Raw genomic sequence first — 57,671 nt, forward strand, 5'->3', positions numbered from 1 at the left:
ACTAGGTGTGACTTTAGCATAGAGCGTTTGTGAGCCTGCTGGCAAGGTATTTGAAGGAGTGAATGAGTTGGGACTATTAAATGTGCCTGCTGAGCTGGTGGCATCTGCATCTGTAAAAATGCCATTAATGACGCCATTGTACGAGGCAGGACTGCCTCCATAGGCAAAAATTGGCACTGAATTGTTAACAATGAGGGAAGATTGTGGGTGGTTCGTAATGCTAATAGAAGGATAAAGTGTACTGCACTTAAACACACCGTTGTTGGTGAAGTTGGCTTGGCCATTAAATTCTCCCGCAATGTATAAGTAGCCGTTGTTGGTGATGACAGTTCCTGTGTTGGAGAATACATCGCCTGCCCCGACAATCAACTGAGCACAAGCGGCATTTGTTATGGTAATGGGTAGGGAAAAGAAAACACCCATTCCACTGGTTGATTTTATCAGGCCGTTGTTCGTAATAGAGCCTTTGAGGTCGTGAAATAGACGGGTTGTGCCATTGTATAGGATACTGCCATTGTTAGTAAGTGCTATATTTCCTGCTGAGTTGAAAGTGCTAAAGGCTGTTCCTGAGCCATTTACAGTGATAGTAGCATTGGAAGCGTTGTTGACGGTCATGGTACTTTGGTATGCTCCAAATGCTGCTTCATAGGGCTGGGCGATTATATTGCCGTTGTTGTTGATAGTGACATTAGTGGCATCTTCAGTGTAAAAAGCACCATACATTTCGCCCGAACTAGCTTGTAGGGTTGTTGTCCCGTTATTAGTGAAAGTAGTGCCACTTTCCAAAAATAAACCGTAACCGTTGCCAATCGTGATGTTTAAAGATGCTCCACTATTGACTGTAAGTTGAGCGTTTTCCAGAAGAATAATTTGCGAAACAGTCGCATTTGTACCAATCACAGGGTCGTTGGGTGTATCAGGTATGTTTACTCTGCTCCCTGCTCCTGGCACACTGGCTGGGTTCCAGTTGCAGGCGACATTCCAGTCGTTACTGATTGTTCCTTGCCATGTAACGTTTACTGGGATCGTAGAAGAAGGCGAGCTGACCGTCAAGATGGCTGCGTTTGACTCGGTACTTCCTCCGCTGTTGGTAGCCACGCATCTATACCGACGGTTGTTCAAGCCTGTTACGTCGCTAATGGTAAGGGTTGGGGTCGTGACGTTGGAGTAAGGTGTGGCATTACTCAAGTCGCTCCAGTTAACACCCCCGTTGGAACTTACTTGCCACTGATAAGAAGTAGCTCCCGTCGCCGTAATGGAAAAAGAAGCGCTAGTGCCTTGGCAGGTTACTACGAAGTTGGGATTGGCAGTAATGACAGGGAGGGGAATGTTGTTGGTATATAAAAATGGAACAATGAGCACACAACTACCCCCAGAGAGGGTGATTTTAGCATAGAGTGTTTGTTCACCGCCAGGAAGCGACGGAGAAGGGGAAAAGTTATTCGTAGCTTGGGTAAATGAGCCCGCCGAAAGTGTTGCCGCTGCATCAGTATAAATTCCATTGACGGTTGCATTGTTGCTGGCACCAAAAGTAAAAAAAGGTGATTCGTTATCATCAATTAGAATTCGATTGTTGTTCAAAGTACCATTATTGTTCAAGGTTTCGTATTTGAGGACACCGTTATTAGTAATTGTACCTGAGTTGTGTAACCACCAATAGACCTGTAGCAAACCATTATTGTTAAACGTCCCCTCGTTACGGAAGTCGTTGTTGTTTTCGGCGGTTAAAATGATTTTTCCGCAGGAGTTGTTGTTGAATGTGGCGCCAGTTAGGTTGTCTATTCCGAAGCGGCACGAAACGTTCATTGTTCCTGTATTCGTAACTGTGCTCCCTGAGTTTACCACCATTGCAAATATATTGACTGCGGTAGAGGAAAAGTTGATGATGCCGTTGTTGATTAAGGTGGATGCTGTTTCAAGAATAATTCCTGTAATGCTAAACAGGCTTATATCAAGGGTACCTGTGTTATTAATTGTGAGCCGCCCCCCATTAAGGATTTGTATGTGTTTTACACTAACAGAGGAAGTTACCACAGGGTCATTAGTCGTATTAGGGATAACGACCGAATTCCCTGCGCCTGGTACCCCACTGGGAAACCAGTTGCAGGCGTCAGTCCAATCAGTACTTACTGAACCATTCCAAGTCATGGTTTCGGTGGAAGTGGCTACTTGGTTGCAGGCCGTCGGTTTGGTTCCTGCGAATAAAACCTGATTTACTAATAAGGCTAAGACAAGAAGTAAGAAATTTTTCATGGGTAGAAAAGAATGATTATGAAGGTTGATAAAAACACAAATCGGGTAGGCAGCCAAAGGAGGGGAGGGATGTTTCGTCAAACAACCCCCAGTTTCCTCCTTTTCTTTCTACCACGAAAGTTCAAATAGAAGGTGACCAGAGAAGGACAAGGCTATCGCCTAGACACCTTTTGTAGGTGACCTTTTTAGAGTAGGGCAAACCAAAGTGGAAGTGGAATTAAGAGTTTTCCATACGTTTTGAAAAGTTAAAGCAATATCTTAACCATTAAAAAGAGAGGTGTTTTGCTGAATAGAATGATGATACAAATTTGGCGGGTTGTGGGCATTGGCCGTTAATCCAAAATGAACATTCTTTTGCTCATTTTGAACAATTGATTTTTTTTATTTGTACCCTCTCAGAATAGTTACGAAATTCTTTTCCTCATTTTGAACATTCTTTTCCTCATTTTGAACAAATGGGCTTTTTTTTGGGTGGAGAGGTGTTTTTTTGCAAAAATAGAAGCGCATAACAAAACCATGCGAGTTACGAAACAAAAGCCGTGCTCGGAACAAAAACAGAAGAATAAAAGGAAGGATTAAAAATGATTAAGGGGCTGTCGTCACCTTCACATTCCTAAACATAAACAAGTTGTTGCTAACCCGCACGGCCTTCCCACTGGCCGTTGTGACGTTGCGAAGAACGACCTCTTTGGTGATGACGTAGGGGAATTTCTCTTGGTAGGAACTGTCGGTCAGCTGGGGGTTAAAATTTGCAAAAATGGCAGGGCCTTGGTAGTTGTCGGGGTGCTGCGAATCGTCGATGCGGAGGTTTTCGATGGTGATGCGTTCGGGCATGTAGCAGGTATAACCAAAATCGTGCAAGCCAGAATATGACCCACTGATGAGGTCGGCGCTGGTAGGCTTGCCGCCTGCGGGGACAAAAACGCAGTTGCGAATGATGAGCTCGCCTTGCCACGTGCTGCCGTAGTCGGAGCGAAGGTTGACGATGCTGCGACCGCGAATGGTGGAATTTTCGACCAAAAATGTGCCGCTTCCAATGGCATTGATGCCCATGTGCCCGAGGGTGGAATTGCGGATGGTGGCGTTGGCTACGCCTTGGTGCGCGTCAAAACGCGAGAGTGTACAGCGGTCGTACAGCAGGTTTTTACAAAAATTGGAGCCCAAAATGCCCCAATACGTATTGTCGTCGATGCTGTTGGTTTGGGTACAATTGACAAAAGACACATTCACCGCCCGATTGACCGACAGGTCGTAAGTGCCCATCGAAACGGGTTTTCCTGCCGCGCCAATGGTACTGTAGGTGCGGTGGCCCGTCAGCAAGGTGTTTTTGACGGTGACGTAGGCACAGTCACCGACGTTGATAAATCCGCCGTAAGGCGCGCCGTTTTCGCCCTCGCCCGTGATGCGGTGTTCGAGTCCTTCGATGAGAACATTTGACCGACGAACGGCAATGTTTCGGCTATAATAGGTATATTTTGATTCGGCTTTGTTAGCAATGGTTGTGAAGCGTCCTCCCGTGATTTTCAAAGGTTTTTCGTCGATGGGCAACACGTTCATGTCAGTGATTTGGTCAAAATCCCAAATGATGGGAGCATTCATGTCAACGTTACCGTTTTTGTCAACCACAAAAATGTCGGTTTGTGAAGAGCCGTTGTTTTGATTTAACCCAAACCGAATGTACTGCTTCACGTTGGAATTGGTGACGGTTATAAGGCAAGTACTTGGCAAGGACGCGTCGATTTTTTTCTGGTTCCGCTTGAGGGAAGAAATGGTAGAAAGCTTAAACGACTGGAGGTTAGAGCTGACGGTAAATACCGACGCATTGCGGTTTTGGACGTCGGTATCGTCGATGATAAAGGCGGCCGTGCCAAAATCGGTATCGGTTTGAATCATCGCCGTCCGCTCTTTGCCGCTCACGTAATAAGTGGCGTTGGCGTCGGCTTTGACTTTGAGCCCGTTGGTGTTTGCAAAAGCATGAGTTGCGGCGATGGCATCCATGTCGTCGGTTTTGCCATCTCCTTTGGCGCCAAAATCACGGTAACTAACCACCCCTGCGGCTTTGAACTTAGCCAGTTGTTTCGGAGAAATGTTGTCAAATGTTGAGGAGGTTTGTCCATAAACCAGCCCAGAATAACAAGTAACGAAGTAATAAAGTAGCCGTTTTAGTGCGTTTAACAAATAATGGTTCATTTGGGTCATTAGAAGGTGTGGATAGCGCATGATAAAGGTTGGTTATTCTACAAAATACATGTCGATTTCGCCTTTGTTTTTGGCCGTAATTTTACCTCGATGGCGACATGCGTAACGGTCTTTGATGAGTTGATAGGTCGTTTCCGAAATATTAATTTTTCCTGCTTCGCTACTGCTTTCCATACGGCTGGCAATGTTGACGGCATCACCCCAAATGTCATAGCTGAATTTTTTGATGCCCACTACGCCCGCCACTAGCGGCCCCGTGTGGATGCCAATTCTAATTTCAAAGTAGGGCAAATTCAAGCGTTTGCGTGTTTCAATTTCTTGGTGGATAAATTCTAAAATATCAATAGCCGCCGCCACCACATCTGCGGCATGGGTCTGGTTGGATTTTGGAAGCCCGCCCGCGCACATGTACGCATCGCCGATGGTCTTGATTTTTTCGATGCCGTATTTGTCAATGATTTGATCAAATTCTCGGTATATTTTATCAATTTCCAACACTAATTCTTGCGCACTCATACGCTCAGACACTTTGGTGAAATCCTTGAAATCAGTAAACATCACCGTCACCAACCCATACGTTTGGGCGTCCACGTAGCCTTTGCTTTTTAATTCTGCGGCTGTTTCGTAGGGCAAAATATTGAGCAATAGCTCTTCTGAACGTTTCTTTTCGGCTTCAATCTCTTTCCTAAGTTTTTTCTGATAAATCGTAGAAAGATAGGCCGTATAGCCAAAATAAAGCGCATAAACCGTGACCAAACCACAGCAGATTAGTTCTATCAATAAGCTACTATTAGGCTCAAAGGTAATTGGCTTTAAAAAACTACTCACGCCGATGCCAACGATGGTCGCCACGACGCCATAAAGACACTGCCGTACGCCTCGCACGCCTATATTTCCCGTCCAGGTCATTACGATATACATAATGGTCGGGAATATCGCAAACGACATAATACCAATAAACATACCCGCCCAAAAGGTGTCTATGACTAAAAACGAGAGTTCGATAAAGCGACTCGAACCAGAAAATTTATAAACCAAAAAACAAACGTGGGGGTAAATCAAAAAAACACCAATGAGGAAGTAGATATTGCTGTCGAAACCACGGCTATTACCCTGTAAAACAAGCAAAAGAATGCCGTACGCGTAGCCCAAAATACGCAGTGGATAGTAGGCGCGCCCTATACCAAAAGACGGTTGCTTAAAATTATGTATCAGCGATTGAAGCAATTGCATAACGTGTTAACTTTAGGATTTGTACGAAGCCAACTCTTCACTACTCATGTTTTGGAGAACCTCTTTGGCGTGCTCATAGCCTTTTTCGACAATGGTGTCGAAGGCTGCCCAACTCACGATCCCAAAGCGGCTCACGTCGGGGTTGAAATACAAATCGGAGTAGCTGATGGCTTCGTTGCGCCGCGCGGCACTGTAGAGCAAGGTCGCATTGAGCAACAACGAGGTAAGCGAAGGCAATCGATATTTACGCTGTTTTTTGGGACGAAATCGGTCTTGTAATAACTGCTTGGGACTAGGAATTTCCTCTAAATCAAGTCGATAGTTTTGGTCGCGGGCTAAGTCCACGCCAATCACTTTGCCTACCTTGGCACGGCTCATCACGTCGGCAGGAAAATTGTTGAACGTCCCGCCGTCCACCAGCAGGTCGTCGCCGTCAATAATCGGCGGAAATACGCCTGGAATGGCCGTAGAGGCCAACAGGTATTTGCTCATAGAACCACGGGTGTGCACTTCCTCGCGGGCTTGGGTATAATTGCTTGACACCACAAAAAGCGTTAGCCACGTATCTTCTATGTCGATTTGGCGAACACCTACGAAGGCTTCAATCGTGTCGTCAATCATCTGTTTGATGCGTTTGCCGCGAATGAGTGAAATAAAAGGGAGCCAATTGTAGTCTTTGGTTGGATTAAACATGGCTCCCTTTTTCATAATACGTTGCACCGTTTCGGAAGGCTCTCCAAACGATACCGCCGCCGCCACCATCGCGCCCACGCTCGTTCCACCCACAAAATCAATGGGGATGCCAAATTCTTCCAAAGCGCGCATCACCCCAATGTGTGCAAACCCTTTGGCTCCTCCGCCCGCCACCACAAAACCAATGGCCGTTGCACTGAGAATACGGGCCAACCGCTTCATATCCTGAGGACTTTTTCGGCGCAAATGGTAGTGAGATTTTACGTTTGGACGCAAACTCAGCCACTCGCGGGTGTGGCGCGGCGAAACTGTATCGGACGGATGCAGCAACACCAACACTTGCGGAACGCCAGTCGTGGCAGACCTAGAATTGATACTTTGTTCGTGCGATACCAGCTCCGCAGGCTGCGTAGCGTCTGCAATAAGTATAATTTCATCGGCTTGGCGAATACACCGCTGCGTCCATTCGGTGTTTTCGGAGTCCGTCACGTAGAGCATATACTCGTGTTTCGACTCCTGATTATCAAGCCACTGTGATAATTCGTGGTAGGCTTTTCTATCGTTTTTACTGGTTTGGGAAAAACCTGTAATGCCATGAAACTCGTCCACCGCCGTGCTTGAGGCCAGATATGAGGTTCCCTTAGCGCTTAATGCTTGGTACAAATCGTGAGCGAAATCGGGTAGAGAAATGCTGCCGTGTAAGGCCAATAAACAAATATTAACGGGCTTCTTTACGCTTTTGCGTCCCCCCTGTGAGTTTTTTAATCGGCTGATAATGAGTTTGGTGACGTTCATGGAAACGGCTGGGTAGTCTAGGATGACCTTTTCAAAGACTTCCTTTGACAGCTTTACCAAAACACTATCACGGATGGCGACAATTGTGGCTGAGCGAGGTTCTCCCGTAAAAATGGCCATTTCACCCACGGTTTCACCGCGCATAATTTCCCCGATGACCTTCTGGGTTCCCTCCTCGGTCGTTATTTGGGCCTGTAGGCGTCCGCTAATGACAAAATAGAGCGAGTCACCGACGTCTTTTTGGGCAAAAAGCTGTTCGCCTCCGCCTATTTCCACCCATTGGAGTTGAGGTTCGAGGCTATGTAGCAGGGTATCGTCAAAATCACCAAAAATACGGGTAAGGTTTTTACGAAGCAGTTCACGGTGGAACTGGTTTGCGAGTGGTTGAATGAGAGCCATAAAGTTGAGGGTCAAAGCGTGAGTAGGGTACTGATACACAATCAGTATGGCAATGATAACGAATTTTTTTGAAAAATACCTACTCACTAAAAATGCCCTACTTGCCTGTAGGGATGGGCAAGGTAGGGCATGAGAAAAAGGGTTAATAATAAGGAAGAGATGCTCTGAAGGCTGAAAGAATCAATTAATCCTGTTTTTCTCCTCTTCAACCCCCGTTTGTCGTTGCCGCGCCGATTTAACTTGTTTATTGCCAAAGTTATAACTCAAGTTGATTCGGACAGTACGACTTTCCCAGCCGCCCGAACCTGTGATGCGTAGTCCGCCGAATTGGGTTGTACCTCGCCAAGGAGAGGTGTAAAATACATCGCTGATGGCCACGCGGAATGATACTTTTTCTTTGAGGATACGTTTTTGAAGTGCAAAGTCGAGCGAACCTTGGCTGCGCGTAACGTAGGTGCCGCCCCAAATACCGGGAGAACTGTACCAACCCGATACTTCTAAGTTCCACTTTAGGGGTAAGCTAAAGGTGTTTTGCCCGTACAGACTCAACACGTTGGCTTTCACGTTCATAAATTTCTTCTCGTCAGATGTAAAAGCGGTGTGGTACGCATCGAGGCTGACATACACATTCCACCACTTAGCCGCCTGAAACGGATACGAAACGCCCAAGTTGATGATTTGCTGGTCGGCGATGTTACGCTCCATCATAAAATTGCGATTGTAGCCCGTAGTATCGGTAATTTGGGCAAAAAAATCACGGACGTAGCTGTAGCTCAGCGAGGTCGTCAGGGTGTATTTGTAAGTATGGGCAAGTTTGAGGTTGTTGACGTATTGGGGCTGCAAAAACGCATTCCCTTTTTGGTAGGTCAATTCATCTAATTGCCACTCGAAAGGGTTAAGAGATTGATACGTAGGTCGTTCGATGCGGCGGCTGTATGTCAACGCAAAGCTGTTGTTGGGATTGGCGTTGTAGGTGATACCACCGCTGGGAAAGAGATTGGTGTAGTTGCGGCGCACAAAAGCATCGGCATTTTTTTGCGTTCCAGTCAATTTTCCTTCCGACACCGTTTGCTCGGCGCGAAGACCAAATTGAAGGTCGAATTTTTGATGGCTTCGGTTGTAGTTGACGTAAGCGGCGTTGATTTGTTCGGTATAAACAAAATTGTTGGAGCGATTGGCATTGAAAGCGTCTGTGCCGTCAACCACATCGTAGAAATCGAAGGTATTGTTCGTTTTTACAATCGATAGTTTTGCTCCCATTCCTAATTTCCCTTTCAGAAATGGCTGTTCGTAGTCAACTTTGGCCGAAAAAATGCCAATATCAGTTGGGGTTTTCATGCGGTAAATTTGACTGAACAACGTTTGGGTTTCGGTCCCGTTTTTATAAAAATTGGGCTGATAACTGTGGCGATTGCTGTTGTACGAACCCAAGTCAACGTCCACGTTCAAAACGTGGCCAAGGGTATCTGCGAAACGATAGTTGGTGTTGAGATACAAGTTGTTGCTGTGCTGTTGAGCGGTATTATCGGCAATCAAAACCTGCGTCGGGAGCGTACTGTTTTGGGGGTAAATGGGCGTCCGACTGAGCGACGTATTGTCGTTGGCATTGAGGTTGGCGTTCAAAATAAAGCCAAACGTACTTTTTGTCGATGCAAAGTAGTCCATGCCAAGTTTGATGTTATTGCTTTGGTTGTGGTTGATGGTCTCGGCTTTTTGGTCAAAAATGGTATTGACTTGTTCGCGGTAAAAATTCAAATACGACCAATTTTGTCCCGTTCGGTTGCTGTACGTGCCAAAAAAGTTGGTTTTTCGGTTTCGATGGTTGAACGACACCGACCCATTAACTTTTCCAAAACGCCCATAACCATACCCCAGCGCCAACGACCCGTTGGTACCGAAGCGTTTGTCTTTTTTGAGTCGGATGTTGATGATACCCGCATTGCCTGCGGCATCGTAGCGAGCGGAGGGTTGGGTGATTATTTCAATGGCTTCAATGTCAGAGGCTTGGAGTGATTTTAGGAATTGGTTCAGGTCTGCACCTTGCAATACCGAAGGCTTACCGTCAATGAAAATTCGGACGCCCGTTTTACCTTCGAGAATGATGTTTTCGTTGTTGTCCAACACCACCCCTGGCGATTTTCGCAGCAGTTCCAAGCCCGTTGTTCCAGTAGCACTCAGGGAAGATTGGACGTTGAAAACCGTTTTGTCCGAAAGAACCTCGACCAACGGTTTTTGGGCTTTAACTTTCACTTCGGCCAGCTGATTATCGCTGCGCAAAACAAAGGCGTCGAAGTCAATGTTGGTATCTATGAGCTTGAAATTGACCGAGCGGTATTTTTGAAAACCCACGCTGCTAATGACCAAATAGTAGTGCTCGGGGGCAATACCGCTCATTTTAAAATGACCATTTTCGGTGCTGCTTTCAACTTTTACGAGGCTGGAGTCGCCTACTTTAAAAAGGGAGGCAGTGGCAAAGGGAATGCCTTCGTTTTGTTCGTTTTTTGCCAATCCTGAAACGGAAAAGCGCTGGGCCATTGATACGGTGGTTAATAAAACGAGTAATGGAAGTAAGATGGTTTTCATGGTTGCGATGGTTGATGGGACAAAGTTGCAGTCCTGACGAAACCCATCAAAGAGACATTCGGTGAATTGACAAATAACCCGACGAATGACTTCTTGTGCAGTTGAACGGCTTATACGGCAATTCGTCGAAAAAACGTAGCAGAATCGAATTATTTGTGGGAGATTTGAAACACATTCACAAAAAATACGGCGTAGAAAAATGATAAATTGGCAAAAAAAACTCATTTGGAGAATTCGGCTTGGAGAACTGCTAGCCGTCGTTGGAGTTTACTTTGTGTTGTATGCTTTGTATTGTTTGACGTTGACATTCAATGAGTTGTCGTACGTTAAAATGACGTATGGCGCACTGCTTCTCAACTATGCCGTCAGCCAATTTTTTGATTATGCCTTAAAATTTATCCTGACCATTCCCCTTTGGTATTTCTACTTTCGCGTGATTCCACATTGGAAGCTTTCGACCAAGATTCTTTTGCACGTATTCACCATGTTACTTTTTGTTTTTACGTGGCAAAAAGCGTTCTATTTTACGATGGAAGCCTTGGGGCGTGGGCATTTGCGAGGGTCGAGTCAAGTGTGGGATATTTACATTCCTGCGCTTATTTACGTCATTCAATTTGGTTTTTTTCACGCCTACGAATACCATTTGCACTATCAACGCCAAAAAGAAACTGAAAATGCCCTTCGACAGGCGTCGTTGGAAAGCGAACTTTCGGCCATCAAAGCCCAGCTTAATCCGCATTTTTTGTACAACGTCTTCAATACCATCAGCGCGTCGGTACCGCCCGAAATGGAAGACACACGGGAGATGATTGCGAAATTGGCCGATTTGTTTCGGTACCAGTTGAAAGCATCTCGGGTGGATTTTGTCAAACTGAAAGACGAGATGGAGTTTGTTGAAAAATATCTTGCCTTGGAAAAAGACCGTTTTGGCAGCAGGTTGCAAACAACGATTGAGATGGACGAAGCATTGATGTCCGAACGGGTGCCACCGATGTTGCTTCAGCCGATTGTGGAGAATGCCATCAAACACGGTATTTCACCCAAAATCGAAGGGGGAGAAGTGAAAATAACAATCAAAAAAAGTACCTACGACTTGATAGTGGAGATTACAGACACGGGGGTTGGGTTGGTCAATGAAGGAGAAATTATTGGAAAAGGCGTGGGGTTGACCAACACAAAATTGCGCTTAGAAAAGATGTTTGGGAAAACGTTACATTTTCAACAAAACCAACCGAGCGGTTTTCGAGTTTGGTTTGAAATACCACTCCAATAACAGCCATGCAAAAAATAGTAATTGCCGACGACGAAGCGGCGGGACGTACGCTCATCAAGCAATATTTGCAGGAATACCCTACGATGATTGTGGTAGGGGAGGCCAACAATGGCGTCGATGCCGTCAAGATTATCAATGAATTTAAACCCGATGTGGTGTTTTTGGACATTCAAATGCCTGGCCTGACGGGTTTTGACGTGCTGACGCATTTGGAAGAAATTCCGCAGATAATTTTCTCAACTGCTTACGATCAATACGCTTTGCAGGCTTTTGAAGTCCATGCGATTGATTATTTGCTGAAGCCTTACACGGGGGGGCGTTTCAGGGCGGCCATTCAAAAATTGCGGTTGAATCAGAGCCAGAATTTAACCCCCGTTCAACCGTTGGCCGAAAGCCTCATCAATCCCTTGCAGTATCCCGAAAAGATTCTCATTCAGCAAAATCAAAAACTGGTGACAGTCAATGTTCGCGACATCATCTGGATTTCAGCCGAGGGTGATTATTCCAAAATTATAACTAACCGAGGCAATTATTTGAGCAATTACGGCATTAGCCAGCTCGAACTAAAACTCAACCCGCAGCACTTTATTCGGGTGCATCGCTCTTCCATCATTCACTTGGAGTTTGTAAAAGAAATCCAGAAACAACTCAGCAGCTACGATGTCATTATGCAAAACGGCGATTGGGTGCGCGTCAGCCGAGGCTACATGGATAACATTAAGAAATTGACGTATTGAGGGGGTTGATGATGGGTGAACATATTCTATTCACCGCATGTTGTGCGGTAAATGTAGTGTCTAATTACCGCACAACATGCAGTCTATTTTGTCAGCCCGACTTAGAAAAAAATTATGATTAAGAGTTGAAAGCTTTAATGAATTTACTGTGAGCGCCTTTCGCAGATGAAGCAAATAACCCGCCACAATCTGATAATTTACTGCAATTCTGGCATTCATCCAGATAGATATTTTTCCAATCCGAAATAGATTTACGCATAAAAGGCCAAAGCTCTTCTGGCATCAGGCATAGTTGAATGTTATATATAGATACGTTCATTCCCTGAGTAATAAGATACATTACACTTTCCGTTAATTCACGTTGGTAATCGACTGGATCCATCCACAGGAGTTCAAAGTTGGACCGGGCATAGCCCATATTTTCTAATCCCATGAAGGCAATATGTTCAACAAAAGGCAAATTTTTGTAGATGTATTGAGCCAACTTTACTAGGCGGGGTATCGTTAATTGATGTAATACAATTCGTATTTCAATCCGACTGTCATACTTTGCCAAGTTGTAAAGTCCTGAAACGGTTTGTGTAAACGCCCCCTTTGCCTGTACTGTATGATCGTGAATTTGATAATAGTCCGAGTAAAGGGGGATACCCAGCATACTCCTTCTGTAATTGAGATCCCCGTATCTTTTGGCAAGTTCTGATTTGGCAAAGAGTCTTCCATTAGTCAGAATATGAAGCTCTGTCTCGGGTAATTCTGATTTCAGCAATTCCAGCAATTCGAAGAATGAATCTCCCAGCAACATAGGCTCGCCTCCTGTAAGACCTAACTCCCTGCAATCCTTTGGAAGCATCGGAATGAGTTTTTTATAAAGCCATACAAAATAGGGAATATCATCACGATCTTTAGGGGGCTGTGAACACATCAGACAGTTACTGTTGCAGCGTTCTGTCAGTAATAGTGTATTATGACGGGAACCGATCCTGTATAGTGTATTTACGTTTCCCTCGGGACTAACCACGACAATATCGCCTTCCTCAAGATGGGAAAGTGTAGCCAGCCTGTAGACGACCGGCAAACCTGACTGCGCAGTAGGCTCATACTGCTGAGAGGTAAGAATACCGATGTAATGGCCAGTGGTTTTCGTATCTACGTTTGGTGTGAGTAAAAAATAGGATAGTTCTGTTTCCTTATTTATGTTCCTGGTTACCCTTCCTACCAAAGGAGAATTTATCCCGCGAGCAATGCCACGTATATGTAATAACGTTGTCATGGTTTTAAAGCTTTTAACAATTACTGACCCAACGGCTGAAAATCGCAAGTACTTCCTGATCATTATCCATCAGTTCCAGCAGATAACGAATAATTTCCATGTTCTTTTGACAAAAACCGCTGTCTGGACGATAGCCCGCCATATCTCCCTGAGTGGCATGGTGATATACAGGGTCGGCACCGCAGTAGCTTTGGAACGCACAATCCGAACACCCGGCTAAGGATTCATTTGACCAATTCTGAGCTATTTCATAGGCTTTCGGTCCGTAAAAAATATCCTCATATGAATTTTTATTCAAATCCCCCAGGCAAAAGGTGTCATCCTGCATCTCGGCCAGCATTCGGGCTTCATCGGAAGCATAGATTTTTCCATTATAGTTAAACAGCACAACGCTGTTAATAAGGCCAGACGGGGATTGTAAATCTACATAACCAACTGGAAAGGGAGTAAGGATTTTTCTCAGTATGATGCTCGCATAATCCTCCACCAGATGGTAGCCCTGTCGATTATAGGCCAGAATATGCTCCAGCGCCCTTTTATAGAACTTCAGAAAAGTTTCTGTCTCATAGCTGTTTTTTCGAACGTTTCGACGCGCGAATCCATAAGGGCTTATCGGGCGCAGAAAAATGTTTTTAAAGCCTAATTTTACGTATTCATCCACTATTTCTACAGGATAGTCCAGTGAACGCGAGGCTGTTGTCATCAGTGCCGACACCTTTTCTTCTCCCAGTACCTGCCTTGCACGTTCAATGCCTTTTACCGCCATTTCATAACTATTATTGCCCAGACGCTTGCGATTCGCATTATGCAAGTTACTTGGTCCATCAATGGAGGTGGATAAAAGAATACCGTGTTCTCGACAGAACGCCAGTATGTCCTCGGTTAAAGGGGCTAAATTAGAACAGATGACAATGTTTAGTTGTTTCCCCAATTGACGCGCCAAGGATTCAGCCTTTCGGACGGCATACACAATCTTCTCAAAGGCCAGTAAAGGTTCCCCTCCCTGAAATTCGAGTGTTACATTGGGATTCGGCGATTGCATCATCAGTTCAATACCTTTGTCCAAGTGGTCATACGACATATCAAAGGCGCTTTTATCCTGAGTTACCCGTGATACCTGACAGTAATGACAGGTGTGTTCACACCGAAGGGTAAGTACAAAAATGTGCAAAGCTGTAAAATCATCTAAAAATGACTTCTTGGTACGATATCTGGTAGCGAGCACATCAATAAGCGGGGGAACAGGGGTTTGAGAAATAAAAAAATTGGCTGTCAAATCGGCATATAGTTCTTCTTCTTGTTTAATTCTGCGTTCCACGATTCTTTGTGCTGTTCCCTGGGGGACCATTAAATAATCACCTACCTCGTTAACCAAGACTTCTCGCTCTGTATTAAGAGCTGCAAAGCGAAACGGCAACAGGTAATAATTTGCATTGTTTGCAGTGCTGAAATTAGAAAGAGATTTAAAGGCCCTGAACTCTTTCTGTTTTTGTGAAAGGCTTTCCAAAGTATTTTAAAATTGATAGTAAATGAATGAATTGCTGGCCCAATCTCCAAAAAGTATCATCAGAATAAGCAGCAAATCCATAAGAATAAGGCGTTTTATACTGATGGTTCGATCAATTGGTGATTGCAGTAAATTTTTCAGAATACCTGTGTACTCAATCAATAGAAAGAGTAACAGCAGGGAAAGAATAATACTCAGAGAAGCTGGACTTATTATTGTATGTTGATACAGTTGCTGAAGCCCCTCAGTTGCTGCCTGAGATAATGATAATACGTGAATGTGCGAAAAGGAAGTGAATATATAAACCGCCTGAGACAGAGATTGAGCTCGGAAAAATACCCATCCCAATGTTACCAGTGTAAACGTTAGAGCTACCTGCAATGCATACGGTATCCGAATCAAAATTTTTTGACCTTCATGGGTAATTATATAGAGTATTCCGTGAAAAAGACCCCAGGCGACAAAGGTTAAATTAGCACCGTGCCAAAGGCCGCTTAATAAAAATACTAGAAGTATCCTCGCCTTGTGAGGCACAACTTTTTCAAGAGGGACATAAAGATAATCTTTGAACCAGTAGTGTAATGTACGGTGCCAACGTTGCCAAAAAATCTGCAATGAAGATGAGCCGAAAGGATTACAGAAGTTGGGTGATAAGTTGACACCAAATGTCAGAGCAGCTCCTCGGGCGATGTCTGTGTAGCCCGAAAAATCGCAGTATATCTGTCCAGAAAACAAGATAGTAGCTGCCAGTAACAGAATTGGATTGAATAGTTGAGGATTCGAAAATACTGGATCAACTACCAAAGCCAATTTATCGGCCACTAGAACTTTTTTATAATATCCCCAAACAATAAACTTAGTGCCCTGTACAATCCAGCTAAACTGAGTGGGAGATTTGAAGGTGAGCTGTGGAATCAATGTCCCGACCCGTTCTATGGGACCCGCCAGCAGTTGAGGGAAAAAAGCTTTGAAAAGTGCGAACGAAAGCAAATCGGGAGGGGCTGTCTCTCTTCGGTACACATCAATCAGATAAGAAATAGCCTGTAAGCATATAAAAGAAATCCCTAACGGCAGAACTAAAGATGTAACTGGGGAGAATCCGATTGCCTCCAAAAAGAAATTTCGATATTTAAAATAAGACAGTAAAGCTATATTTAATCCAATACCCGCCGCTAACAATTCTTTTCTGTGACCTGTAGATTTGTCAAGCCATAGAGAGATTATAAAATTTAGTATGGTGGAACCCAGAAGCAGTGGCAGGAACAACGGATTCCACCAGCCATAAAAAAAATAACTGGACAGCAATAACCAGTGTAATCTCTGGCGTGCTGGCAGCAGATTAAACAGCGTCAAAACTGTCAGTAAGAAAATTACAAATGGGATGGAATTAAACAGCATTTGATGAAAGGTTCTGCCTGCAGCTACCGTCCCAACGGTTTTCGGTAAATACTTTGAAACATACCAAACTTGCCAGCATAAGCGATAACACTTTCTTTGGGATGGTAGACGGGATCCCATTCATCTCCCAATGAACGGGTAAGTTGCCGATTTTGCCCACTGCTGAGCGAAAGTTCAAAAAGGTCCCAGTTGCCATTTTTTCTAGCAGTGTATAAGATGTAAGAACCGTCGGGTGAAATCACTGGATCCCACTCGTCAAAGGAAGTACGAGTAAGCTGTTCTTCTTTCTCGGTTTTTAAATCCAATTTATATAGATCAAAATTACCGTTACGCTTGGATATATAAATTACAAAATCTTCATTAGGGGCTATTACTGGCCGCCAGCTCTCAAATAGACCTCGTGTTACAGCTTTTTTAGTTCCGAGTTCCATATCTAAAAGAATTATTTGTGGATTTGAATATTGCTCAGTTTTCGCGTCATAGAACCAGCCAGCATATGTTAGGTGCCGACCGCTGGGTGAGAAGGTTGCGATTGCTCCATACTCATTCTTACCATTGGTGATATACCGTCGATTGGAACCGTTTGAGTTCATTATCGCCACCTTAGTTTGGTTTTCTGCTGGGTCGCCTTCCGTAAAAACAATTAAGGATTGGTTTGGCGAAAGCATCGGATGGCTTTCATCAACCTTATTAAAAGTTAGCCGATGAGACTGATTATTCTTCATTTCATTAAGGAATAGCTCCATCGTGCCGTCACGGATTGATTGATAAGTAAAAAGCTGTCCATCTAGGCTGTAGGCAGGATATCTGTCTGAAAACAGTTCCTTACTAATAAGATTCACATCGCTAGACTCATCTTTTAAATGACGGCTGATAATGTCCGCTGTTGTTTGATGGCCATGTGGATTAAGATGTTCATCATACTCAAAAAACTGTAATTGAGTAATCTCCTGAAAGCCTGGCAGTAAATCAATCAATTGAATATGGAGTGAATCTGCCAAATGGCTTACAATTTTATTCGGCTTGAGTAAATCCAATTGCTCGGGATGTATCTTAAATGAAGTGATAACCTCATCCAGGTAACGGAAATAAGTCTGTTCTTTAGTGGGAATAAGAATTATGACTAGTTCAGCACCATCGGCTTTTACTTCTTGAGCCAGAGCGGAAACATAATGAGCGAATGCCTTTAAATCAGCTTCTTTAACGGAAGAAGTTTCGTTGTAGAATATATTGTAGGTCGCATTATCCTTTTGGGTAGGATAAAAAGGCTCTGTCCATCTTCCCAGAGGCAATTCCCCTGGAGGCTTGTAACGGATGTTAAACAGTAGGTAACGAGCTAGATCTGAGTATTGCATGAGATACTCTGTCCATGAATTACGGCGAGGAGCAACATTCATGAAGTCATTGAAATTGCAAATTTGCAGGAAAACCTTTTTTGGTTTTAATTTCCTTCCTTCAGCTCGGTAATAGTGATACTCGTCGGCGACAGAAAAACCGCTGATTCCCGCATTAACAATTACTTTGTTTGGAAAATAACGATAAAGTTGAGAGGTATAAAGTTCTTCGAACGGAACCTGAGCGCCCTGCGTGAAGGAATCACCAAGAAATAACCAGTCGCAATGCGTAACATTTTCATTGGCGGCAGCAAATTCAGGAATTCTGTATCCCTGTTGATTTGTTTTATAAGTAACTGAATACTCTTTATCTTCCAGATGAGAAAGCAGATGGGGCTTATTAAAGTAATAATCGTCTCGAATTGTATAAAGATTTTCAATTACATACTCGGGGAATCCATGTCGAAATGTGACTTCGAGATGGAAGCATATCGATCCTACGGTTAATACGTTAACCAGAAGTGTGAAAGCCCAATCTGCTCCTTTTAGATAAGTATAAATCAGTAGAAAGGTAAAGCTGGCTACAGACCCAATACACCAGCCGATACTTCCCGTAAGCAGGAAAACGATAACCGGGTTGAACAGCAAAAGTGCCAGCAGTAAAGGCAGAAGGATTGATTTTTGTACGTGCTTGAAGAACAATACTGCCATAATTAGACTATTGTTGTTGAAGCAGTTGCAATAAAGTTCTGTCTACAACCCCTGTTTGAGAAAGCCCGCGTGACAGTTGAAATGCTTTTACTGCCGCTTCGGTTGCGTCATCAAATCTATTATTGAGACCCTCTCCATCCCGTTGTTTTAATAATTTTTTTCTTACAAGCAGTTTTTTCAATTCAAGGACTTCCTGCCCGGTATTTCCCCAGCTTAGTGAACTGTAGCTGTTACTTAAGCCTTCTGATGGAGATGCTGTTGATTTAAGATACATTAAAACGTTAGGACTCACTACTCCATCAACCTTCAGATTATTTTTCTGCTGAAACTGCTTAACAGCTGTTTCGGTTTGTGAATTAAAATAGTTTTCAAGCAGGGATGATATCTCAATAGTATACCCAAGTGTTCGCAGGAGCTGCTTTAGTTGTACGACATCGGCTCCTTCATCATTAAAACGCAGCGTACGATCTCCCAGACTGTATTTGGGAGTGCCTGTAGTAAAAGAATTGGTGCCGGACGAGGATCCTGACGAACTGGAACGGCCTGAGGAAGACGAACCAGAGCTGCCCCTATAGCCTGAGGAAGATGAACCGGAACTGCCTCCATAGCTGGAATAATGTGACCGATGCGATGAATGTGAGCGATGTGAGCGGTGAAAATTCCCTTCATAAGTTCCAGTTTCACTATTCATACGTTTAAGAATGAAACCAGGTTTCTTTAAAATACTAGTAAAATTTCGATTCATCATCTCACTATCATATGTGATTTTGGTAAACTCAGGAATTTCAGCGGCGGCGGCTTGCTCATTGATATTGGTTATAGCCGTTAATGCAATGCTCTGAAGAAGAAGAGGTAGCTTTTTTTTCATAATGATAAAAGTATGATAATTTTTCAGAGGAAAAATATATGTTTGAAAAAAAATATTATCTTACCTAAATAAATGTTTCTCATATGTCGATGCTGCCAACTGGATTGTGTGATCAAATAACAGTAGATTTTCTGGAATTGCATCTTGATGCGCAGGTGTTTAGCCGGGAAGGAATTCTTAAGTGCTTTTATTGGTATTCAAATGTATATCTAATTGAATTAATCCGTGAAGGGAATTGCTTTAAAGTGATTATTAGTTCTAAAAGTGAAACTGGCTTAACTGAACCAGAATACCTTTATAAAAAAATAAAACAGGATCTGCTTGACTTTCAACTTCGGGAAATAATTACTATACAAACTGCGAATGTTCGTGACCTTTTGATTGCTAAAGCATTTGCAAATGGTGCACTTGAACAAGAGATAGATGGTAATTTTGGAGACCCTCTTCAATCGCTAGAAAGATAACTATTGAAAAAGTTCTGTCCTACCTGCTTTCTGATGCAACCATTTTATAGTAGATACTCTGATTTTTCCTTTCAAAAGCATCAGGGGTTAAATAATTGATAGACTTGTGAGGTCGATCAAAATGATATGCCTGATACCACTGTCCAAGTGTTGGTTGAGTTCTGAGAGTGAATAAAACTAATTCAAATTTAAGCATTCTCTTCTGAGTGTACCATTGAGTTGCTCGATGATGCCATTTTGGACGGTCCGCCGCGCAGTCCTTTTCTTGAACATTCATCCACAATGTTGATAATACGTACCCATTGTTGAGTAGGTTCAATAATGACTTCTGAAAAAAAATCCATAGCCCAGCTTTTATTAATAGACTTAGGTGATAATAAATCCCCGAATTCTTCGCGGATTCGGGCTTTTTGAGGCTTTCTGTGCAAGCTTAATTGTGCTTGTTTGTACAAACGATGTCCTCGCTTTTTATAAAAAATGTCTCCCTTGTTGCGTAAATAGGCATAAATCATCGCAAATCCCCATACAATATGATCTTTTCATACTGATTTGTATAAATCAACTAATACCGTATCAGAGATTTCTTTATCTTGTTTCAGTTTACAATGACGACGAGCATACACCGTTTGTCGTCTCCAAGTTAAAAACTTATAAAGTTTGCGTAGGCTTAGACCTTGATTCTTCACTTGGACTTAGCTCAAAAGTTAATCTTTTTCTTCTGAGCTACAAGCTTTTTTGCAATTTCCAATGCATCGCTGATGACTCGCTTTTCCAATCTAATTCAGCGTACATCCGCGCGGGATTGGCTATCCACGACCCAGTTTTTTCGAGGCTATTTGAGTAATTATTCATAAAAACCTTCAAATTTCATCCTTGCAAATCAAACACAATGTGTTATAATTGCAAGGATAATTAAACGTAATACCACCTTAGAAATCGCGCAATTGCTGGAGGAATTTCCCGCCGTTGGCGTATTAGGGCCTCGCCAAGTGGGGAAAACCACGCTGGCGCAGGAATTGGCTGATACCATGAGTCCCCAGCCCGTTTACCTTGATCTGGAAAGTCCCCGAGATCGCGCCAAACTCAGCGAACCCGAGGCATATTTTGAATTGCATCAACATCAACTCATCATCTTGGATGAAATTCAAGTGATGCGGCCAGTCTGAGATGGCGACTAAATTTTATCAATACCTACCTAGAACGAGAGGTGCCTCAATTTGGCCCCCGCATTCCAGCGGTTACCTTACGACGTTTATGGACTATGTTGGCCCACAGCCAAGGAGGGCAGTTGAACGTAGCTGCGCTGGGAGCCAATTTGGATATTGCCGCCCCAACTGCCAAGCGTTACATCGAGCTACTAGAAGATCTGCTACTCATTCGAACCCTGCGTCTTTGGTCGGGCAATGTTGGAAAACGCCTTGTCAGGACGCCTAAAGTTTACATTCGAGACAGTGGTTTGACCCATGCGCTGTTGAACCTGACTTCATTGGATGATTTATTGGGGCATCCTGTGGTTGTAGCCAGCTGGGAAGGATTTGTAATTGAAAATCTGTTATCCGTGTTGCCGCCAGGACTAACGCCGTGGTTTTATCGTACATCCGCAGGAGCAGAAATTGATTTGGTCATCGAAAAAAATAGCCAACAACGTTATGCGATTGAAATAAAACGCTCACAGGCACCTTCTGTGTCTAAAGAGTTTTATTTAGGGTGTGAAGACCTACAGGCAACCAAACAATTTGTCGTTTATTCAGGGACAGAAAGGTTTCCCATTTCCAAAAACGTCACTGCCGTCTCATTGCTTGAGATGATGGGCGAAATAAGCCGTTGGTGAAAAATAAGGGTAACGCTTCTCGTACTACTAAAAATAAATTATTTCCCAACAAAAAAAGCCGTTACAACTTGCGTTATAACGGCTTTTACCGATGGTGGTGATGGACGGAATCGAACCGCCGACACAAGGATTTTCAGTCCTTTGTCAAATCCTTTTCAATTACATTGAAAGGTTTGTATATATCTTATATTCACACATTTATTGTTAGTTTGGTCTTATATGTATTCATGTGGATTCATACAAAAACACATTTTGTTTACGAATAGTTTACGAATTTTTTTTCGTATCTTTGATACTAAGGTAACCATTAATGAATCATGGCAACAATCAAAGCAGTTATCAAACCCGACAAAAAAAAGGATGGGACATTTCCTATTGTCATCAGAATTACCAAGAACCGTAAAACAAACTATGAACCTATTGGGTATAGTGTAACACTGGATCAATGGGATTCCGCAAAGGGATGTGCTCGTAAAAATTATCCGAACTCAGTGCGGCTTAATAACCTCATTGCAAAACGCATTGCGGAATTAAGTGCCAAAGCAATTGAACTTGAAACAGAAAAGCAAGAAGTTACAGCAAGCTATATCAAGAAAAGTAATAAGAAAGCTCCTGCTGCGATGTTCTTTCCACAAGCAGAATTATATCTATCAAGTCTTAAAGCAGCAGGGAAATACAACCAATATACTGCAGATAAACCCAGAGTGAAGCACTTTAGAGATTTTTTAAAACGAGACATTGCCTTTCAGGAGATAGAAGTTTCGACGCTTGAAGCGTTTAAGTCCTATGTCAAAAACACTTTGAAGCTGTCTGAAAGATCGGCCATGAATCATCTCTCTATGGTACGTTCAGTTTTCAGCCATGCCAAAAGAGATAAGTTGATAAAAGCGGATAGCTCTCCCTTCGGCAAGGGAAAGATGATTATTAAATTCCCTGAAACTGGTAAGGTGGGACTTAATCCTGCTGAAATTAAAAGACTTGAAACAGTAGAACTTCCAGAGAGACCCAGCCATTGCCGTAATCTTTGGTTATTCGCTTACTATTTTGCTGGAATGCGCGTATCGGATGTGTTGAGGCTCCGATGGAGTGATATCCAGGATGGTCGACTTATCTATGTCATGGGTAAAAATGATAAAGTTGGAACATTGAAAGTTCCTGAAAAAGCCAATCAGATTTTAACCCAATATGAGTCGTCAAAAAGATATAAAGATGATTTTATTTTCCCTGAGTTAAAAGATGTAGATGTTAAGGATCAATTTGTATTTGAGCGCACAATTGCATTCAAAACCAGTGCAATTGATAAATGTCTTAAAAAAGACGTCGCACCAGCTGCAAACATAACAAAGAAACTAACAATGCACATCGCACGACACTCATTTGCTAGTGAGGCAGGTGATAAAATTAGCATTCAAATGCTGCAAAAACTTTACAGACATTCCAATATTACAACGACGGTAGGTTATCAGGCATCTTTTATCAACAAGGATGCGGATGATGCCTTGGATGCGGTGTTAAATAGCGGCGCTTAAATCTGAATGTCTAAAATTTGAAAAGAAAATCATTAAAAAAGGCTGTTCTTGAGAGGGACAGCCTTTTTTAATTTGAAAAATAGATTAGAATTAATTAAGAAACAAAGAATCTTGATGCCATAAATGGCGTTCAAGGCTAACAAACCACGCTGAATCATCAAATAAACCAGGTGCTTCTCTCAAAATCACCTTCTCATTGATTAGAAGATGCTTTTGATTTGGAATATATTTCTGAATAAGTGCACCTTCAGAATCCACGATTCTGTGTATAGGTAGGTTGTCATCTGATTTAGTAATATACGTTGGTATTGCCCTGAGGTAGCTTTCAGCAACCCCCATACCACGAGTAATTTCTTTATAAGTGACAACTTTTCCTTCAGGTATTTGCGAAACAAAGTGTTTAAATCGGTCAAAAGGAAGATCTGAGAGTGGATCGAAAATAGAAGGTAATAGAGTGGCTTCCATATTTTCATGAATTATTCCACTCTCAATTACTACCCCTAATATTCCTCTTCGACCCATAATTTCAGAGGGCTTTACAAATTGGCTGATTCTTTTGCACGGCTCGCAGTTAAAAGTCAATCTAATCTTTACGTCGCCCAATACTAATAAACTACCAGGCTTAAAAAAGGATAGATCTAAGTTTTTAAGCACTATATTTTCGCGAAGGCCTCCTGGTGGAATATTAAAGTATTCTAAATCCTCATTAATAACGATAAGAACTTGCCTTGGGCTCATAATATCGGCATTAATATCACCTTTGATACCAAAACCTCTTATTAATTCCATCTCATCTGTTCGTAGCATAGGGAAACCATGCCGCTCTTTTATAAAGAGTGATTGAATTTGTGCTTTCATCTTAAACTTCCTTTTTATTTAATTGATTGTACATTTGATTTAACCCCTTAAAAGTTCTAACTAAGGGATTTGAGACAATGGGTAATTTAGATAAAAACAATGAGCCACAATTCTCACAACAATGAATGCTATGAGGATTAACCGCATCATCAAAAGTGTCAAAGTGGTCATGAGTGCATGATGGACAATTTATTGATTGTATTCTTCCTTTAAGGTATTCTAATCCATATTGGGCCATTAGGTGCCTTACCATTTCAGGATCAAGATAAATGCCATCGACTTTAACTTTGCCAAACGTCTCATCCGCTTCGGGGATATGAGAATTAATCTTACGAAATCCATGAAAATGAATACCACCTTCTTCAAATTTTGGGGAAGTCCACAAAATAGCAGGATTAGATCCCCAAATCTGGATACCACCTTTAAAATTAGCCTGTTTAGCAAACATTATACGTTCGACAGGGTCAATAACAATTCGTTCCTGCAGAGTATCGCCACATAATTTCTTGAGCATCATAATAGGGTTACTGATACTCTTAAAATCAGAAGTAAAGATATGATCACAATGCTCGCATCGATGAATAGAATGAGGATGAACAGCAAACCATCCTTTATCTGAATGGATTTTGTTACAGTTAGGACAAGGCAAAAACGTCAAGTTTTTCTTGAAAATTGTACTAACGTTGTAATTAGACGCATCGCTCCCGGTAATTTCAAACAAAAGCTCTGCCCCACTTTCATTTTCATAAGGAACTTGAACAATGTCGAAAGTTTCATCAATTTCTTTCTTACCACCAATTTCTCTTCTTGCATGCACATGCACTCCTTCTTCCTGTCCTCCTCCATAGGTATTATAAACCGGGTTAAGCGCTCCCCAAATCGCAATTCCTCCTAAAAAGTCTGAAGGTTTTAGACATAATTTCTTCACTTTCCCTATTGCAACTGTACTATTATGGTCATGATTTTCGTCATGAACTTGCAGTGCTGAGTCCAATTCGTTTAGCATAGTTTGATGTATTTAGATGTAAAGTTAAATTTGAAAAACTTGAAAACCGGATGATACCGGACCGTAGAGCATGCAACCTGTTTCATCTCAAGGCAGCATCAATTTTTTAGAAAAACATTCTATTAGGTCTCTTTTCTCATTGCTTGTTTATATGGACGATTTGATTATTTCATAGGTTTTTCCCTCTCTTGTAAGAGATATGGGTCAAAGCTAGTTAAGCGGGTTTGTTATGTCAATAGGTTAACATTCATATGAAAAATGCAATATTCATATGAAAATATAAAAGGGTTTTGTGTCTTATTGGGCCAACTGACGTCATAAAAATATTTTAAAAAAAGTTTTTTTATGAGTTTTGTTTTTATAACTTCGTATGAATATTTATACTTTCACTGAAAATTATAAAACTATGGCTGTACCTGTATTCTACCTCCGTAAACCTTGGTATCTGATTTTAGCACATGCTTCTCAAGCTTTGAAATATGCTTCCCAAAACCCCGCGAAGCGTAAAGTTGAGGCAGTAGAAAAACCTGTCATTCATCGTAATGCTGTAGTTAAGAAAAAAATTGTCGACGAACCCTACAGGGAGCTTCCTTTCTCGGATCAGCATTTTTCTAAAGAGGAGAAAAAATTTATTGAAGAAAACGGTATTACATTTTCTTCTCACTACTATTCTATAAAACGAAATGCTATTGCTGATATATGCCTTCAAATACAATTATATTTCAAAGAAGAAGGCGATAGATATAAAGAGATGTCCTTACAAAAATTGGCTGAATCATATAAAAAAGCTTTCCCGAAAAAAGAGCCTCCTATAAGAAGTCCTCTGCAAGATAAAGTGAACACACATTTTTCAAATGTTGAAAAAGGTATACTTCCTACTATTACTGTTCCTTTAAATTTAGCTCTTTTTGTATGTGAAGCCGCTAAGAATTCAGTAAGTAGAGACGAGAAAAATCTTGCAGAAATTGAAAAAACAATAAAAGTTATTGAAGAAAAATATTCTAATGAAAGCCCTGTACACGATCCTTCCTTGATGGACATGTATGGCAAATTTTGGCAAACGACAGCTTTCAATAAGCTTCCTCAGAAGTTTTATAATAGTCACTGGCGCATTTATGAGCGCACGGATGGAAGATCAAGAGCGAATGCTACTTGGGGAATTGCCACTCAATATTTTTATATTGGAAAAATGGATATTAACGGCTATGTACCTGTTAAAATTTTAACATTGTCATCTGAATATAATGGTGTTGTAACTTATAATCCGCAAAGCAGTTTTTTAATTGGACATTTGGTAAGAGAAGCAACAGATAGTGATAATCTGACTACGCCTGTTTTTTTTGCGATTCAATTAAATAGTCAAAGTGATCAAAGCCTTATGATTGGGCATTCTATGTACTATGCTCTTGCCTTTTCAAAATTCATGACAAAAACATTTATATTTGAAAAATGTGATGAAAAATTTACACCCGAAGATGTAGTTGATATAGAATTGAAGAAGTTTAATGAAATCAAACTTAGTATAAGGCAGTTTTTAAGTAGCCGTAGCAGGAATCGCCTTACTATGCCTTCAACCAATATTTCTAATCTGAATGAGCATGATCTCGTTCATTCTCTTCAAAGTTGGGTAAATAATAGAATTAAACATCTTCAATTTGATGATTTACTGCCTGCTTCTATAGGCAAATATTATGTTTGTTATTTTTATGGCGAAGTAGCTAAAGCAAAGTACACCAACTCAGATAAAGAGGAAGACAAAATTATCAAAGATGATTATTTAGCGAAATATATAAGGATAGATGAACTTGATATATCATATGATGAGAATAGTGTAGATTTCTATGCAAGTTATATTCACAAGCAGGATGTTAGCAAAAAGGCATTGAAATCCGGCGTCTCAACAAGCGTGTTCAAAGGTAAAGTAAGAAGAAAACAATCGACTGTTGAAATTATCTTAGAGGAAAAAACATTTACTAATTCTAAGAAAGGGTTCGCTGAGGATTCTTTTCCCATTGCCAATTTCATTTTAATTAACTTTAGTGTAGACGATGTCGGATTGAAAAATAAAAATGAAGCTTTTTTTTCCGGTATAATTACGGGTTTGAGTGACCTCAATTGTAACCCTGTCAGTTTCAGATGTTTTTTATTAAGAAAAAGGGGTAAGCATGACAAAAAGAATGTAACACAGAAAGAGACAACGATAAACTTTAGTGACAAGGAAAATGTAAACTCAAAAAGAATTCTTGATTATTTTAGAAATCATCTTGATGAATCACAGATAAAAGCAGCTCCCCTTCCAAAACTAACAACTTTTGAAAAATTCAGTAATATACATTCATTGATTAAAAATGGAGGAAGTATTAAAATTGAAAATTCAATAGTTAATGGTGGGGTTATTTTTCGAATACTGTGTTTTCTAACATCCGATATAATAATTGCTGATGCTATATTTGAAAGTGATTCTATTGATGAAGCTTTATCCAATATGGACAAGTGGTTATCCAATAACAACCGAGAGTAGTTATTCAGGCTCGTATTTCTGCTGTGGGCTTTCAACTTTATAGTTATGATTGGTCAGGAAAGCTTCCATGAGATGAAGGTGTTCTACTTTAAGTCTAATTTCTTTCCCTTCATGCCAATAAAAATATTCTTTTTGACCGTCCTTTTCAATGTGTTCCCACACTCCATGACGTTTACCATTTTTCCAAACACCACTGAACATAGGCTGTCCATTTTCATACCAACCCTTCATCGGGCCGTGTAGACGTTCAGTATTAAATGATGTTTCAGTTCTTATCTGGTTGTTATCGTAATATAATTTTTCTACAAATAGTTCTTCTTCATTTTCAGACATTAATCACTTCCTTTCATATTTGATCCCCATAATAACAAAGGCTCATTAAGCTGTCAAATAATACTACAACATAAATTATGAAAATTATTTGTCTGGAGGAGGAGGCTTTTTATGCCTTAATTGAACAGGTCGTCGCCCGTTTAAAACAAGTTCATGGCGAAGACAAGGAAAAATGGATTTCCGATGAACAAGCCATGCAGCTATTGAACATCAAGTCAAAAACGACGCTGCAAAAACTGCGGGACGAAGGAAAAATACGCTTCTCGCAACCTCAAAAGAAAATCATCCTTTACGACCGGGATTCCATTGACACGTATTTACAGCAACACGCCCGTAACACCTTTTAATCATGGAAGAACAAAATACCACCGTTCCGTCCGAGTACCAAAAACGTTTTAATGAAGGCTATACCATCGCTAAACACATGCCTGAACTGGCGCGGCAGCTTACGGAGGCGATGAAAGATCATACACCTGGCAACGGCTTTCAGGACGGACACCGGCAGTTCTTAAGCGAACAGGCCAAAGACAAACGTCCTGCCTGGCTCAGCGGCAACCGCCCTGCCCAACCAGAAAAACAACCCGATAAAAGCAAAGATCGAGGCATTGAACTCGAACCCTGATTATTCTTTGTCTGGAGATTTGTTGTCTTTTCCTTTCGCAGGAGCGGATTTCTCCGCCGATTTTTCCAAGGCCTTGGTATAGTTGAGCGACTGCGAAAACCGTGCCGACATTAACATCGTTTGCTGCGCAGTCGGTTTGGCCTGCCCCTCCGACTTTTCTTCTTTAATCGCCGGATTTCTTACCCACGCCAATTGCTGCTGCATGAACCCCTGCGAGTTGTTGAACTCCTTTTCACTTTTCTCCGCTTCCCTTTTGATTTCCTGCGGCGATTTGGGATCTTTGGGCGCCCCTTCCCGATAATTTTTGATCAGGTTACGCATAAAATCCTGCGAACTATTGACGTCTTTTTCGACCTTCCCTACCCGCTGTAATTCCTTTTCCCCCTTTCCTTCAAAAGGGTTAGGGTACATTTTATCCATCAGCGTCTGACGAATTTGGGCGGCCGTCTCGGGGTCGGTCTCCAAAACGCTCATTTGTAGTTCAACACTTTCGTTAATATCCGCCTCAATCTGCGTTTTTTCGGCTTTCCATTGTTCCATCTGCCGTTCTTTGTTACCCGAAGGCCCCGTGGTAAAACCAGGTGGGGAATACTTGAGGGTGTGGTGGTTGGGCTTTGACGCATCTTTCGAAGCTGCTTGCAACTGCTTGTCAATTTCCGCCCGACGGTTCAGCTTTCCTTTGATTAAATCATCCAAGTATTCATATCCTTCGGGAAAGGTGGGTTCCTTCTTTTTGCCTTGGTCGTCATTATCCCCTTTGTCGCTCATGTTATTGGTGATTTAAGACTTGATTTATGGATGGATTATGCTAAAATGATGAATCTTTTTATTAGCGGAGGTTTCTCATGGAGTGGCGAGAAAAAACCATTCAAAACGTTTTTGGGGGAGATGAAAAACGCTTTGAACAGGCCTATCAAGAAGCCATTAGTGAAGCCATTAGTGAAGCCATTAGTGAAGCCATCTCGTGGAAAGACTTAGCGCTGAATGCCACCGTACTACCTGATTGGGAAAGCGCGACCAAAGACCTCATCGAACGACGATTAGGGTACTTACCTCATCCCGCTGTTAGTCTGCCCTTTGAGCCTTACCTGCGGGCTTTATTGCAACAATACCGCCAAGGAATATTATCGTCGGAAGCATTCACCCACGAAGCCGAAGCACACATTCAGCTCATTCGCAACGCCGACATGGCGCATTACGCTTCCACCGAAGCAGCACCTCACTTTGTACAAAGTTACCAAAAAATGGTCGAAATTTTTGGGCTAAAAGCCAAAGAACGATTAACGCGTTTCTTGGGCTATGAACCGCGTTTGGAACACTCACTGATGGCTGAACTTTGGCTGTACGATCTGATGATAAGAGATACCATTCGTTTGCCAGCGCATCTGACCGCGGTTGACTTCAAAGCCCTGACCATTGTTCGTTACCGTGAACATTTACTTACTCAAGGTCAGGCCGCCGCTGAAGCCTCTCCCTTGTTAGGCACCTTTTCCGCCGTTTGATAAATAAAATCTACGTTTTTGGGTGAATTATTTGGTAGTCAGGCAAAAATAAATTTGAGTACCATTTCTATGCCTTTTATTACCTATGGAGTTGTTCAATTTAGACCGCCCCATTATTGAATTAGCTTCCTCGCAAGAGCGCGGAAGTTGGAACGTGCGTCATGCCTTGGAAGGCGTGCAAATCTTCGGTGGCATCGGCTCAGGAAAAACCTCAGGTTCGGGCCGAATGCTGGCGCTAAAATACCTCGCTCAAGGTTTCGGGGGCTTGGTACTGACGGTCAAACCCGACGAAAAACAGGCTTGGCAGGAATACTGCCGCCTAACGGGGCGCGAGCGGGATTTATTGGTGCTTGAACCCAACGGAACCCACCGCTTTAACTTCCTGCAATACGAATCCCGGCAATCCCAGAATTCTATCACCGAAAATATCGTCGAGGTGTTGAAAACGGTCATACGCGCGGGAGAAGCCAAAGACAGTGGTAAAAGCGATGATGCCTTTTGGGAGACGGCTCTGGACATGCTCATCTTTAACGTCATTGACCTGTGCCAACTGGCCTACGGCAAACTCTCCCTGCAACAGATGTACGACATTGTGCAAACCATTCCCAAAAGTCACGAACAACTGCAAACCTCAGTTAACGAAGGAGAAGCGAAAGCATTTCAGCAGGCTTTTGAAGCGGCACGTAAGCGTGTTACCGAAAACATGGACGAGTGGTTTAACCGCCTGCCTGCCCACAAGCAGGCAGCCTTGCAAAATGAACCCGAATTTGAGGCCGAACTGCTCCAAGCATTACCCGAAGCGCGACTGCTGAAATTTCTCGACCAATTCTTCTTTGACAGCTTCATCAGTCTTTCCGAGAAAACCCGTTCTATCATCGATTTTACCTTCTCAGGCTTTTTGTTTCGGTTGCTGCGCGAACCCGTCTATTCCCTGTTCTGCCGTCAGGACTCAACCCTAACGCCCGAAGACTGCTGGCATGGTAAAATCATCCTGCTTAACTTGCCCGTCAAGCTTTATCATAAAGTCGGGCGCGATTGCCAAATTTTATTCAAATACATTTGGCAACGAGCAATGGAAAAACGCCCCATCACGGCCAGTTCCCGCCCCGTGTTTCTGTGGGCGGACGAAGCGCAAAACTTCCTACACGAACACGATGCCGACTACCAAGCCACGGCCCGTAGTAGTCGCATTGCCACGGTGTATATTTCCCAGAACTTGCCCAACTACTACGCCTGCATGGGCGGACAAAAGGCGGAGTATCGCGTCAAAAGCTTTTTAGGTACGTTAGGTACCAAAATCTTTCACGCCAACGCCGACATTGAAACCAATAAATACGCCTCCGACCAAGTCCAAATCACTGAAACTGGAACGGATGGTGCGGGCTGAAGAATTTGTTCGCCTGCGAACGGGAGGCCCCCTGAATAATTTTCGCGTGGAAGGTTACGTACACCGCCAAGGCGACCCGCTCTTGAAGGGACTGAACCACACCAAAATGGTCTTTAACCAGCAGTATTGCACTTAAACGGGAATTACTCACTTATAAATTTAATGCTTTACGTCTATGAAAAAGAATATTTACTACCGCACAGTTTTTATGCGTACCAATGCCATGAAAGAACTAATTTTAGTGTTTTTTCTAGCTATTTGTTCTTGGCCTCGCTTGTTGCTTGAAGTATTTCTTCGAAAGAACATGGGAGAGCGCTACTTTTCATTTTCTACAGCGATTATTATGAGTGGTTTACTGGCCATTTTTCCATTAATTTATGCTGGAATAATGGAACGTCTTACGGGTCAATCTTATTCCGTTCACCTTATTGGCTACTATACGACCTGGTATGTTTTTCTGGCGCTATTTCTGTACACCTGCTGGGAGCGCTGGCAAGAGATTCAACGACTGCCGTCGGTGTTCGATTTTGGTCGTTTCAGTTTATCGTCTGGCGTTATTTCTTCTCGTTTTACTAGTCTCAAATTCAAAGGTAAACCTGTTGATGTACGAACAATTGAAACGGTTTTAGAACCAGGATTTTTTTTCATAGTGGGTTTTGTTTTATGGATGGCAGCTCAGCCTATTGGCCTTCTATTGGCAGTATCGGCTTTATGTTATTCCTTTAGCTATGTCGGGGCTTACCACCAAGGTGACCACTTTATCATGGATAAAATCGACGAAATGATTTGTAATGAAGAGATGGTTAATTCTTTTGTCGAAGGACGGGATGCGTCCCAAACCCGAGGGGTTAGCTTCTACGGAAGGCGTCCCGCCGATCCTGATACCCGTCGTAAATTGGTGACCACTTTTATCGATGACGATACGGTCGAAGCCCTGTAAAAATACCGATTCAAAACCACCTAAGCTGTGCTTAGGGAAGATGTCTGATGAAAAAAGTTTAACCATTCCCCCTTGCTCGCTTTGCACAGCTTGGGCACTGCCGAGCTTACCCGTGATGTACCCGCAGTAACCAAACGCAAAAGTGCCCCAAGGCGCTCCAAACCCCCATACACTTGGTGTCATGATCCGCATGATTCAAAGCAGCAGCGCTGCCCACGCCAAAGCCTATTTTTCCGAAGCCCTCGCCAAGGCTGATTACTACATCAACGACCAAGAACTTAGCGGTCGTATTGAGGGAAAATTAGCCGAGCGGTTAGGGGTGACAGGAAAGGCCACCAAGGAGGCCTTCTTTGCCCTGTGCGAGAATACCCACCCCCTGACGGGTGAGCCGCTGACGGCTCGCACCAAAGACGAACGCACGACGGGCTACGACATCAATTTTCACTGCCCTAAATCGGTGTCGATTCTTCACGCCTTGTCGAAGGATGACCACCTGTTGGAAGCCTTTCGGCAGAGCGTACAGGCGACCATGCTCGACATCGAAGCCGACGCTAAAACCAGGGTGCGTAAAAATAATACCTACGATGACCGCGCCACGGGGGAGCTGGTGTGGGCTGATTTTATCCACCAAACCGCCCGCCCCGTAGAAGGTCATGCCCCCGACCCCCACCTGCACGCGCATTGTTTTGTGTTTAATGCCACTTGGGACGAAACCGAACGGCAAATCAAAGCCGCCCAATTCCGCGACATCAAACGCGACATGCCCTACTACCAAGCCCGCTTTCACAAACGGCTCTCCGATCAACTGATGGCATTGGGCTACGAAATTCGACGGACGGAAAAGTCCTTTGAAGTGGAAGGCGTACCGCAGCGCGTCATTGACCTGTTCTCCAAACGCACCGATGAGATTGGGCGGGTCGCTCAGGAAAAGGGCATTACGGATGCCAAAGAACTGAGCGAACTGGGCGCAAGGACCCGCGCCAAAAAACAGGTGGGACTCAGCATGGCCGAATTAAAGTCGGATTGGAAACGTCAAATTCACTCCTTAGACACCCGTGAGCAAAACGAAGGACAACGGGTGGTTCGCTACCCATCAGGGGACAAACGGCCTATCAAAGAAAAAGTACTTAACCCGCAGCAGTGCCTTGACCACGCCCTGCAACATGGTTTTGAACGGGCCTCGGTACTGCAAGACCGTCGTTTGTTGGAAACCGCCTACCGCCAAGGCATTGGTCATCCATCGGTTTCCTTGGCGCAGATTACCGATTGTTTCCAAACGGATGAGCGGCTGATTCACGTCAAAGAAGCAGGGCAAACCCTGTGCACGACCCGAGAAGTACTTTCCCAAGAGCAGCGTATGGTACAATTGGCAAGGGCGGGTCAGGGCAAATTAGTGCCCCTGTACGCTCAATCGCCCGAGCTTAACTTGAGTGGTCAACAGGCCGAAGCCGTCCGTCACGTACTGACGACGACCAACCGCGTGTGCATCATTCGCGGAGCGGCGGGGTCGGGTAAAACCACCTTGATGCAAGAGGCCGTCAAACACATCGAAGGGGCGGGCAAAAAAGTAACGGTGGTGGCTCCCACGGCCCAGGCCTCACGGGGCGTATTGAAAGAAGAAGGCTTTGAGCAAGCCGACACTGTGGCCAAACTGCTGGTGGACAAAGAAATGCAGCACCAGCTCACGGGACAAGTGCTGTGGGTGGACGAAGCGGGACTACTGGGTACCAAAGACATGAGTGCCCTGCTTGAGTTGGCAAGCCAAAAGAACGCTCGCCTGATTTTGGGCGGGGATACTCGCCAACACGCCGCCGTCGTGCGCGGGGATGCTTTGCGTATTTTGAACACGGTAGGCGGCATCAAATCGGCAGAAGTGAGTAAAATTTACCGCCAGCGGAATGAGAACTACCGTTCGGCGGTGGAGGACTTGGCACAGGGAGAAGTCAAGAATGCGTTTTCAACCTTGAATGCGATGGGCGCTATTCACCAAGTTGATGTCCTCAACCCCCACGAGCAATTGGTTAACGCTTATACGGCAGCCCTCAAAGCGGGAAAATCAGCGTTGGTGGTTTCTCCCACTCATCAGCAGGGCGAGGAAGTCACCCAAGCCATTCGGGAGAAACTGCGGGCATCCAAGCAATTGGGCAAGAAAGAAATCACCCTTCCCCGCCTGATGAACCTCAATTTGACGGAAGCGGAAAAAAGTGATTGGCAGCATTTTAAGCCTGGGATGCGGGTTCAGCTGAACCAAAACCGACCAGGCTTCAAACGGGGCAGTGTATGGCAGGTGGAAAGTAGCAGCGAGAGCGGGGTTCGACTCAAAGACGAAAACGGCGAGACAGCGCTACTGCCCTTGCACCGCAGCGGAGATTTTGAACTCTACAAACAAAGCGAGATTGCGCTCTCCAAAGGGGATTGGGTACGACTGACCCGCAACGGTTTTGACCAGCACAAAAAGCGGCTCAACAACGGCGAGCTGCTCACGGTAAGTTCGGTGAACAAAAAGGGTGAGTTGGTGCTACAAAATCCCGTTAGCCGCGCCAAGTTTCATCTGGACAAGGACTACGGGCATTTGGCCCATGCCTATTGCATTACCTCGCACGCTTCGCAGGGAAAAACGGTGGATGAGGTGTTTATTGCCCAACCCGCCGCGACGTTTCCCGCCACGGACGCCAAGCAGTTTTACGTTTCGGTGTCACGGGGTCGGAGTGGAGTGCATATTTATACCGACAACAAAGAAGAATTAATGCAGCACGCCCAGCGGCTTGGTGACCGACAATCGGCCATGGAGCTGGTGGGTAAAAAGAACCGCACGCACGAACTGGCGGAACAACAGCTGCGAAACCAGCGCAGCAAGTCACCTGCAATTGTTAAAAATAAAGCCCCCATGAAGGACAAGCCCTCCCCGCACAAATCCAAAGACCGACACTATGAACCCGAACTTTAAGCTACGTTTTGACCAGATGAAAGAAAGCAACCCCGCAGATACTGCCCCCGAAAAGGAGATGGGGGTTGCTTCCAACGAGTACACCTTGGCTCGCCCGCTGAATTTGTGTTTGGTATGGCCCGACGGCAAACGTTTTTTTCTGAGTTATTCATATCTGATTGCGGGCGAGTTTAATCCTGAGGGCGAAACCAACCGCATCCAATTGTACTTTACAACCTACCAGGTTTCGTTGAAAGGCTACGGACTGGAAGCTCTGTTCATGGCGCTGCTCGAACAGTTACCGCACCAACTTATAGCCATTGAATCCAGATACGTCGTCAGCGAAGAAGCCCCGGATGGAACTGTCATTGAAATTACGGTCGAAAAAACGGGAGAATAACCAAAGGCTATTTTCTATTCCGAGATAGTATACCAAGCTCCTTTTTGAATAAAGGCTTCGTCACTATAACGGATTTTTTCAAAAAGGGATTATTCGTGAACTAACTTTTCTCGGTAGCTGTTCACCTTGTATCTTTATTGGCATGATATTTTATCGCGCGCGCGTTTCTCAATATAAATTCACATTAATAAGGCATCCGTTTAGCCCGACTAAAGCTCATTCCAAAAAGACTTTTTTTCCTTATTTTTTTAATATGAAACGAATATTTATACTATGGATTTGAGACAGACCCAATTTCTACTAAAGAGTACGCGAAGAGTACTTCTGCAATTTTCTATCTCCCGTTTTTTAAAGGTTTGATTTCTAAATTCAATTCTTAAACTATGGGAAGGAGTGTTATTGCTCGTCAGGATGGTGATGATTACCAAGCTAAGTTTTTTTGGCTAAAGGCTTGTTGCTTGAATCAATCTCATACGCGGGTTAAAAAAGTTGCTTGGGAGTTGGACGGTACTTTTGGCTTTGATGATGTTGTGGTTTACTATGAACCGGCTATTAAAGACTGGAGCACAGGCACAAATATTGCTGAAGAATACTTTCAGGTGAAATTCCATGTAGACCATGACAGGGGTTTTACATGGCAAGCGTTTATGGAACCAGAATTCATCGGTGCAAAACAAGATTCGCTATTGCAACGGCTTTATAAAATTTACCTTAAAGATCCGATTAAATTCGCCAATTGCCGGTACTATATCATCAATACTTGGGGCTTAGATCATAGTAATGATCTCAAAAACCTGTTGAATAATATTGGAGGCATTCGATTTCAGGTGCTGTTTACAGGAGGAGAAAAATCAAAATATGGCGAAATCCGTAAGGCTTGGAAAGAACACCTTAAAATGGGCAGCGATGATGAATTGAAAGCCGTTTTAGCCTCACTACGCATCAAGCATAGTTATGATGATGAACAGCGTTTAAGAGAAAATCTCAACAATAGTCTTTTACTTTCAGGTCTAAAGCCTATTCCTGCTGATCAGCTCTCCGGTAAATACGGAGATTTAATTCAAAAGCTTCACAAAACCGGCAGGAATATTTTTACAAAAGATGAAATTTTAGAAATCTGCAGACAGGAAGAGCTTCTGGCCGAAGTGCAGGAAGCACGGCAGGAAGACGCTTTTGTTATCGGTGTACGAAGTTTTCAAAGGGGGGCCGAGACGCTGGAATTGGAAGTCCATACAATAGCTTGCTTTCTTCACTGCTTTTCCGGCCGGTTCTTATTGGAAGAGTACGCTGAAATGGAATACATTAAATTGGAATTGGAACGTGTTGCTCAGGAAGCCATTTCGTCTAAAAAGCGGATATTCGTACATTTGGATACACATCTGTCCATTGCTTTACTACTTGGTTATCATATGGACAGTAAATACGGCGGACTGGATATAACGGTAGTACAAAAGACGTTTTCGGGTAAACTTCAATGGCGCGCAGAGGCAGAAAAGATTCGCGAGTATCAGGAACCGTTGTGGATTGTTGAAGAACAGGCATTTTCAAATGAGGGCTCAGATATTGCACTTACGATTAGTGTTACGCACGATATACGAACGCCGGTAAATGCTTATATACAAGAAATGCTGCCGAATGTAAGCCGCAGCATTGACTTCATAATTAGCCCGAAAACGGGGCCAGTCTCAATCAAAGATGCCAATCACATTATGGCAGCCATCGGAGACTTGATTGGTACTGTGCGATCCAGAAGGTACGGGTTATCTGCGAAAGGTCAGCTTCACCTGTTTATCGCTGCACCTAATGCGTTAGCCTTTTATTTGGGGCAACGTATTAAGCCTTTAGGTAAGGTAACATTATATGAATTTGATTTTGAGAACGAAAGAGAGGGTGGTTATCATCCTATCATTACTATACCTTAAATTTATCTCTAATGAAAATTAACTCTTACTTTAGTGACTTTTTATCCGATATCAGGCTTACTTCCTCACAGAAGGAAGATTTGAAGAGAGGCCATGAAACGCTTCGTAGACGACTGAATGAGTATGATGATTTAAAGTCAATCATCGTATCTACCTTCCTTCAAGGAAGTTACCGCAGAGCGACCGCCGTTCGGCCTCTGAATGGCAAAAGGGCTGATGTTGACATTATTGTTGTGACAAATCTGGACCGCTATAACCTGACACCGCAGGAAGCTATTAATAAATTTATTCCGTTTTGTGATAAATATTATAAGGGGAAATATAAACTACAAGGTCGCTCTATCGGTATAGAACTTTCTTATGTAGATTTGGATATTGTGGTAACTGCAGCGCCATCGGAGGTGGATTTAGCAGCCCTGAAATCACGAAGCGTTACCACCGACCTGATGTTGGAGGATTTCGGCGGCAATTATGAATGGAGACTATCAAAAGGTTGGTCTGAACCGGACTTTCACAAAGGGTATGTTTATCTTTCAGAATCCGTCCGTTCCGAGCCTGAATGGAAGATAAATCCACTTTGGATACCCGATCGCGATGCTGAAGAATGGGTCGAAACTCATCCGCTGGAGCAAATCCGTTGGACCAGAGACAAAAATAAAAACACAAACGGACATTACGTGAATGTGGTAAAAGCACTTAAATGGTGGCGTACATTGAAGCTAACGAATTTAAAATATCCAAAGGGATACCCAATTGAACACATGATCGGTGATTGCTGCCCGGACAATATTACGTCGGTAGCCGAGGGCGTTTGTAAAACTATGGAAGCAATCATTGCCAAATATCAAATTCAGCATTTGCTTGGGACTACTCCTGTATTGCCTGACCGAGGGGTACCGACACATAACGTTTGGAAGCGGGTATCACCTGATGATTTTGCCGAATTTTATGAATCCGTACAAGAATATTCAAAAATAGCCCGTGAAGCCTTTGAGGCCGACAAGCTCAAAACCCAAGTAACTAAGTGGCGAGAGCTGTTTGGTGAAAAATTCCCTCCTTATGAGGGGAATGAAGAGGAAGAGAGCAAGAGCCGGAATCTTACTGCGCCGCTTGGCGGATTTACTCCAAGAAAAGAAAGTTCAGACGTTACCCCGAAACGATTTGCCTGACAGAGAGCCTACGAAAGAATTGAGATCAGCTCGGCGTCTTTTGGAAGATATGCCGGGTTATGAGCGATTGGGTGATTTTTATTGGGAGGAGCGTTTAGAAAAGTGGGTATTGCACATACGAATGACTATTGATGTTCCGGAATCGGAATATATACCAACCGTTACTGAGTGGCGAGTCATCATTGATCCGCAATACCCACTTGGTCAAATCTGTTTTATGCCTGATGAGAATAAAGGCATAAAACATACTTTTCAGCATCAAAATAATAATCGGCTGCTCAATAATTCTAAGTGGCGTTCGGGAAAGATATGCTTAGACACCGGACAAGGTACTTGGGGAAGAAAAAAATATTCACCGGAACCTGTTGATGCTATTAATCGTCTGAAATGGCATGTTGAACGCTGTCTTATTTGGCTTGAAGCTGCGGCAACAGATACCCTTATAGAGAACGGTGATCCTTTTGAGTTACCGGATTTTCCAACATCTACCGATTATCGGATTGCCTTCAATGAAGATAATGACTCTTTTGTTAGGTGGCAAAGCGAACAACGCAGTAGCGGTTTTTTTAATTATAACCCGCTGGACCAACAGCCGGAAACATATCCTATTAGTCGCTTTGACATTTTTTCAGAAGAAGTCGCTGCAAAAGTATGGGGATCATACATTAATGATCGAAACAAGTACTCCAAGAATCGAAATAAAGAAAAAGCAGGCCTATGGTTAATGCTTAAACGCATTCCTGTAATGAAGCCCTGGCAGATTCCTTATACTTTTAAAGAGCTTGACGCTGTATGCCAAGCTCAAGGAATCAATCTGTTACAAATCCTGCTCAAAACCTATTCGAGAAGTAAACGTGAAAAAATAAAGTTGGACCTGGTTGCGCTGGGATTTCCTGTCCCCGTTCGAATTGGTTCTCCTGAGGAGTTGATTCATTGGTTTGCCTTCAAATTGATCTTACCTAAATTAAATGGATTTCGGGATAATGAAGTACTGTGGAAACAACAATTTACTGAACTTATTTCCGGCACTGCCAAAATTCAATGGATTAAAACGGAAAACTGGAATTCTATGCAATTAACCAACAGAGGGAGAATTTCCGAGGATCTTACCAATAGTCGAATTTTATTTATTGGAGCCGGTGCGCTTGGAGCCACTTTTGCGGAGCTATTCGGCCGTCTTGGGTGCAGTAATCTTACTTTTGTGGATTATGATAAAGTCCATGCAGGAAATCTTTCTCGTCATACATTGACATTAAATGATGTAGGGAAAAATAAAGCGGAGGCATTAAGCACCCATATAAATTCAGTGTTTCCTTTTCATCGATGTACATTCAGAAAAAACGGTTTGGAGGACACTCTTAGCAAAGAAGCAGCATTTCTTGATGGTTTTGACGTTGTTATTGATGCCACCGGTGAAGATGATGTAATTCAACTTCTCAGCAATCATTTATCAAGTAAGTCTACACATTTTATTTCTGTTTCTACAGGTTACAATGCTGATCGCCTCTATTGTTATCTGGCTACTAATTCTAAATTTGCCAATCTAAAAAATAGCTTTAAAGAAAGAATAGATCCGTTTTTACAGCAGGATATCACTATAATGCAAAAAACTTCAGAAATTATAGAAGGTATAGGCTGTTGGCATCCGTTATTTCCGGCTCGAATTGACGATATCCAAATGTTGGCAGGTGCAGCCTTCAAGATAATTGAACAACAACTTTCTCGACCAAAAGAGGAACGCCTTGTTGTCATTGAAAAGCAATATGCTGACGGAGAATTTACCGGTGTGATGATTAAAAATATATAATGATGATTTTTAAATCTAAAGATGGAAGATCTGCTGTCGAGGTTTCTCAAAGTATACAGAAGAACATTGAAAGTTATTCTGCCATTTCCGGCAAAAACGAAACAGGCGGAATTTTGATTGGCAATTACAAATGGAATCAAACTCTTGCTGTCATTAGTGAAATCACAGGTCCGCCATCCGATTCTAAAATGGGTCTCACTTGGTTTAAACGCGGTATAAGAGGATTAAAACAACTTATTGAAAAAAGCTGGATAAAGGGACATTATTATATTGGGGAATGGCATTTCCATCCTTATGCTTCCCCAAACCCCAGTAGACAGGATATACAGGAAATGAAGAATATTGCAACATCGAAAATATATAACTGTCCTGAGCCAATACTCGTAATCATTGGCGGATGTGTTGATAATTTTAAATTGAGAGTTTTTGTATCCTTAGGCAAAAATCAATTAATTGAGCTATATTCATGATGAGAAATGTAAAAATTTTTAAGCATTTTTATTTCTTTCTAAAGGTCGTATTTATACTCAGTCGGACAGAGCTGAACTCGGTCCGACTGAGAGAAAAATTTAATTATTTTTTATTTTTACGACGAATCACGATAGCAATTGATTGACCAAGAATTGTCAGGGACAGGTTAAACCCGTCTTTATCGCCGTGTTCCCAAGCCACTCCAGTAATAATCCAATCTTGCTTTTCACTCCCTTCTTTGGCTTTCAGGTAGTAAGCCGTATGCGTAGGTGATTTTTTCGTAGTTTGATTTTCAGTAGTCATCATCCATTCTCCTTTGTTGTGTGGTAGATGATGGAAGCAAAACGGGCTCAAAAAGAACCAGATAGCTCCCCGAAGTAACACGAAGTCAGTGATGTTTTTTACAAGGTAAAAAGCAGGGATAAGCGCCAGCTGGGTCTTTGTGCTAGGCTTACTATTCATCAACACCTTCAACAAAGCAGGCATAGCATGAATACTATCCGAGATGAAAAAGCATATCTCATCTGGCTACCCCCCTACGGAACTGGGAGGGTGTGAATATACTCCACGGCTTTTTGGGCATGAGAAGCGGCGGAGAAAATAAAACGCTTGTCGTTTTGTAGTACCTGCAACCACGATTGAATGTAAGCGGAATGTTCTTGCTCGGGAATAGGTTCAAAACCTAAATCGGCCGCTAAGAAACACGCCCCTAATTCGGCCACCAATTCTTCTTTGGCATAGCCTTCATCGCCATACTGTTTGCGGCCTAAATCACGGTTTAGGCGAGAAGGATGCTTGGTCCAGTGGGTCAATTCGTGCGCCAATGTTCCGTAGTAGGCCACGGCACTTTCAAAACTTTCCAGCGGCGGCATTTGAATGCGGTCGGTCAACGGATGGTAAGCGGCCTTCGTACCCGTGTAGATGTCCGCTTTGGTTTGGGCAAAAAAATCTTCCAACGTTTGTATGCGCTGCGGCGCGTTGTCAGGCATGATGGTTTCAGGAACCGCATAGTAAGAAGCGGGTAGCCCTTCGATTTGGGCGGCATTGAACACCGTGTAAGTTTTGAGGAAAGGAATTTGACGGAAATTAGTTTCGCCATCGGGCGTTTCTTCATCCCGAACTATTTTATCGGCATACACCACTTGCTCGCCTTTCTCACCCTTGCGGACGTTGGCTTTGAGTTCAATGGCCTGATTAAACGTCATCCAATGAGGTAATTGATAGCCTTTTTCGGCGGCGGTTCCCCACAGCACCAAGGTATTGATACCCGAATAGGGAATGTTGTTCCAACGCAGCGGGCGCATCACCTGCCCCGCCATTTGCTGCGAATTCCACGGCTTGCGCCAGGTCAGGTGTCCCTTTTCCAAATCGGCGAGGATTTTATTGGTGACGCGGGCGTAAATGTCAGGTTGTGATGTCGTTGCTGGTTTCAAGGAAGCCTCCGTAAAAGTTGGGTAAAAAGAGCGGGTTGGTTGTTAGTTTTCAGGAGTTGATTTCCTTTCTTTTCCTGGGAATGACGGGGATTGCCTTCCCGACGTAAGAGCGAAGAAGCCCACTTGAATTTTGGTTGGGCGGGGAATGCGTCAGCAGGCGAAAATTATGGTTGGCGGACTGAGTGGCGTCGGGTACATCCCCTTGTTGCATTCAGAGGAATAGAAAGGCGATAAAACGAAAAAACAAATGGAGCGTTTCCAACGTCAACTGGGCATCAAACCATCATCTGCCAACGAACAATAACGGTGCGGCGTAACAATCAGGTGGTCGATGACGGAAATTTCCAGCAGCTTGCCCCCTTGCATTAATTTACGCGTCAGGTCTAAGTCGGCCTCGCTGGGTTTGAGGGTTCCCGAAGGGTGATTGTGGGCCAAAATGAGGCTACTCGCTCGGGTCTTTAGGGCGGTGGCAAAGATAATTCGAGGGTCAACCAGACAGCCCGTAATGCCCCCCGTGGCAATATCAGACACCCCCAAACAGGTATGTCGGCGGTCGAGCAACAAAATTTTAAACTGTTCGACGAGTTCAATACGATTGTCGTCCCAACTTTGGCGCAAAATGTCATAGGCTGTCGAGGAACTGGTAATTTGAATACGGTCTTCAAAAGGGATCTTGTTTTTATAAACAATCTCGACTTCGTTGACACGGTAAAGCGCTCGAATATCTTCTTGCAGCATGACAAACCCTCCCTACATGGACAAATTACGTTGGTGCATGTGCCAAGCATTGACGTCTTTGTGTGGCGCATAAACGGCATTCATGGGTTGGTGGGTGAGTCCCTGCTGCGTTTTACAAAAGTCGGCCAAGGTGGCGGTTGCTTTTTCACCCGCAGGGTCATTGTCCATCCAGCTGTAGGCCAGTTGATACCCGTAGTTGTGGAGGTAAGGCAGGGCTTGCTTGAGGCAAGCTAACGAATTGAGGACAATGGCATCGCCATTCAGTCGGTGGTGATTGGTCTGGGCAAGGGCCGACAAATAATCCATAAACCCCTCAAAGAGGTGGATGCTGTTGGGCTTGGGAGTTGTCCCGCGAATAAAACTAATCGCCTTGGGGCGCAGACAGCCTTTGAAAAAAGGGTTTCTGAGCTCAAAACCGCCCTCTTCGTTTTCAAACCCCAAGGCAAAAAAACTTTTTTGGGTCTGTGGATTGCGAAGGTGAAGTTCTTTGAGGTGTTGGCGGGCGAGTGCCAGCGCTATCCCGCGTTTTTTGAGGTAATTAATGAGCCCCAAATGTTGAATGGGTTTCTTGGTTTTTAGCAACAGGGCGGCATCGGGTGGGTTTTCCTCTGGAAAGACAATGGGAGTGATTTGGTAGGCGGCTCCCACCATGTTTTTAATCCAGCGCAGGGCATCGGAAACGGTATGGTCTTGGCGGTGGGATTTGAGGTAGAGGCACACAAAATGCACCAAGTCGCCGCCGATTCCCTCGCCGAAGTCGTACCAAAGGTTGGATTTTAAATCGACCTGAAAACTGGCCGTTTTTTCTTGGCGCAAAGGCGAAAGATACCACGCTTTGAGTTGCGTGACGCGTTGGGGAGGTGTTCCAAGCCTGTCCAGAATTTCAGTCATGGGAATGGTTTTGGCATCGGCTATGTTCATAGCGGTGCTCCGTTCAATAGGGGATGGTGAGGAGAAGAAGAAAAGTAAGCGCGGTCAGCTACTGAGGCGTTGCTCAATGAATTTGTCCAAGTCGGAGCGACGGTAACGCACGGCGCGTCCAATTTTGATGGGCTTGAGGTCGTAACGTTTGGTACAATCCCAAACGGCCAGCGTACCAGGAGATACCCGAAGGTACCGAGCTGCACTTTTTCGATCCAGTAACGGTTCGTTCGTATTCTGCATACACCCTCCTCGTGGTTCAAAACCAATTACCTGCCTGACGCGATTTCCGTCACAGGAATATAGTCATCTTACGATAGGAAGATATTCACAGTCAATGGATAATGGATTCTATTAATGATAAATAAGAAGGGAACTGTGACGATGACAACAAGATTGCCCATTCGGGCAATGCTGTCCTATCGTACTTTATCAATGTAATCAGCGTATTCCTGCATCATTTGGATACGTTGGGGCAAAAACTGGGCTCGGTCGTAGGCTCGGTCAACGCTGCTTTTGGGGACGTGTGCCAGCTGTCTGTCCGCAATTTCGTGCGAATAGCCCAGTTTTTCTTTTAATATCCCCAACGCCAAGGCGCGGAATCCATGCCCCGTCATTTTGCCATTGTACCCCATTCGTTTGATGGCAACGAGCATGGTGTTTTTGGACATGGGTTTTCTCGGGTTGTAATACCCAGTAAATATAAATTCTCGACCAGCATTGATTTCTTTTAGCTCCTGAAAGAGGGCCAGTGCTTGCCGTGATAACGGCACAACGTGGGGGAGGTTCATCTTCATGCGTTGGGCAGGAATAACCCACATGGCTTTTTCAAAATTTATTTCTTCCCATCGTGCTTCCACCAGTTCGCAGGTGCGGACAAACGTTAAAAGCAGTAGGTGGAGGGCTAAAAACGTTTGACGATGAAGGTGGCGTCGATAATCGTTGAGGCACGTTAAAAATTCGGGAAACTCATCGACCGAAATAGAAGCATAGTGCCCTCGTTTAAATTTTTTAAGGGCGGCTTCTAAACCATACGTAGGGTCATTCTCGGCCCTGCCCGTCGCAATGGCATATTTAAAGACGTGGCTACAGGCGGCCTTCATCCTGCGGGTTAAGTCAGGCGCTGTTTTCTCCATCTTTTGTAGGCAGTTCAGCATCTGTAGCGGTTTTATCTCTGTCAGTGGAAAGTGGCCTAAAAACGGAAATACGTATTTTTCAAAGCGGTGTTTGATGATTGTTGCGTGTTTTGGTTTCCACAAGGGAACTTGTTTCCAGTACCATTCCATTGCCATCGACTTAAAGTCGAGCTGTTGGTTCAACGCATTTATTTGAGCCGCCTGCTGGCGTTTTAAAACGGGGTCAATGCCCGCCTTGATTTCTTTTTTAATTTCTTCTTTGGCCTGACGAGCCCCCACGATGGAGACATCGGGGTAGGCACCAATCGAAATCCGTTTTTCTTTGCCATAAAGTCGGTATTTGAGCCGCCAGAGTTTGGTGCCCGCAGGGGTGACTTCAAGGTATAAACCTTCCCCGTCTGCCATTTTATAGGATTTGATTTTGGGTTTGGCGGCCTGACAGGCCCTATTCGATAAAGCCACTTTAAACCTCCTGATTCTTGGTACTGAGGCTGAAAACAGCCGCCACGACCAGCCATTGCATGCCCCCAATCATGCCCCCACTTTTGGTTACTGTGGGTGCATGACAGGTAGTGAGGGTTAAACCAAGGATAGCTTTAACGTACTGCGAAAATTGAATAATTTTCGCAGCAGTAATGAGAAATAATGTCAGTAAAAAAAAGAATGGTGCCGGATGTCGCATCGCCATTTCCCTCCGAAGTACTTGAATTGATTAGGATTGTAACGGATATTTCGGTGGGATGCCCCCAATCATGCCCCCAACGGCTATTAATGCCCGTCTAACATAGATTATCATCCGGCCGTTCTTTGTGCAACTAAAGTTTGTAGAATACCCTCACTAAAAAAACGGTTGGACCGCCCAAATGAACTTCTAAGATTCTATTGGCCTTTTATAAGCTTCTATCCAATCACTTTGTTGATAACGTTGGGTTAGTCCCAGGCAAATCATACAGAACCAAAATTTTTAAATTGTTTTGATACCCCAGTTATATTCAAGCGATAGTCAACCATTTCATGACTAGCTTTGTAATAATCCGCAATCTGTGCGACTGTCATGCTACGTCGCATAGCCCAGACTAAACCTTTACGGGTCATTTGTAAGGTCGCCCCTAAATATTCCGCTTCCTGTTCATGCTGTGGGTTATAACGTCGTAAAAATGGCAATTCAGGTAGGATAATATCCTCAGGAAGCGGATGTTTGCATACCAGATGCGCCAACTCGTGCATGATAGTACTCTGCTGACGGCCTAATGTATGATTTGTATTATGGATGATAATTTTCTCGCTAAACTGATTGACCATATAAAGGCCTGACCAGCCTGTGAGGCGTTCCAGCCATTCTGGTTCAATTCCATAATCTGAAGCTTCGCAGATACTGACTTTAAGATGATTAGCTAGACGAAAGGCACACAAATGTCCACAGTGATGCACATTTAATTCGTCTCTAAATTTTTCAGCCAATCGTTCGGCTTTTGCAGTAAAGCCTTTGGGTAGTAAACTCGTTTTAATTTTCACTGATTGGTCGGGGGGACTTAGTTGAATAAGCTAAGTTAACCAGTTTTACTAACATTTGCATTGTTTCAGCATCTAATTCACGATCAGCTCTCAGATGAGCAACAATAGTTTGTTGGGTGGTATTGGACTCAGCTACTTCTTCATTACGCATCACAAATGTATCTGTAGGTACTTCTAGCCAAAGGCAGATTTTTATAAACGTGTCGACGTCAGGGATTTTACCTTGCTCAATTCGGGATAATGTTGCGACACTCACGTCTCCAATTTCCTCGGCTACAGTCCGTAAGCCATTTTTACCACGTCGTGCTCTCAGCATTGTGGCCAATAAATCGGTATTTAGTGTCGTACTCATAGTTATAAAATGTTACACATGTGCAAAATATTGAAAATATTTTCTCTTTGATGAAACAAAATAAACTTGTCTTTTGTTGCACATGAGAGAAAGATATTACACGTGCGAAACAACAACATGTTTTTCTCTTTACCAAATCTACAACAAAGTAATGTAAACCCAGAAATAACATTCGGGATATTTTATTTTTATAAACCATAAATTTGGAAATCATGGGAAACCATCGAAACGGAACACCGACAAGACAAAGAAATCAAACTCCAAAAATTCAGATCAGTACGGCTGCCACTGGCGGAAATTCTTTCCGAAATTTAGAGAATGATACAATTTCGATCAGGCTTGAGAAAGTGGATTCAAATGCAGTTAAACAAGCAAAAATCAAAGATGTTGTGACGCTGAGTTTGGAAGAAAACATTTTCGAAGTCTCACTACAACAGCAGAGAATTGGAACAATTCCTGTTGCCTTTAACTCAATTCTTTCTGCTCAAAGGATAAAGCAAGCACGCATTGAGTTGATTCGGTTGAGCCCTACTTTGGAAGTAATCATTAAAGTGTCACTAAACTCGATTAGATAATGGGTAGTCCAATATTGAGACCCCAATCTAACGATTTCGGTGGGCTCTTTTATGATTGCGAGAGTAGTTGTCCTGCCTTTTCTGCTTGCGGAAGAAAAATTACCGCGCCTTGTGGATGTGCGTGGAAATTATCAAGTGGCATGCGACACGAATGTTCAAAGTGCTATATCATTTGCCGTGAGCGCAAGGAAATAGGCCCAGAAAATTCTCAATATACTTTTTCCGATTATTTGGCAGAAGGCAAATTCCTTGAACAAGTATCCATACAGCAGGAGAGAAAACTTCTATTTCCTCTATACGTGCCATATTTTACGTATTTTTATCAAGGGAAGAGCTTACCTATTCGGTGGGCTGCAGCGAGCATTGATACTTTATTTAAGAGACGAGTTACACTCAAGGGTGTTTTGAGAACCCAGTTTGGTACAGAAGTGGATACCCGTCGTTACCTTCATGTTAATGGAGATTGCAATCTTTGGGTCATTCTTAATGGGAAAGATAGTCATTTGGAGAGTTTTTGGGGTATGGGTGAAGAAAATCGGTTACAAACCTTACAGCAGTTAAACGAGATTGGGTTCTCTTTAGGAACAGGGGCAACATTCTCTGTCTCTGATTTAACGCATATGAATACCCCCATGCCTCAATCGCACAATATTGCTATGTTAAAACGCCATCATCAAATTATTCATGAACTACAGAAAACAGGTTTTTACTCAACCCCAAACCTATATTGGAATGATGAAGACAGGAATGAAATAGAACGCTGGGCGAATTGGCTAATCGCAAATCCGAACATTCAATCCATTTCCCGAGATTTTACCTCTACAAAAAATCTCTCCACCGTCCTAATTAAAATGAACGAGTTAATACAGTTGTTAAAAATGGTGGGGAGATCCTTCCATGTTGTTATCGTGGGAACAGGAGTAACTACAGCACCGAAAGTGATAGAATTACTGGCTCGAAACGGTCATACAGGTACTATAGTTACCGCATCACCTATTTTTGATGGAGGAAAAAGCGCAATAAAATACGAGATTGAGCATGGAGCTATCGTTCGTGTTAAAGATTCCGACACAGCTCGTTCAGAGCTGATTTTAAATAATATGAAAGTTTTTGAACAAATGCTTTCGGCTACCGTAATGCGGGCAAACAGCAACTATAAATTCTTGAAAAATCTTTATTAAGAGAATAACATTTTAGATGTTCCTATTGGTATTTATTATTTTAATTTGAGTCGCTGTGACTGTTTTCATCGGTCATGTATCTAGAAAACCATTCTAGACTTCTCTGCAAAGTGAATTTGTTCTCATAAATGTCCCGATACTCCACTTTTAAATTAATTGAAGAAAGTTGTTTTCGAATAGATTCTATTTCGTCCAGTGAATGGCTTTCAATATTTTTCTCGAACACTACCAAATAGGCATTCGGCAAGATGATCTTTTTCGCCGTATTACTGAGCAAGATGTGCCAATAAGATTTAGGGTCTAAATTCAAACAATCGCTAATGGCAGAATAGGAATGCCCCTGCTTGATAAATGTAAGCGTATCAATGAGCATGGGACCCAATCCGTTATTTTGGACATGAATATAAAGACGCTTTTTTTGATCTCCCAAATTAACCTGACCCAAAGGCTTGAGTGACTTTTCATTATGAATCCGTTGCAGATACAATTGATAAAACGTAGCCAGTAATGCCAACACGGAAATGATAATCGCCAAGAAACACCTACCCGTTTTCAAGAAAAAATAGCTCTGACGATCTCAGAAATTTCCCCGCATCTTAATCATTACTTTGTTAACAGCGGGTAAATCTGGCAGAGAAAACGAGGAAATTAATGCTTATAGTTGTTCAACAGAAGCCAGAATTTTATCCAACAGACTGTCAAAATCGGGTTGCCCCTTGTAATACAACGAAGCTGTTTCCTTATATCTCTTTCGGAATTGCGCTCTTAACGCAGGGTCGCTCAACAAAAACGCTTCATTTTCTCTGATTGAAATTTCTTTGTCTTTGGCAGGAAATCGCTCGTTTTTGTGGGCGTGGTAGGCAGGTGTTCCGATAAATTCCTGCACGTCGGGGTGGTTTAACAATCGGGCAACATCATAATATTGCCTCATTAAATTCGGACGTATCCCTGCCCCGTTTTGCATCTGACGAAACTTCGTCGCAATCGTTTGAAGCTTTTCGACAAAGGTATAGCCGAGGTGATAGCAAGGAATATCAACGGCACGGTTATCCACGACTTCAATCGCCGAATTGCCTTTGATCCTTTCATAGGCCCAAGAACTTATCAGACGTTTTTGATTTGGGGTCACCGTATCAAAACCCGCTTCCAGTAAAATCCCCTCTTTTACTCCACTCACAGCATCGGTTTGACTTTGATAGTACAATCGTATGCCGCCACTGCGATAATAATCCGTATCGTCAAAGGCATAATCCCGCTCGATGGAAACGATCCCCTCAATCTGAATCGTTTCAGCTAACCAATCATAAAATTTCTTTCGCGCTTGGGCGGTCTTCGGGTTCGTGTTTTTGGGATTCTCGTTGATGTTGAATTCCTTCGGAGGGGTGATATGAATGTCGATATCCTCCGAGAAACGGTCAATGATGCCATAGCCTTTTGATAACGACGTACCGCCTTTCAACTCAAAATCAAATCCCTGTTTTTTCAGCCCGTTTAAAACGTGCATGATCCAATAATCTTTTTCAATCAGGCCCGCCAAGATTTGGGTTTCCTCTTCCAAAATCCGTAAAAGTCCTGAAAAACTGTTGTGTTGATGCAGATAGGGAAGCGACATAGGGGTTATATTTCCATTTGCTGTATAAAGGGAGCCAGTAACTTTTGGGTTTTCACGTTGCCGTATTCCGCGATGGCCTTCCGTAGTTTTTCTTCATCCATGGTCATGGCTTTGGAAAAGACGTGTTTAAGAACGGCTTTTTGATCTTCGGCCAGCGTATCCAGATTGTTGACCAGATCTACCAGTAAAAATTCTTCGGTTACTTTTTTGGGAAAGTGAGGTTTGATGCGAAAATCAAAGTTGCGATTGCCCAATTTAAACTGCCCGTGGCGTTTATGATTATAGACGGTGCGTTGGTTATAGAGCTGCGTCGTACCAACTCCTAAACTGTTATAGGCGTTGGGGGACGTGACCAAAAAACGATCATCTTTCAGAAAGCTGCGGATTAGGATTTCTTCGTTGGGCGGCAGTTGCCCAAAAACGGTTTGCTCCGGAGCATAGTATAATCCTTGGGAGAGTTTTTGCAGCGTTCCCTCTTCCAATAGTATATCTAAATGGCGGTCAACGGACTTAGACCATCGGGTCAAATCACTTCGGCGGTACACCTTGCCCGTCTCCAAATGTTGTTTTAATTCATCCAGTTTCATCTTGTTCCCCTCCGTAGATTGATACTATCACTCTTTATTGGTAAATGCAAGAATTTTCATTTAAAATTCATGCAAATTTACGATGATAATCTTTACTTATCAATGCCTTAAATTACAAAAATACACCAGAAAGGTAGTGAAGAATTCTTCTTTACCATTGGAATGGGGCTTAGTGCTGATTTTCTCTGTCGGTCTTGTGTCTAGTGAACCATTCCAAGTTTCGCTCCAAGGTAAAGGTATTATCGTAGATGTCCCGATAATCCACTTTCAAAATAATCAAAGAGAGTTGTTTTCGGATTGGTTCGATTTCTTCCTGTGAGTAATTTTCGATGTTTTTCTCAAACACGACCAAATAGGTATTCGGCAAGATGACCTTTTTCACTGTGTCACTGAGCAATATGTGCCAGTAGGATTTAGGGTCTAAATTTAAACAATCACTGATGGCACTATAGTGATGTCCCTGTTTGGTAAAGGTGAGCTTATCAATCATCATCGGGCCTAATCCATTATTTTGGATATGGATATAAAGACGCTTTTTTTGGTCTCCCAAATCAACCTGACCCAAAGGCTTGAGTGATTTGGCGTTGTGGACACGTTGCACATACGCTTGATACAACGTGAGTAGCAGGGCTAACACGGAAATGACAATGGCCAAAGATTACCTCACCTACCAAAAGAAAAGTGCTTTCTGAACGATTCAGGAAGCACTTTCAGGCTTATATCATTTCGTAATCCCGTAGCAATTTCAAGCGTTCTCTGGCCTGAAGCTGATAGATTTGGGGAATAAAAGTATGGTAGAGACTGCATTGAGGGTCTTTGCCATTGACTCGGTAGATGGGGCAGCCACTGGTGCAAACAGACTTGTATTTGCATAAGGAGCAATCTTTCGATTTTTGATCTTCGTAATGACTGCCTCGCTCAATCATGTCCACCAGATCCAACTCCTCATCGAAGATGGAAAAGGCGGGTTGTGACTTATCACCTGCATGAACGTGGCAATAATTTAAGGTGCCATCCACATAAATCGCTCCGCCCGAAAATCCCGATGCACAGGTTTGGAAGCCCAACGCATTGAGTTTGAGGTCGCAAAATTGATGCCGACGCGAAAATTGCCATCCCGTTTGAATGGCTTCCCGCATGATCATATATGACTCCGACAGGTATTTTTCCAGTCGCTCCGCGTCAATGTCTTCTCCTTTAACGATGGAATAGCGAAACGGTACATCCAATGCAATCAGATAGCGCGTCAAATCGGGTAACCCTTCCAATTTGTGGTTAGTTACCACCGTATTGACTGATACGGACAAACCATGAGCCAATAATCGCCTAAGGTTTTCATCAACGATTTTGAAAGAACCAATACCATTCCGAAACGTCCGAGTGGCATCATGAGTGGATTCCAAACCGTCCAGGGAAATTCCATAGCTGATGCCCTGCTCCTTAGAAAAAGTGATAATTTCATCCGTCAGGATGGTCAAATTGGTAATAAAAGCGATGTCCAGTTGGCAACCTAACGCTTTTAACACTTCCTTGGCTTGAGGGATTAAGCTTTTCCAAGACTTGAACTGCGTCAATGGCTCTCCTCCTGCCAACCGAAATTTGACGTGGCGAATCTTTCTTTGTTGGACGGTTTGTACCAGCTTGTTAAGCAGTTGCTGTTTTACCTTTTCCGACATTCCTCCTGTGGTGTTTAGCGTCGAGATATAGCAATAACTACAGGAGAGATTGCAGCGATTAGTGGTGTGAATCCAAAAGTTGAGTGAAATGGGGGTAGCAGGACGCTCGGGCTGACTGAAATCCGTATCAAATCGAACAATCTCAGTAGCCGACAACATTTGCAGGAATGCTTCGAGTGTATCGGAGGGAATACCCAACCGAAGGGCTAACGTTTTGGTATCAGTCTGATCGTCAACGGCAGACAAGACGTTATATTGGCTTCTATTCAGAATCCGTAGAGAATTCGGATAGGCACAATTAACGACGTAGAAATGCTCCTCGTCAAGCGGACGTAAGAGCAGTTGAGGGGAGTTGATGGGAATCACGGTCGTTTCGATTTGAGGGGTCAGTATATCCAGTGCAATCGCAATCAGTGGCCGGCGAGGAATAAACGTATTCATCAGTGCCCATGCCTTGGGTCAAAACGGAAATATCATCGAAGAGAAGGTCATTTTCAGAGAAGGAAATCATGGTAAGTACACTTTAAGGTGAACGGATTCATTTATTTTAAACGGTTCATTAGGATATAAACAGTACTGGGGTGCCAGCGGCCGTCCCCGCGAAAAGTCGGAATACCGCGTTTGTTGAGTTCCTGAGAAACGGAACGCACGGAGGTAATTCCCTTATTTTTAAGCCGTTTCAGCAGTGGGGATAGTTTCTGAGCAAATTCTTCCGCTGCTTTTTTATTGGCGATGGCAAGCATTGTTCCATTTTTTCCCAGGATCACCCCTCGTCTTTTGGCCGCACTCAGCGCATCTTTTGTGTTTTCGCTGATGCGCTGCCGTTGGTCTTCGGCCACTGCTGCCAGAATATGAATGGTAAATCGGTTGGCGTGTGGATTATCGGTTACAACAATTTCTACGTTCGATTTAACGATTCCTGCAATTTGCTCTACGTCCCGACCCAGTCGATCAAGCCTTGCTACCACCAGAATTGCATTCATCTCCCTGCACAGTTCAAGTGCCTGTAACAGGCCAGCCCTGCATTTACGGGTTGATTTTACTTCCATGACTTCACGGATGAGCTCATATTCACTAAGCTTACAGTAGTTTTTCACGGCGATTTGTTGTGCTTCCAGCCCCAGACCACTTTTCCCCTGTCGGTGCGTTGAAACCCGATAATACGCAACTGCCTGTTTCATAATCCATTACATCCGATTTTGTCCGCAGGTTAACCATCGTTTATATTTGAACAGATTTGTTTTAAAATCCAGTTAGTCGTTCTGAGAAGAGATTAAAATACAGGGCTTTGCGAAAAAGGAGGAAGCTAAAAAAGAAAATATTTGTCTATGGGTAAACGATGGTTTACTCCTAAACAAATTTTACAGCAAGAATATTTTTGACGTACTTTATCGACCCAGATTTTATTCAAAAAGCTTTCCTTGAGGAATCGGTTTACCATGAATCCAAAAATCAACTAGGTCTTTTTCTCGGTCGTATAGCCTGCTTAATCGGCGAGGCATACCGTAATAGGTATCATTGATATTGTAAGTTGACCATTTGGAGCTTGGCTGCCATTGGTCTTTTTCATTCCATTGATATTCAGTACAAAGACGTTTTTGACCTTCCACCAATTCACCATATATCACATACTCTTTTATCACCAATCGCCACAGCGTTTTTCCGATTTTCATTGGGGAGCTCATGTAGTGAATTTTAGGATAGGCTGTATTCATTACGTTTTCCTTTTGGCTATGGGTTGCACCTATGCAACTCTGGCTCCCGCCGAGGGTGGGGGTAGCAAACGCAAGGGCGGCCAAGACTGAGGGGAATCACCCAACCTGCACAAAACACCGTGAAGGAAGGTAGGGGACACGGTCAGGGCCGTTTATCGAAGGCCCTTGTGGCGCGAGGGGAAAGCCCCCTTAGACGAGTTTATTTCTCATTAATCAAACACCACTGGTCCCTTCTGTTTTGCAGAGCTGGTTTATGCTGAAAGTCGATCTTTTTTTGATAAAGGTAATTACCTCATGTCCCGACTTATCCCCTCTGAACTCCGCGAAAGAATGATTGAAAATGCACGGGACGTGCTCAAAGGACGAGCAGAAGACCATCCACCCGTTGTTAAATTATTTTCTATAGCTGGCAGTGCTACTTGGCTTTTAAGCGAATTAAATCCTTTTGAGCCTACTATTGCCTTTGGTTTGTGTGATTTGGGAATGGGCTTTCCTGAATTAGGTTACGTGTCGTTGGAAGAGCTTGAAGTTATTCAGCACCCTTCTCTTCCCATCCCACTGATTGTACGAGACGAGCATTTTGACGCAGAATACCTAATGAGTGTGTATGCAGAAGCGGCACGTCAACACCAGGCTATCACTGAGAATCCAGTGCATTTGCAGCGAGCACATCAAAAATTGGTCGGTCAGCAGGGAAAATCCATACCTACACTTCCGTAATTCAGGATAGGAAAAGCCTTACTCAGGCTATTTTTTAGATTATTTACAACCTCTTTAAGGCCCTCATAAACTGAAATGTCATCTGTAGAATCTCTGTATTCAAAATCATCAAATATGTCATTTTGAATTTGATATATATTCAATAATGTTTCTCTATCTTGGGTGAATTTAGCCAAAATATCAATCGTTTGTGATTCTAAAATTTTATTTCATTTGCTTTAATTAGCTTCATTAAATTATCAGTCCCTATATTTAATTACTATAGTGGCTAACATTTTAATTTCGTAAGATGCTTCACTTGTTTTATAAAAATCATTTTAAAAATAATGAAATAAGATGCAATCAGGTTAATAAACCTTGTTCTTTCAATAGAATTTCTAGGTCTTTTAAAAACGACTCACTATCAAAATCTTTGATTTTTTTCTTTTCAAAAACTCCTTTAAGGTTCTCAAAATACTCTGTAGCAACATACTTTTTTCGCTGCTCATCATTCATATTTTTGTATATTTCAAAATCTAATTTGTATTCAAATTCCAATGCGGCTTCTTTTCTAAGTAATTTAGGTTTGCGTATTGGATGTAAGAATTCATATTCTTTTGAAACACAAATAAATCCTGAATATATTGTTAAAATATTGTCTCCATATTTTTTTGATTGAAAGGTTATATTTATTAAATCTTCCAAATCAGTAGTAAAGAATGGAAAAGGTATTCCATTTGATATTTCACTTCCAAATGTTAGTCTCATTTTGCTTCTTTCGTTAGAATTCATCTAAAATATTTATTGCCTGGAGGCAGAGTTCCATGGTTAAAGAAATAACCATAAATCATATACTTCTCAACAATCTTTATTTCTATCTGATTACCAAAATAAAAGTCGTTTCGAATAACTCCTCCAGGGACCATTTTATCCAGTTCACTTTGCCTATATCTTTGCTGCCCTATTGTAGTTTCTCCATACTTCCAAATATCCCCTGCTTTGAGAGTGACAGGATTTCCTCTTACATCTGGATATGTTCCTGCTTTTCTTACTCTTAATTCATATACACTACCTTGTGAACCTGCTGTTTTTTTAGCAATTCGATCAATTTCATTAGACATTTTCTGTACAAAATCGGTCGTTACAGCAGCATAGATACCTGTGGCAGCTAAAACAATAGGAATCAATGGGTCATCTGCTACTCCTACAACGGTTGCATCATCTAAAGCTAAAGCCGTAGCTAATCCTAATCCTGCTTGCACAATGGGGTCTTTGTCAGCAGAAGCAGATGATGGCTTGACAACTGTAGTTGAAGGAATAGAACTTGTAGAATGTTTGTTATTCCCCTTCTGCCCTTTCTCATCACCCCCTCCCGCTGCATTATACATTCCATCAAAACTAACACTACCCGTCGCATTTCTACTGCTCAATGTGCTATACCCATCTGAATACTCAAATTCAGGCTTCTTATCATCATATTCCAGCATTCCCGTTGGATCGGTTATATTGACGGGATTATTAAATCCGTATCGATAGGGCGTCATACTCGGTACGGCAGATGCCAATGGATCAATAGACCAGAACCGTGGCACCAGCGGATCGTACATCCGCGCCTTAGCATCAAAAACGCCCAAATCCTCATCGCGTTCATGGCCTGTAAAGACATACTGTTGCTTGCCCGCTGAGGAACGATAATAATTGAGTGATTTTAGACTTTCGCCCCACGCCCCGAAATTCTCCGTTTGGGTAATGGCCGCTACACCCGATGAATCCATAAACATCAAGCGTACATTACCCAGATGGTCGGTGTAGCTATACTCAATACCCAGTTTAGAGTAACGACCTTCGTCGTGCGCGATTTGATAAAGTGTATCATTCTGATAAACAGCGGCATCAACGTAGTCGGTTTTTACCCCCTCGGAAGTGATTTTACGAAGTTTGTTACCTGCCCCGTCGTAGTGGTAATCAATCCAACGGGCGCTGCTGAACTCAATGCGTTTGGTTAGTTCAAGATGATTGTATTCAATTTTTGAAATTCCTTTGTTGTTATCGGATTTGAGTGCACCATTCTCCCAATAGGTATAATCCGTTCCCGATACATCCTTAAACATTTCCAAGTCGTTGGCATTGGCAATGGCATCTGTTACTTGGCTGATACGGTTACTATTGGCACTTTGATAGGTGTAGCTGAGTTGGTCCACATAATCGTAGGTTCCGCTGCCCGTCTTGCCTTTGCGCCACAGCTGTTGCAGGTTGCCGTTTTTGTCATAGCTGACGTTTTCCAAGGAATAATTTTCACTTCCCACCCCTGTATAAGCAGCACTCGTGAGCCGATTGGCCAAATCGTAACTGTACGTATAACTCCTTGTTCCCCCATTGGGAGCTAGGGAGCTTGTCAGCCAGGTTTGTTTGCGAATATTTCCATCGTAGTAAGTGCCGTCGGCTTCGTAATCCAGCTTCATGGCAAACAATTGGCCACCTGCCAAAGAAGCATTGCCCCCCGCATCTAGGTTAATGCCTTTCAGATAGTCCCGAATGTGGTAGTGGTATTGAATCTGCTGTAATCCTACTCCTGCCGCAATGCCAGCCA

General features: G+C 43.1%; 54 protein-coding genes (2 of these 54 running past the window's edge). 21 read left to right on the forward strand and 33 right to left on the reverse strand.

Annotation, left to right across the window (positions count from 1 at the left end; translation table 11 throughout):
• The 5 genes from DTQ70_RS01560 to DTQ70_RS01580 all read right to left on the reverse strand — a co-directional run.
• Positions 1–2,253: the 5' end (the start) of a choice-of-anchor D domain-containing protein gene (locus DTQ70_RS01560; RefSeq protein WP_122929180.1), read on the reverse strand. The gene continues 8,505 nt to the left of window position 1, outside the view; the window shows 2,253 of its 10,758 coding nt (coding positions 1–2,253); its start codon is at positions 2,251–2,253; its stop codon lies beyond the left edge, outside the window.
• 585 nt (positions 2,254–2,838) lie between these two features.
• Complete coding sequence (locus tag DTQ70_RS01565) at positions 2,839–4,473, reverse strand: hypothetical protein (RefSeq protein ID WP_229600051.1); 1,635 nt, start codon at positions 4,471–4,473, stop codon at positions 2,839–2,841.
• A 12-nt stretch (positions 4,474–4,485) separates the two neighbouring features.
• Positions 4,486–5,685: an adenylate/guanylate cyclase domain-containing protein gene (locus DTQ70_RS01570; protein WP_206019622.1), complete on the reverse strand. Its 1,200-nt coding sequence runs from the start codon at positions 5,683–5,685 to the stop codon at positions 4,486–4,488.
• A gap of 12 nt (positions 5,686–5,697) precedes the next feature.
• Complete coding sequence (locus tag DTQ70_RS01575) at positions 5,698–7,572, reverse strand: patatin-like phospholipase family protein (protein WP_122934231.1); 1,875 nt, start codon at positions 7,570–7,572, stop codon at positions 5,698–5,700.
• Positions 7,573–7,752: 180 nt separating this feature from the next.
• A complete protein-coding gene (locus DTQ70_RS01580) occupies positions 7,753–10,155 on the reverse strand; it encodes a TonB-dependent receptor (protein ID WP_122929181.1) in 2,403 nt (800 codons plus the stop codon).
• Between the two features lie 199 nt (positions 10,156–10,354).
• Between DTQ70_RS01580 and DTQ70_RS01585 the strand changes: the two genes are divergently transcribed.
• Both DTQ70_RS01585 and DTQ70_RS01590 read left to right on the forward strand, forming a co-directional pair.
• Positions 10,355–11,428, forward strand: coding sequence for a sensor histidine kinase (locus tag DTQ70_RS01585; RefSeq protein WP_122929182.1), 1,074 nt, complete (start codon positions 10,355–10,357; stop codon positions 11,426–11,428).
• A 5-nt stretch (positions 11,429–11,433) separates the two neighbouring features.
• Complete coding sequence (locus tag DTQ70_RS01590; RefSeq protein ID WP_122929183.1) at positions 11,434–12,165, forward strand: LytTR family DNA-binding domain-containing protein; 732 nt, start codon at positions 11,434–11,436, stop codon at positions 12,163–12,165.
• A 118-nt stretch (positions 12,166–12,283) separates the two neighbouring features.
• Here DTQ70_RS01590 and hxsC read toward each other — a convergent pair whose 3' ends face one another.
• From hxsC to DTQ70_RS01615, 5 genes are read right to left on the reverse strand one after another with little or no spacing between them, the layout of a single operon-like run.
• A complete protein-coding gene (gene hxsC / locus DTQ70_RS01595; protein ID WP_164489804.1) occupies positions 12,284–13,435 on the reverse strand; it encodes a His-Xaa-Ser system radical SAM maturase HxsC in 1,152 nt (383 codons plus the stop codon).
• Between the two features lie 13 nt (positions 13,436–13,448).
• Positions 13,449–14,942: a His-Xaa-Ser system radical SAM maturase HxsB gene (gene hxsB / locus DTQ70_RS01600; protein ID WP_122929185.1), complete on the reverse strand. Its 1,494-nt coding sequence runs from the start codon at positions 14,940–14,942 to the stop codon at positions 13,449–13,451.
• A 6-nt stretch (positions 14,943–14,948) separates the two neighbouring features.
• A complete protein-coding gene (locus DTQ70_RS01605) occupies positions 14,949–16,340 on the reverse strand; it encodes an MBOAT family protein (RefSeq protein WP_164489805.1) in 1,392 nt (463 codons plus the stop codon).
• 23 nt (positions 16,341–16,363) lie between these two features.
• On the reverse strand, positions 16,364–18,385 hold the full coding sequence (locus DTQ70_RS01610) for an alginate O-acetyltransferase AlgX-related protein (RefSeq protein ID WP_122929187.1): 2,022 nt from the start codon (positions 18,383–18,385) through the stop codon (positions 16,364–16,366).
• A gap of 7 nt (positions 18,386–18,392) precedes the next feature.
• On the reverse strand, positions 18,393–19,253 hold the full coding sequence (locus DTQ70_RS01615) for a peptidoglycan-binding protein (RefSeq protein ID WP_122929188.1): 861 nt from the start codon (positions 19,251–19,253) through the stop codon (positions 18,393–18,395).
• An 83-nt stretch (positions 19,254–19,336) separates the two neighbouring features.
• Between DTQ70_RS01615 and hxsD the strand changes: the two genes are divergently transcribed.
• A complete protein-coding gene (hxsD, locus tag DTQ70_RS01620) occupies positions 19,337–19,717 on the forward strand; it encodes a His-Xaa-Ser system protein HxsD (RefSeq protein WP_206019623.1) in 381 nt (126 codons plus the stop codon).
• 188 nt (positions 19,718–19,905) lie between these two features.
• On the opposite strand, the gene DTQ70_RS01625 is transcribed toward hxsD, so the two are convergent.
• Both DTQ70_RS01625 and DTQ70_RS31175 read right to left on the reverse strand, forming a co-directional pair.
• Positions 19,906–20,169: a hypothetical protein gene (locus DTQ70_RS01625; RefSeq protein WP_164489806.1), complete on the reverse strand. Its 264-nt coding sequence runs from the start codon at positions 20,167–20,169 to the stop codon at positions 19,906–19,908.
• A gap of 271 nt (positions 20,170–20,440) precedes the next feature.
• Entirely contained in the window at positions 20,441–20,569 is a 129-nt protein-coding gene (locus DTQ70_RS31175; RefSeq protein ID WP_255417947.1) for a hypothetical protein, read from the reverse strand.
• 137 nt (positions 20,570–20,706) lie between these two features.
• Between DTQ70_RS31175 and DTQ70_RS31030 the strand changes: the two genes are divergently transcribed.
• The 3 genes from DTQ70_RS31030 (at position 20,707) to DTQ70_RS01635 (ending at position 23,077) form a co-directional block, all read left to right on the forward strand.
• Positions 20,707–20,883 (forward strand): AAA family ATPase, encoded by a 177-nt coding sequence (locus DTQ70_RS31030; protein WP_229600170.1) that lies wholly within the window; start codon positions 20,707–20,709, stop codon positions 20,881–20,883.
• 41 nt (positions 20,884–20,924) lie between these two features.
• Positions 20,925–21,548, forward strand: coding sequence for a DUF4143 domain-containing protein (locus DTQ70_RS01630; RefSeq protein WP_229600052.1), 624 nt, complete (start codon positions 20,925–20,927; stop codon positions 21,546–21,548).
• Positions 21,549–21,865: 317 nt separating this feature from the next.
• Positions 21,866–23,077 (forward strand): site-specific integrase, encoded by a 1,212-nt coding sequence (locus tag DTQ70_RS01635; protein ID WP_122929191.1) that lies wholly within the window; start codon positions 21,866–21,868, stop codon positions 23,075–23,077.
• Positions 23,078–23,167: 90 nt separating this feature from the next.
• On the opposite strand, the gene DTQ70_RS01640 is transcribed toward DTQ70_RS01635, so the two are convergent.
• Positions 23,168–23,935, reverse strand: a complete 768-nt coding sequence (locus DTQ70_RS01640; protein WP_122929192.1) for an MGMT family protein — start codon at positions 23,933–23,935, stop codon at positions 23,168–23,170.
• 1 nt (position 23,936) lies between these two features.
• Positions 23,937–24,941: a hypothetical protein gene (locus tag DTQ70_RS01645; protein ID WP_122929193.1), complete on the reverse strand. Its 1,005-nt coding sequence runs from the start codon at positions 24,939–24,941 to the stop codon at positions 23,937–23,939.
• A 406-nt stretch (positions 24,942–25,347) separates the two neighbouring features.
• Here DTQ70_RS01645 and DTQ70_RS01650 point away from each other — a divergent pair, with 406 nt between their 5' ends.
• The gene (locus DTQ70_RS01650; protein ID WP_164489807.1) at positions 25,348–27,462 is read left to right on the forward strand and encodes a hypothetical protein; all 2,115 of its coding nucleotides are present in this window, start codon (positions 25,348–25,350) and stop codon (positions 27,460–27,462) included.
• On the opposite strand, the gene DTQ70_RS01655 is transcribed toward DTQ70_RS01650, so the two are convergent.
• A complete protein-coding gene (locus DTQ70_RS01655; RefSeq protein ID WP_122929195.1) occupies positions 27,463–27,795 on the reverse strand; it encodes a toxin-antitoxin system YwqK family antitoxin in 333 nt (110 codons plus the stop codon). It abuts the gene before it with no gap.
• A 77-nt stretch (positions 27,796–27,872) separates the two neighbouring features.
• Here DTQ70_RS01655 and DTQ70_RS01660 point away from each other — a divergent pair, with 77 nt between their 5' ends.
• Positions 27,873–28,142, forward strand: coding sequence for a helix-turn-helix domain-containing protein (locus tag DTQ70_RS01660; protein ID WP_122929196.1), 270 nt, complete (start codon positions 27,873–27,875; stop codon positions 28,140–28,142).
• A 2-nt stretch (positions 28,143–28,144) separates the two neighbouring features.
• Positions 28,145–28,417, forward strand: coding sequence for a hypothetical protein (locus DTQ70_RS01665; protein WP_122929197.1), 273 nt, complete (start codon positions 28,145–28,147; stop codon positions 28,415–28,417).
• Here DTQ70_RS01665 and DTQ70_RS01670 read toward each other — a convergent pair whose 3' ends face one another.
• Positions 28,418–29,185: a hypothetical protein gene (locus DTQ70_RS01670; protein ID WP_122929198.1), complete on the reverse strand. Its 768-nt coding sequence runs from the start codon at positions 29,183–29,185 to the stop codon at positions 28,418–28,420.
• 77 nt (positions 29,186–29,262) lie between these two features.
• Between DTQ70_RS01670 and DTQ70_RS01675 the strand changes: the two genes are divergently transcribed.
• The 9 genes from DTQ70_RS01675 to DTQ70_RS01715 all read left to right on the forward strand — a co-directional run bounded on the left by DTQ70_RS01675 (position 29,263) and on the right by DTQ70_RS01715 (position 40,940).
• The gene (locus DTQ70_RS01675; protein ID WP_122929199.1) at positions 29,263–29,919 is read left to right on the forward strand and encodes a hypothetical protein; all 657 of its coding nucleotides are present in this window, start codon (positions 29,263–29,265) and stop codon (positions 29,917–29,919) included.
• Between the two features lie 85 nt (positions 29,920–30,004).
• Positions 30,005–31,306, forward strand: a complete 1,302-nt coding sequence (locus tag DTQ70_RS01680; protein WP_122929200.1) for a type IV secretory system conjugative DNA transfer family protein — start codon at positions 30,005–30,007, stop codon at positions 31,304–31,306.
• Positions 31,307–31,481: 175 nt separating this feature from the next.
• Positions 31,482–32,246: a hypothetical protein gene (locus DTQ70_RS01685; protein ID WP_122929201.1), complete on the forward strand. Its 765-nt coding sequence runs from the start codon at positions 31,482–31,484 to the stop codon at positions 32,244–32,246.
• A 181-nt stretch (positions 32,247–32,427) separates the two neighbouring features.
• Positions 32,428–35,193: a MobF family relaxase gene (gene mobF, locus DTQ70_RS01690; protein WP_164489808.1), complete on the forward strand. Its 2,766-nt coding sequence runs from the start codon at positions 32,428–32,430 to the stop codon at positions 35,191–35,193.
• Entirely contained in the window at positions 35,177–35,572 is a 396-nt protein-coding gene (locus DTQ70_RS01695) for a hypothetical protein (RefSeq protein WP_164489809.1), read from the forward strand. The genes mobF and DTQ70_RS01695 overlap by 17 nt, the downstream gene beginning before the upstream one ends.
• A gap of 383 nt (positions 35,573–35,955) precedes the next feature.
• Positions 35,956–37,494 carry an SAVED domain-containing protein gene (locus DTQ70_RS01700; protein ID WP_122929203.1) on the forward strand — a complete coding sequence of 513 codons (1,539 nt, stop codon included), beginning with the start codon at positions 35,956–35,958 and terminating at the stop codon, positions 37,492–37,494.
• Positions 37,495–37,505: 11 nt separating this feature from the next.
• A complete protein-coding gene (locus DTQ70_RS01705) occupies positions 37,506–38,663 on the forward strand; it encodes an SMODS domain-containing nucleotidyltransferase (protein WP_122929204.1) in 1,158 nt (385 codons plus the stop codon).
• Positions 38,656–40,470, forward strand: coding sequence for a ThiF family adenylyltransferase (locus DTQ70_RS01710; protein WP_164489810.1), 1,815 nt, complete (start codon positions 38,656–38,658; stop codon positions 40,468–40,470). Before DTQ70_RS01705 ends, DTQ70_RS01710 begins: the two co-directional genes overlap by 8 nt.
• Positions 40,470–40,940 carry a Mov34/MPN/PAD-1 family protein gene (locus DTQ70_RS01715; protein ID WP_122929206.1) on the forward strand — a complete coding sequence of 157 codons (471 nt, stop codon included), beginning with the start codon at positions 40,470–40,472 and terminating at the stop codon, positions 40,938–40,940. Before DTQ70_RS01710 ends, DTQ70_RS01715 begins: the two co-directional genes overlap by 1 nt.
• A gap of 103 nt (positions 40,941–41,043) precedes the next feature.
• Here the strand turns inward: DTQ70_RS01715 and DTQ70_RS01720 are convergent, their stop codons facing one another.
• From DTQ70_RS01720 to DTQ70_RS01760, 8 genes are all read right to left on the reverse strand, one after another.
• Complete coding sequence (locus DTQ70_RS01720) at positions 41,044–41,427, reverse strand: hypothetical protein (RefSeq protein WP_122929207.1); 384 nt, start codon at positions 41,425–41,427, stop codon at positions 41,044–41,046.
• Between the two features lie 50 nt (positions 41,428–41,477).
• Complete coding sequence (locus DTQ70_RS01725; protein WP_122929208.1) at positions 41,478–42,374, reverse strand: ArdC family protein; 897 nt, start codon at positions 42,372–42,374, stop codon at positions 41,478–41,480.
• A 264-nt stretch (positions 42,375–42,638) separates the two neighbouring features.
• Complete coding sequence (locus DTQ70_RS01730; protein ID WP_122929209.1) at positions 42,639–43,112, reverse strand: RadC family protein; 474 nt, start codon at positions 43,110–43,112, stop codon at positions 42,639–42,641.
• Between the two features lie 12 nt (positions 43,113–43,124).
• Complete coding sequence (locus DTQ70_RS01735; RefSeq protein WP_122929210.1) at positions 43,125–44,033, reverse strand: toprim domain-containing protein; 909 nt, start codon at positions 44,031–44,033, stop codon at positions 43,125–43,127.
• Between the two features lie 54 nt (positions 44,034–44,087).
• Positions 44,088–44,276, reverse strand: coding sequence for a helix-turn-helix domain-containing protein (locus DTQ70_RS01740; RefSeq protein WP_028524510.1), 189 nt, complete (start codon positions 44,274–44,276; stop codon positions 44,088–44,090).
• 176 nt (positions 44,277–44,452) lie between these two features.
• The gene (locus DTQ70_RS01745) at positions 44,453–45,574 is read right to left on the reverse strand and encodes a phage integrase central domain-containing protein (protein ID WP_229600053.1); all 1,122 of its coding nucleotides are present in this window, start codon (positions 45,572–45,574) and stop codon (positions 44,453–44,455) included.
• Positions 45,575–46,114: 540 nt separating this feature from the next.
• Positions 46,115–46,684 carry an ImmA/IrrE family metallo-endopeptidase gene (locus DTQ70_RS01755; protein WP_122929213.1) on the reverse strand — a complete coding sequence of 190 codons (570 nt, stop codon included), beginning with the start codon at positions 46,682–46,684 and terminating at the stop codon, positions 46,115–46,117.
• A complete protein-coding gene (locus DTQ70_RS01760; RefSeq protein WP_122929214.1) occupies positions 46,674–47,036 on the reverse strand; it encodes a helix-turn-helix domain-containing protein in 363 nt (120 codons plus the stop codon). The genes DTQ70_RS01755 and DTQ70_RS01760 overlap by 11 nt, the downstream gene beginning before the upstream one ends.
• 212 nt (positions 47,037–47,248) lie before the next feature.
• Here DTQ70_RS01760 and DTQ70_RS01765 point away from each other — a divergent pair, with 212 nt between their 5' ends.
• Both DTQ70_RS01765 and DTQ70_RS01770 read left to right on the forward strand, forming a co-directional pair.
• On the forward strand, positions 47,249–47,611 hold the full coding sequence (locus DTQ70_RS01765) for a hypothetical protein (RefSeq protein WP_122929215.1): 363 nt from the start codon (positions 47,249–47,251) through the stop codon (positions 47,609–47,611).
• Positions 47,611–48,792 carry a hypothetical protein gene (locus tag DTQ70_RS01770; protein WP_164489811.1) on the forward strand — a complete coding sequence of 394 codons (1,182 nt, stop codon included), beginning with the start codon at positions 47,611–47,613 and terminating at the stop codon, positions 48,790–48,792. Before DTQ70_RS01765 ends, DTQ70_RS01770 begins: the two co-directional genes overlap by 1 nt.
• A 40-nt stretch (positions 48,793–48,832) precedes the next feature.
• Here DTQ70_RS01770 and DTQ70_RS01775 read toward each other — a convergent pair whose 3' ends face one another.
• The 7 genes from DTQ70_RS01775 to DTQ70_RS01805 all read right to left on the reverse strand — a co-directional run bounded on the left by DTQ70_RS01775 (position 48,833) and on the right by DTQ70_RS01805 (position 54,382).
• A complete protein-coding gene (locus DTQ70_RS01775) occupies positions 48,833–49,327 on the reverse strand; it encodes a hypothetical protein (protein ID WP_122929217.1) in 495 nt (164 codons plus the stop codon).
• Positions 49,328–49,447: 120 nt separating this feature from the next.
• The gene (locus DTQ70_RS01780; protein ID WP_122929218.1) at positions 49,448–50,404 is read right to left on the reverse strand and encodes a nucleotidyl transferase AbiEii/AbiGii toxin family protein; all 957 of its coding nucleotides are present in this window, start codon (positions 50,402–50,404) and stop codon (positions 49,448–49,450) included.
• 5 nt (positions 50,405–50,409) lie between these two features.
• The gene (locus DTQ70_RS01785) at positions 50,410–50,991 is read right to left on the reverse strand and encodes a DUF6088 family protein (RefSeq protein ID WP_122929219.1); all 582 of its coding nucleotides are present in this window, start codon (positions 50,989–50,991) and stop codon (positions 50,410–50,412) included.
• A gap of 169 nt (positions 50,992–51,160) precedes the next feature.
• Positions 51,161–51,646 carry a hypothetical protein gene (locus DTQ70_RS01790; RefSeq protein WP_122929220.1) on the reverse strand — a complete coding sequence of 162 codons (486 nt, stop codon included), beginning with the start codon at positions 51,644–51,646 and terminating at the stop codon, positions 51,161–51,163.
• 61 nt (positions 51,647–51,707) lie between these two features.
• Positions 51,708–53,108 (reverse strand): radical SAM/SPASM domain-containing protein, encoded by a 1,401-nt coding sequence (locus DTQ70_RS01795; RefSeq protein ID WP_229600054.1) that lies wholly within the window; start codon positions 53,106–53,108, stop codon positions 51,708–51,710.
• Between the two features lie 101 nt (positions 53,109–53,209).
• Positions 53,210–53,848 (reverse strand): recombinase family protein, encoded by a 639-nt coding sequence (locus tag DTQ70_RS01800; protein WP_122929221.1) that lies wholly within the window; start codon positions 53,846–53,848, stop codon positions 53,210–53,212.
• Between the two features lie 222 nt (positions 53,849–54,070).
• Positions 54,071–54,382 (reverse strand): hypothetical protein, encoded by a 312-nt coding sequence (locus DTQ70_RS01805; RefSeq protein WP_164489812.1) that lies wholly within the window; start codon positions 54,380–54,382, stop codon positions 54,071–54,073.
• A 294-nt stretch (positions 54,383–54,676) separates the two neighbouring features.
• Here DTQ70_RS01805 and DTQ70_RS01810 point away from each other — a divergent pair, with 294 nt between their 5' ends.
• Positions 54,677–55,102: a DUF2958 domain-containing protein gene (locus tag DTQ70_RS01810; protein ID WP_122929223.1), complete on the forward strand. Its 426-nt coding sequence runs from the start codon at positions 54,677–54,679 to the stop codon at positions 55,100–55,102.
• A gap of 342 nt (positions 55,103–55,444) precedes the next feature.
• Here DTQ70_RS01810 and DTQ70_RS01815 read toward each other — a convergent pair whose 3' ends face one another.
• Positions 55,445–55,873: an Imm44 family immunity protein gene (locus DTQ70_RS01815; protein WP_122929224.1), complete on the reverse strand. Its 429-nt coding sequence runs from the start codon at positions 55,871–55,873 to the stop codon at positions 55,445–55,447.
• Positions 55,870–57,671 carry the 3' end of an RHS repeat domain-containing protein gene (locus DTQ70_RS01820; protein WP_122929225.1) on the reverse strand. The gene runs 6,292 nt beyond the window's last position, so only the last 1,802 of its 8,094 coding nucleotides appear in the window; its start codon lies beyond the right edge, outside the window — the gene reads right to left on this strand; its stop codon occupies positions 55,870–55,872. The genes DTQ70_RS01815 and DTQ70_RS01820 overlap by 4 nt, the downstream gene beginning before the upstream one ends.

Origin of the sequence: Runella sp. SP2 (assembly GCF_003711225.1) — a bacterium.
Classification (GTDB): Bacteria; Bacteroidota; Bacteroidia; order Cytophagales; family Spirosomataceae; genus Runella.

Excerpts from the sequence above, each read along its gene's own strand:
- DTQ70_RS01565 (WP_229600051.1), bottom strand. The coding sequence starts at position 4,473 with ATGCGCTATCCACACCTTCTAATGACCCAAATGAACCATTATTTGTTA.
- DTQ70_RS01570 (WP_206019622.1), bottom strand. The coding sequence starts at position 5,685 with ATGCAATTGCTTCAATCGCTGATACATAATTTTAAGCAACCGTCTTTT.
- DTQ70_RS01575 (WP_122934231.1), bottom strand. The coding sequence starts at position 7,572 with ATGGCTCTCATTCAACCACTCGCAAACCAGTTCCACCGTGAACTGCTT.
- DTQ70_RS01580 (WP_122929181.1), bottom strand. The coding sequence starts at position 10,155 with ATGAAAACCATCTTACTTCCATTACTCGTTTTATTAACCACCGTATCA.
- DTQ70_RS01585 (WP_122929182.1), top strand. The coding sequence starts at position 10,355 with ATGATAAATTGGCAAAAAAAACTCATTTGGAGAATTCGGCTTGGAGAA.
- DTQ70_RS01590 (WP_122929183.1), top strand. The coding sequence starts at position 11,434 with ATGCAAAAAATAGTAATTGCCGACGACGAAGCGGCGGGACGTACGCTC.
- hxsC (WP_164489804.1), bottom strand. The coding sequence starts at position 13,435 with ATGACAACGTTATTACATATACGTGGCATTGCTCGCGGGATAAATTCT.
- DTQ70_RS01605 (WP_164489805.1), bottom strand. The coding sequence starts at position 16,340 with ATGCTGTTTAATTCCATCCCATTTGTAATTTTCTTACTGACAGTTTTG.
- DTQ70_RS01610 (WP_122929187.1), bottom strand. The coding sequence starts at position 18,385 with ATGGCAGTATTGTTCTTCAAGCACGTACAAAAATCAATCCTTCTGCCT.
- DTQ70_RS01615 (WP_122929188.1), bottom strand. The coding sequence starts at position 19,253 with ATGAAAAAAAAGCTACCTCTTCTTCTTCAGAGCATTGCATTAACGGCT.
- hxsD (WP_206019623.1), top strand. The coding sequence starts at position 19,337 with ATGTCGATGCTGCCAACTGGATTGTGTGATCAAATAACAGTAGATTTT.
- DTQ70_RS31175 (WP_255417947.1), bottom strand. The coding sequence starts at position 20,569 with ATGAATAATTACTCAAATAGCCTCGAAAAAACTGGGTCGTGGATAGCC.
- DTQ70_RS01635 (WP_122929191.1), top strand. The coding sequence starts at position 21,866 with ATGGCAACAATCAAAGCAGTTATCAAACCCGACAAAAAAAAGGATGGG.
- DTQ70_RS01640 (WP_122929192.1), bottom strand. The coding sequence starts at position 23,935 with ATGAAAGCACAAATTCAATCACTCTTTATAAAAGAGCGGCATGGTTTC.
- DTQ70_RS01645 (WP_122929193.1), bottom strand. The coding sequence starts at position 24,941 with ATGCTAAACGAATTGGACTCAGCACTGCAAGTTCATGACGAAAATCAT.
- DTQ70_RS01650 (WP_164489807.1), top strand. The coding sequence starts at position 25,348 with ATGGCTGTACCTGTATTCTACCTCCGTAAACCTTGGTATCTGATTTTA.
- DTQ70_RS01655 (WP_122929195.1), bottom strand. The coding sequence starts at position 27,795 with ATGTCTGAAAATGAAGAAGAACTATTTGTAGAAAAATTATATTACGAT.
- DTQ70_RS01660 (WP_122929196.1), top strand. The coding sequence starts at position 27,873 with ATGAAAATTATTTGTCTGGAGGAGGAGGCTTTTTATGCCTTAATTGAA.
- DTQ70_RS01665 (WP_122929197.1), top strand. The coding sequence starts at position 28,145 with ATGGAAGAACAAAATACCACCGTTCCGTCCGAGTACCAAAAACGTTTT.
- DTQ70_RS01670 (WP_122929198.1), bottom strand. The coding sequence starts at position 29,185 with ATGAGCGACAAAGGGGATAATGACGACCAAGGCAAAAAGAAGGAACCC.
- DTQ70_RS01675 (WP_122929199.1), top strand. The coding sequence starts at position 29,263 with ATGGAGTGGCGAGAAAAAACCATTCAAAACGTTTTTGGGGGAGATGAA.
- DTQ70_RS01680 (WP_122929200.1), top strand. The coding sequence starts at position 30,005 with ATGGAGTTGTTCAATTTAGACCGCCCCATTATTGAATTAGCTTCCTCG.
- DTQ70_RS01685 (WP_122929201.1), top strand. The coding sequence starts at position 31,482 with ATGAAAAAGAATATTTACTACCGCACAGTTTTTATGCGTACCAATGCC.
- mobF (WP_164489808.1), top strand. The coding sequence starts at position 32,428 with ATGATCCGCATGATTCAAAGCAGCAGCGCTGCCCACGCCAAAGCCTAT.
- DTQ70_RS01695 (WP_164489809.1), top strand. The coding sequence starts at position 35,177 with ATGAACCCGAACTTTAAGCTACGTTTTGACCAGATGAAAGAAAGCAAC.
- DTQ70_RS01700 (WP_122929203.1), top strand. The coding sequence starts at position 35,956 with ATGGGAAGGAGTGTTATTGCTCGTCAGGATGGTGATGATTACCAAGCT.
- DTQ70_RS01705 (WP_122929204.1), top strand. The coding sequence starts at position 37,506 with ATGAAAATTAACTCTTACTTTAGTGACTTTTTATCCGATATCAGGCTT.
- DTQ70_RS01715 (WP_122929206.1), top strand. The coding sequence starts at position 40,470 with ATGATGATTTTTAAATCTAAAGATGGAAGATCTGCTGTCGAGGTTTCT.
- DTQ70_RS01720 (WP_122929207.1), bottom strand. The coding sequence starts at position 41,427 with ATGCCTGCTTTGTTGAAGGTGTTGATGAATAGTAAGCCTAGCACAAAG.
- DTQ70_RS01730 (WP_122929209.1), bottom strand. The coding sequence starts at position 43,112 with ATGCTGCAAGAAGATATTCGAGCGCTTTACCGTGTCAACGAAGTCGAG.
- DTQ70_RS01735 (WP_122929210.1), bottom strand. The coding sequence starts at position 44,033 with ATGAACATAGCCGATGCCAAAACCATTCCCATGACTGAAATTCTGGAC.
- DTQ70_RS01740 (WP_028524510.1), bottom strand. The coding sequence starts at position 44,276 with ATGCAGAATACGAACGAACCGTTACTGGATCGAAAAAGTGCAGCTCGG.
- DTQ70_RS01745 (WP_229600053.1), bottom strand. The coding sequence starts at position 45,574 with ATGGCAGACGGGGAAGGTTTATACCTTGAAGTCACCCCTGCGGGCACC.
- DTQ70_RS01760 (WP_122929214.1), bottom strand. The coding sequence starts at position 47,036 with ATGAGTACGACACTAAATACCGATTTATTGGCCACAATGCTGAGAGCA.
- DTQ70_RS01765 (WP_122929215.1), top strand. The coding sequence starts at position 47,249 with ATGGGAAACCATCGAAACGGAACACCGACAAGACAAAGAAATCAAACT.
- DTQ70_RS01770 (WP_164489811.1), top strand. The coding sequence starts at position 47,611 with ATGGGTAGTCCAATATTGAGACCCCAATCTAACGATTTCGGTGGGCTC.
- DTQ70_RS01780 (WP_122929218.1), bottom strand. The coding sequence starts at position 50,404 with ATGTCGCTTCCCTATCTGCATCAACACAACAGTTTTTCAGGACTTTTA.
- DTQ70_RS01785 (WP_122929219.1), bottom strand. The coding sequence starts at position 50,991 with ATGAAACTGGATGAATTAAAACAACATTTGGAGACGGGCAAGGTGTAC.
- DTQ70_RS01795 (WP_229600054.1), bottom strand. The coding sequence starts at position 53,108 with ATGAATACGTTTATTCCTCGCCGGCCACTGATTGCGATTGCACTGGAT.
- DTQ70_RS01800 (WP_122929221.1), bottom strand. The coding sequence starts at position 53,848 with ATGAAACAGGCAGTTGCGTATTATCGGGTTTCAACGCACCGACAGGGG.
- DTQ70_RS01805 (WP_164489812.1), bottom strand. The coding sequence starts at position 54,382 with ATGAATACAGCCTATCCTAAAATTCACTACATGAGCTCCCCAATGAAA.
- DTQ70_RS01810 (WP_122929223.1), top strand. The coding sequence starts at position 54,677 with ATGTCCCGACTTATCCCCTCTGAACTCCGCGAAAGAATGATTGAAAAT.
- DTQ70_RS01815 (WP_122929224.1), bottom strand. The coding sequence starts at position 55,873 with ATGAATTCTAACGAAAGAAGCAAAATGAGACTAACATTTGGAAGTGAA.